At 30.3% G+C, this 53,832-nt stretch carries 51 protein-coding genes, 2 tRNA genes and 4 pseudogenes; 18 read left to right on the forward strand and 39 right to left on the reverse strand.

The annotated features are described in order from the left end of the window. The 14 genes and pseudogenes from AJ885_RS10925 to AJ885_RS00520 all read right to left on the reverse strand — a co-directional run. Positions 1-114: pseudogene (locus AJ885_RS10925) on the reverse strand (hypothetical protein); the annotation flags it as partial. A 370-nt stretch (positions 115-484) separates the two neighbouring features. Then, positions 485-829: a hydrogenase maturation nickel metallochaperone HypA gene (gene hypA / locus AJ885_RS00460; protein WP_070210798.1), complete on the reverse strand. Its 345-nt coding sequence runs from the start codon at positions 827-829 to the stop codon at positions 485-487. Then, positions 829-1,803, reverse strand: coding sequence for a hydrogenase expression/formation protein HypE (gene hypE, locus AJ885_RS00465; protein WP_070280565.1), 975 nt, complete (start codon positions 1,801-1,803; stop codon positions 829-831). The genes hypA and hypE overlap by 1 nt, the downstream gene beginning before the upstream one ends. After that, positions 1,800-2,891 (reverse strand): hydrogenase formation protein HypD, encoded by a 1,092-nt coding sequence (hypD, locus tag AJ885_RS00470; RefSeq protein ID WP_070280567.1) that lies wholly within the window; start codon positions 2,889-2,891, stop codon positions 1,800-1,802. The genes hypE and hypD overlap by 4 nt, the downstream gene beginning before the upstream one ends. Further along, a pseudogene (locus AJ885_RS00475) lies at positions 2,875-3,157 on the reverse strand (HypC/HybG/HupF family hydrogenase formation chaperone). The gene hypD and the pseudogene AJ885_RS00475 overlap by 17 nt, the downstream one beginning before the upstream one ends. After that, positions 3,157-3,900, reverse strand: coding sequence for a hydrogenase nickel incorporation protein HypB (hypB, locus tag AJ885_RS00480; RefSeq protein ID WP_070274098.1), 744 nt, complete (start codon positions 3,898-3,900; stop codon positions 3,157-3,159). Before hypB ends, AJ885_RS00475 begins: the two are co-directional and overlap by 1 nt. Before the next feature lie 77 nt (positions 3,901-3,977). Beyond that, positions 3,978-6,167 (reverse strand): carbamoyltransferase HypF, encoded by a 2,190-nt coding sequence (hypF, locus tag AJ885_RS00485; RefSeq protein ID WP_070209865.1) that lies wholly within the window; start codon positions 6,165-6,167, stop codon positions 3,978-3,980. Next, entirely contained in the window at positions 6,148-7,668 is a 1,521-nt protein-coding gene (locus AJ885_RS00490; RefSeq protein WP_070280571.1) for a hypothetical protein, read from the reverse strand. The genes hypF and AJ885_RS00490 overlap by 20 nt, the downstream gene beginning before the upstream one ends. A gap of 41 nt (positions 7,669-7,709) precedes the next feature. Continuing rightward, positions 7,710-8,357, reverse strand: coding sequence for a M48 family metallopeptidase (locus tag AJ885_RS00495; protein ID WP_070274121.1), 648 nt, complete (start codon positions 8,355-8,357; stop codon positions 7,710-7,712). Continuing rightward, positions 8,333-9,649, reverse strand: a complete 1,317-nt coding sequence (locus tag AJ885_RS00500; RefSeq protein WP_032603301.1) for an MATE family efflux transporter — start codon at positions 9,647-9,649, stop codon at positions 8,333-8,335. The genes AJ885_RS00495 and AJ885_RS00500 overlap by 25 nt, the downstream gene beginning before the upstream one ends. A gap of 78 nt (positions 9,650-9,727) precedes the next feature. After that, complete coding sequence (pstB, locus tag AJ885_RS00505) at positions 9,728-10,468, reverse strand: phosphate ABC transporter ATP-binding protein PstB (RefSeq protein WP_002776307.1); 741 nt, start codon at positions 10,466-10,468, stop codon at positions 9,728-9,730. Next, positions 10,465-11,553 (reverse strand): phosphate ABC transporter permease PstA, encoded by a 1,089-nt coding sequence (gene pstA, locus AJ885_RS00510; protein WP_070209861.1) that lies wholly within the window; start codon positions 11,551-11,553, stop codon positions 10,465-10,467. The genes pstB and pstA overlap by 4 nt, the downstream gene beginning before the upstream one ends. After that, positions 11,550-12,464: a phosphate ABC transporter permease subunit PstC gene (pstC, locus tag AJ885_RS00515; RefSeq protein ID WP_053872560.1), complete on the reverse strand. Its 915-nt coding sequence runs from the start codon at positions 12,462-12,464 to the stop codon at positions 11,550-11,552. Before pstC ends, pstA begins: the two co-directional genes overlap by 4 nt. A 9-nt stretch (positions 12,465-12,473) precedes the next feature. Beyond that, positions 12,474-13,469, reverse strand: a complete 996-nt coding sequence (locus tag AJ885_RS00520; RefSeq protein ID WP_070274095.1) for a substrate-binding domain-containing protein — start codon at positions 13,467-13,469, stop codon at positions 12,474-12,476. A 180-nt stretch (positions 13,470-13,649) separates the two neighbouring features. On the opposite strand from AJ885_RS00520, the gene ctf reads away from it, so the two are divergent. The 4 genes from ctf to AJ885_RS00540 are packed head-to-tail and all read left to right on the forward strand — an operon-like array spanning position 13,650 to position 17,748. Continuing rightward, positions 13,650-14,153 carry a non-heme ferritin gene (ctf, locus tag AJ885_RS00525; protein ID WP_002852256.1) on the forward strand — a complete coding sequence of 168 codons (504 nt, stop codon included), beginning with the start codon at positions 13,650-13,652 and terminating at the stop codon, positions 14,151-14,153. Between the two features lie 42 nt (positions 14,154-14,195). Beyond that, complete coding sequence (locus tag AJ885_RS00530) at positions 14,196-15,572, forward strand: MBOAT family O-acyltransferase (RefSeq protein ID WP_044780018.1); 1,377 nt, start codon at positions 14,196-14,198, stop codon at positions 15,570-15,572. Further along, positions 15,573-16,583, forward strand: coding sequence for a DUF459 domain-containing protein (locus tag AJ885_RS00535; protein ID WP_044780017.1), 1,011 nt, complete (start codon positions 15,573-15,575; stop codon positions 16,581-16,583). Next, a complete protein-coding gene (locus tag AJ885_RS00540; RefSeq protein ID WP_070209858.1) occupies positions 16,570-17,748 on the forward strand; it encodes an SGNH/GDSL hydrolase family protein in 1,179 nt (392 codons plus the stop codon). The genes AJ885_RS00535 and AJ885_RS00540 overlap by 14 nt, the downstream gene beginning before the upstream one ends. A 2-nt stretch (positions 17,749-17,750) precedes the next feature. On the opposite strand, the gene AJ885_RS00545 is transcribed toward AJ885_RS00540, so the two are convergent. The 5 genes from AJ885_RS00545 to ppk2 form a co-directional block, all read right to left on the reverse strand. Beyond that, positions 17,751-19,121 (reverse strand): TolC family protein, encoded by a 1,371-nt coding sequence (locus tag AJ885_RS00545; RefSeq protein ID WP_070209857.1) that lies wholly within the window; start codon positions 19,119-19,121, stop codon positions 17,751-17,753. Position 19,122: 1 nt separating this feature from the next. Then, the gene (locus AJ885_RS00550; RefSeq protein WP_002859966.1) at positions 19,123-21,048 is read right to left on the reverse strand and encodes an ABC transporter permease; all 1,926 of its coding nucleotides are present in this window, start codon (positions 21,046-21,048) and stop codon (positions 19,123-19,125) included. After that, positions 21,048-22,220, reverse strand: a complete 1,173-nt coding sequence (locus tag AJ885_RS00555) for an efflux RND transporter periplasmic adaptor subunit (protein WP_070280573.1) — start codon at positions 22,218-22,220, stop codon at positions 21,048-21,050. The genes AJ885_RS00550 and AJ885_RS00555 overlap by 1 nt, the downstream gene beginning before the upstream one ends. 78 nt (positions 22,221-22,298) lie before the next feature. Beyond that, positions 22,299-23,489: a M20 family metallopeptidase gene (locus AJ885_RS00560; RefSeq protein WP_070209855.1), complete on the reverse strand. Its 1,191-nt coding sequence runs from the start codon at positions 23,487-23,489 to the stop codon at positions 22,299-22,301. A gap of 8 nt (positions 23,490-23,497) precedes the next feature. Continuing rightward, positions 23,498-24,379 carry a polyphosphate kinase 2 gene (gene ppk2 / locus AJ885_RS00565; RefSeq protein ID WP_053872584.1) on the reverse strand — a complete coding sequence of 294 codons (882 nt, stop codon included), beginning with the start codon at positions 24,377-24,379 and terminating at the stop codon, positions 23,498-23,500. Positions 24,380-24,472: 93 nt separating this feature from the next. On the opposite strand from ppk2, the gene dsbD reads away from it, so the two are divergent. The 3 genes and pseudogenes from dsbD to AJ885_RS00580 all read left to right on the forward strand — a co-directional run bounded on the left by dsbD (position 24,473) and on the right by AJ885_RS00580 (position 28,234). Then, positions 24,473-26,176 carry a protein-disulfide reductase DsbD gene (dsbD, locus tag AJ885_RS00570; protein WP_070280575.1) on the forward strand — a complete coding sequence of 568 codons (1,704 nt, stop codon included), beginning with the start codon at positions 24,473-24,475 and terminating at the stop codon, positions 26,174-26,176. Next, positions 26,173-26,840 (forward strand): annotated as a pseudogene (locus AJ885_RS00575) (MOSC domain-containing protein). Before dsbD ends, AJ885_RS00575 begins: the two are co-directional and overlap by 4 nt. Positions 26,841-26,890: 50 nt before the next feature. Further along, on the forward strand, positions 26,891-28,234 hold the full coding sequence (locus tag AJ885_RS00580; protein ID WP_070209852.1) for a sodium-dependent transporter: 1,344 nt from the start codon (positions 26,891-26,893) through the stop codon (positions 28,232-28,234). On the opposite strand, the gene AJ885_RS00585 is transcribed toward AJ885_RS00580, so the two are convergent. From AJ885_RS00585 to peb4, 5 genes are all read right to left on the reverse strand, one after another. Then, the gene (locus AJ885_RS00585; RefSeq protein ID WP_053872869.1) at positions 28,226-29,101 is read right to left on the reverse strand and encodes a 1-aminocyclopropane-1-carboxylate deaminase/D-cysteine desulfhydrase; all 876 of its coding nucleotides are present in this window, start codon (positions 29,099-29,101) and stop codon (positions 28,226-28,228) included. The two genes, AJ885_RS00580 and AJ885_RS00585, sit on opposite strands and share 9 nt — an antisense overlap. Then, positions 29,088-30,041: an OmpA family protein gene (locus AJ885_RS00590; protein ID WP_002852313.1), complete on the reverse strand. Its 954-nt coding sequence runs from the start codon at positions 30,039-30,041 to the stop codon at positions 29,088-29,090. Before AJ885_RS00590 ends, AJ885_RS00585 begins: the two co-directional genes overlap by 14 nt. After that, a complete protein-coding gene (locus tag AJ885_RS00595; protein WP_070209851.1) occupies positions 30,038-31,480 on the reverse strand; it encodes a MotA/TolQ/ExbB proton channel family protein in 1,443 nt (480 codons plus the stop codon). The genes AJ885_RS00590 and AJ885_RS00595 overlap by 4 nt, the downstream gene beginning before the upstream one ends. Positions 31,481-31,574: 94 nt before the next feature. Then, complete coding sequence (fbaA, locus tag AJ885_RS00600) at positions 31,575-32,639, reverse strand: class II fructose-bisphosphate aldolase (RefSeq protein ID WP_002931943.1); 1,065 nt, start codon at positions 32,637-32,639, stop codon at positions 31,575-31,577. Continuing rightward, positions 32,639-33,460 (reverse strand): peptidylprolyl isomerase PEB4, encoded by an 822-nt coding sequence (gene peb4, locus AJ885_RS00605; protein WP_002931939.1) that lies wholly within the window; start codon positions 33,458-33,460, stop codon positions 32,639-32,641. The genes fbaA and peb4 overlap by 1 nt, the downstream gene beginning before the upstream one ends. Before the next feature lie 80 nt (positions 33,461-33,540). On the opposite strand from peb4, the gene nth reads away from it, so the two are divergent. From nth to AJ885_RS00630, 5 genes are read left to right on the forward strand one after another with little or no spacing between them, the layout of a single operon-like run. Beyond that, a complete protein-coding gene (gene nth, locus AJ885_RS00610) occupies positions 33,541-34,167 on the forward strand; it encodes an endonuclease III (protein ID WP_044779333.1) in 627 nt (208 codons plus the stop codon). Further along, on the forward strand, positions 34,164-34,814 hold the full coding sequence (locus AJ885_RS00615) for a DNA/RNA non-specific endonuclease (RefSeq protein ID WP_044780003.1): 651 nt from the start codon (positions 34,164-34,166) through the stop codon (positions 34,812-34,814). Before nth ends, AJ885_RS00615 begins: the two co-directional genes overlap by 4 nt. Positions 34,815-34,824: 10 nt before the next feature. Beyond that, positions 34,825-35,457, forward strand: coding sequence for a trimeric intracellular cation channel family protein (locus tag AJ885_RS00620; protein ID WP_070280576.1), 633 nt, complete (start codon positions 34,825-34,827; stop codon positions 35,455-35,457). A gap of 58 nt (positions 35,458-35,515) precedes the next feature. Beyond that, positions 35,516-35,956, forward strand: a complete 441-nt coding sequence (locus AJ885_RS00625; protein ID WP_070248223.1) for an EexN family lipoprotein — start codon at positions 35,516-35,518, stop codon at positions 35,954-35,956. Next, on the forward strand, positions 35,947-36,168 hold the full coding sequence (locus AJ885_RS00630; protein WP_072225837.1) for an EexN family lipoprotein: 222 nt from the start codon (positions 35,947-35,949) through the stop codon (positions 36,166-36,168). The genes AJ885_RS00625 and AJ885_RS00630 overlap by 10 nt, the downstream gene beginning before the upstream one ends. On the opposite strand, the gene cmoA is transcribed toward AJ885_RS00630, so the two are convergent. Genes cmoA through AJ885_RS00680 form a run of 10 tightly spaced genes read right to left on the reverse strand, consistent with a single transcriptional unit; the run spans position 36,158 to position 45,322 of the window. Next, positions 36,158-36,868: a carboxy-S-adenosyl-L-methionine synthase CmoA gene (gene cmoA, locus AJ885_RS00635; RefSeq protein ID WP_072225838.1), complete on the reverse strand. Its 711-nt coding sequence runs from the start codon at positions 36,866-36,868 to the stop codon at positions 36,158-36,160. The genes AJ885_RS00630 and cmoA overlap by 11 nt on opposite strands. Then, positions 36,855-37,709: a bifunctional riboflavin kinase/FAD synthetase gene (locus AJ885_RS00640; RefSeq protein ID WP_070233256.1), complete on the reverse strand. Its 855-nt coding sequence runs from the start codon at positions 37,707-37,709 to the stop codon at positions 36,855-36,857. The genes cmoA and AJ885_RS00640 overlap by 14 nt, the downstream gene beginning before the upstream one ends. Further along, positions 37,675-38,436 carry a TlyA family RNA methyltransferase gene (locus tag AJ885_RS00645; protein WP_002880301.1) on the reverse strand — a complete coding sequence of 254 codons (762 nt, stop codon included), beginning with the start codon at positions 38,434-38,436 and terminating at the stop codon, positions 37,675-37,677. The genes AJ885_RS00640 and AJ885_RS00645 overlap by 35 nt, the downstream gene beginning before the upstream one ends. After that, positions 38,433-39,437, reverse strand: coding sequence for a hypothetical protein (locus AJ885_RS00650; RefSeq protein WP_079264392.1), 1,005 nt, complete (start codon positions 39,435-39,437; stop codon positions 38,433-38,435). Before AJ885_RS00650 ends, AJ885_RS00645 begins: the two co-directional genes overlap by 4 nt. Beyond that, positions 39,418-41,361 carry an NAD-dependent DNA ligase LigA gene (ligA, locus tag AJ885_RS00655; RefSeq protein WP_002880298.1) on the reverse strand — a complete coding sequence of 648 codons (1,944 nt, stop codon included), beginning with the start codon at positions 41,359-41,361 and terminating at the stop codon, positions 39,418-39,420. Before ligA ends, AJ885_RS00650 begins: the two co-directional genes overlap by 20 nt. Beyond that, positions 41,362-42,504, reverse strand: a complete 1,143-nt coding sequence (folP, locus tag AJ885_RS00660) for a dihydropteroate synthase (protein ID WP_070280578.1) — start codon at positions 42,502-42,504, stop codon at positions 41,362-41,364. Position 42,505: 1 nt separating this feature from the next. Next, entirely contained in the window at positions 42,506-43,105 is a 600-nt protein-coding gene (locus AJ885_RS00665) for a DNA polymerase III subunit delta' (RefSeq protein ID WP_002921223.1), read from the reverse strand. A gap of 5 nt (positions 43,106-43,110) precedes the next feature. Then, on the reverse strand, positions 43,111-43,647 hold the full coding sequence (locus AJ885_RS00670) for a HobA family DNA replication regulator (RefSeq protein ID WP_070233254.1): 537 nt from the start codon (positions 43,645-43,647) through the stop codon (positions 43,111-43,113). Then, positions 43,648-44,850, reverse strand: a complete 1,203-nt coding sequence (locus tag AJ885_RS00675; RefSeq protein ID WP_002854935.1) for an aspartate kinase — start codon at positions 44,848-44,850, stop codon at positions 43,648-43,650. A 1-nt stretch (position 44,851) separates the two neighbouring features. Beyond that, on the reverse strand, positions 44,852-45,322 hold the full coding sequence (locus AJ885_RS00680) for an RNA pyrophosphohydrolase (protein ID WP_044794063.1): 471 nt from the start codon (positions 45,320-45,322) through the stop codon (positions 44,852-44,854). A gap of 101 nt (positions 45,323-45,423) precedes the next feature. Here AJ885_RS00680 and hemW point away from each other — a divergent pair, with 101 nt between their 5' ends. The 4 genes and pseudogenes from hemW (at position 45,424) to queA (ending at position 48,716) form a co-directional block, all read left to right on the forward strand. Beyond that, a complete protein-coding gene (gene hemW, locus AJ885_RS00685; protein WP_070248248.1) occupies positions 45,424-46,491 on the forward strand; it encodes a radical SAM family heme chaperone HemW in 1,068 nt (355 codons plus the stop codon). A gap of 58 nt (positions 46,492-46,549) precedes the next feature. Beyond that, positions 46,550-46,965: pseudogene (gene tatB / locus AJ885_RS00690) on the forward strand (Sec-independent protein translocase protein TatB). Further along, a complete protein-coding gene (gene tatC / locus AJ885_RS00695; protein WP_070248250.1) occupies positions 46,958-47,695 on the forward strand; it encodes a twin-arginine translocase subunit TatC in 738 nt (245 codons plus the stop codon). Before tatB ends, tatC begins: the two are co-directional and overlap by 8 nt. After that, on the forward strand, positions 47,688-48,716 hold the full coding sequence (gene queA / locus AJ885_RS00700; protein ID WP_070248252.1) for a tRNA preQ1(34) S-adenosylmethionine ribosyltransferase-isomerase QueA: 1,029 nt from the start codon (positions 47,688-47,690) through the stop codon (positions 48,714-48,716). The genes tatC and queA overlap by 8 nt, the downstream gene beginning before the upstream one ends. On the opposite strand, the gene lpxD is transcribed toward queA, so the two are convergent. Genes lpxD through AJ885_RS00725 form a run of 5 tightly spaced genes read right to left on the reverse strand, consistent with a single transcriptional unit; the run spans position 48,705 to position 53,320 of the window. Next, positions 48,705-49,670: a UDP-3-O-(3-hydroxymyristoyl)glucosamine N-acyltransferase gene (gene lpxD, locus AJ885_RS00705; protein WP_070233249.1), complete on the reverse strand. Its 966-nt coding sequence runs from the start codon at positions 49,668-49,670 to the stop codon at positions 48,705-48,707. The genes queA and lpxD overlap by 12 nt on opposite strands. Further along, positions 49,667-50,131 (reverse strand): acetolactate synthase small subunit, encoded by a 465-nt coding sequence (ilvN, locus tag AJ885_RS00710; RefSeq protein ID WP_002852211.1) that lies wholly within the window; start codon positions 50,129-50,131, stop codon positions 49,667-49,669. Before ilvN ends, lpxD begins: the two co-directional genes overlap by 4 nt. Next, positions 50,128-51,828 carry an acetolactate synthase large subunit gene (locus AJ885_RS00715; RefSeq protein WP_070209842.1) on the reverse strand — a complete coding sequence of 567 codons (1,701 nt, stop codon included), beginning with the start codon at positions 51,826-51,828 and terminating at the stop codon, positions 50,128-50,130. The genes ilvN and AJ885_RS00715 overlap by 4 nt, the downstream gene beginning before the upstream one ends. A gap of 17 nt (positions 51,829-51,845) precedes the next feature. Further along, complete coding sequence (locus AJ885_RS00720) at positions 51,846-52,289, reverse strand: GatB/YqeY domain-containing protein (protein ID WP_070209841.1); 444 nt, start codon at positions 52,287-52,289, stop codon at positions 51,846-51,848. 11 nt (positions 52,290-52,300) lie between these two features. After that, on the reverse strand, positions 52,301-53,320 hold the full coding sequence (locus AJ885_RS00725) for a bifunctional 3,4-dihydroxy-2-butanone 4-phosphate synthase/GTP cyclohydrolase II (RefSeq protein WP_070280580.1): 1,020 nt from the start codon (positions 53,318-53,320) through the stop codon (positions 52,301-52,303). Positions 53,321-53,412: 92 nt separating this feature from the next. On the opposite strand from AJ885_RS00725, the gene AJ885_RS00730 reads away from it, so the two are divergent. Beyond that, positions 53,413-53,487, forward strand: a tRNA-Gln gene (locus AJ885_RS00730). A 33-nt stretch (positions 53,488-53,520) separates the two neighbouring features. Then, positions 53,521-53,596: transfer RNA gene (locus AJ885_RS00735), tRNA-Met, on the forward strand. Positions 53,597-53,832: the final 236 nt, after the last annotated feature.

The raw sequence follows: 53,832 nt of genomic DNA on the forward strand, positions 1-53,832 counted from the left end.
TGCCAAAAAAGAAATAGTAGCTAAAGATAAAACTATTTTTTTAGAATTTAAACAGGGTTCTTTAATCCCCCCCCCCGCCGTAGACACCTTGCTTAAAATAATATTTTTACTCAAATATTTTTCTCCTTCCTTATTTAAAATGATTTATTTTGAAATTAATTTCATATTTTTTATTTTTTAATAATAATATAAAATATAAAAATAAAATAGCGGAATATTAAAATATTTAAACTTAAAGTATAATTAAATACTGATTATTATAAAACTATATGGTTTGAATTTAAATTTTATTTTATAAAAAAATTTATTTAATGGGAGTAAATTTATATGAAATGTTGTAAATATTTTTGTGGTGTTTATAAATTTTATTTAAAATTATCATCTTTAGTTTTTATATTCTAGATAAAATTTAAAATTTTTGATTTTATATTTTTTAGATATTTTATCTATAAATTAGCTATACTTAACCAAGTATCACAATGTATTATTTCATCACAAGTCGCATAAGATGCAAGTCCTCACCTTGTGTGATTTTATATTCTATACTTTCACATTTAGGACACTTAAAAACATTTTCTTCTAAAATGCTTGTTTGATCGCATTTTAAGCATAAAATTTCAAGCGGGGCAAGTTCTATAAAAAGTTTAGCATTTTTACAAATATTTGAGTTTTCTTTAAAAGTTTCAAAACAACGCTTAAAAAGATCTACTTCTATACCGCTTAAACGCCCGATTTTTACATAAATTTCTTGCACATTGTAAGCCTTATTGTTTAAGGCATTTTCTTCGCAAAGTTCGATTAAAGATTCTACTATACTTAATTCGTGCATTAGCAAATTCTTGGTAAAAGTTCGCCTTTAGGGCTTTCTAAAAAGCGTTTTGCCCCATAAGCGTTTTGTAAAATCACGCGTGCTTTTTTCTCTTCTAAAACTTCTCCTATAATACTCGCATTTACATTGTATTTTTTTAGAATTTCTAAGGCTTTTAATTCATCTTCTTTTTCCACGCAAAGTATGAAAGTGCCTTCATTTGCAAGCTCATAAGCTTCATAACCAAAAAGCTCACAAAGTCCTAAAACCTCATCTTGAACGATGATTTTTTCTTCAAAGATTAAAAGATCATTTCCGCTTTGCTTTGCCCACTCATTTAAAACCGCACTAAGCCCCCCGCGAGTAGCATCTCTCATAGCTACAACCTTTATATCATTTTCTAAAAGCTCTAAAACCTCTTTATCTAAAGCCTTGCAATCGCTTTTAATATCGGCTTCTAGCTCATTTCTTTTGATTAAAACACTAGCTCCATGCCTTCCTATATCACCTGAAAGAAGTATGCTAAGCCCTGCTTTGATATTTTTACTTTCTTTTTTAGAAATAATTTCACCTAGGGCCGTAGTGTTGATATAAATTTCATCTGCTTTACCCTTAGGAACGACTTTAGTATCGCCACAAACTAACATGACTCCACATTTTTCACATTCTTCTTTAATGCTTTTTAAAATGTGTTCTAGTTTTTCTAGCTCAAAACCTTCTTCTAAGATAAGTCCTAAGCTTAGATATTTTGGCTTAGCACCTACCATCAAAACATCGTTAATAGAACCACAAACACAAAGTTTGCCTATATTAACCTCTTCATCTAAAAAAATCGGACTTAAAACAAAAGAATCCGTGCTTAAAGCCAAATTTCCTAAAATCGCCGCATCATTATTTGCGTTTAAAATTTCATTATCAAAGATCTTAAAAAGCTTAGTTAAAAGCTCGTTCATCTCTTCTCCACCACCTCCGTGAGCTAAGAAAATATTTTTCATACATTCACCTTTGAGTATTTATAATACGCCGCACAAGCACCCTCACCAGAAACCATGCAACTTCCTATAGGACTTCTTGGCGTGCAAGCCTTACCAAAAACTTTACAATCATAAGGCTTGGCCAAACCTCTTAAAATTTGTCCGCAAATACAGGCTTTGCTTTCATTTTTACTTTGCACCGCACAATCAAATTTTTTACTTGCATCATAGGCGCTAAATTCTTCTTTTAGCTCCAAACCTCCATCTTTAATAAGTCCTAAGCCACGAAATTCAAAATCACACACTCTAAAGTATTTTTTTACTAAATTTTGCGCTTTAACATTGCCTTCTTTACTTACGGCTCTTTTGTATTGATTATACACTTTAAAAGTGCCTTCATTGCTTTGTTTTATGATATTTAACACACTTTCTAAAATATCAACTGGCTCAAAACCACTCACTGCTATAGGGGTTTTAAACTTTGCTGCTAAAGGCTCATAAATACCATAACCTGTAATCACACTCACATGAGAAGGGCCTAAAAAAGCATTGATTTTTACATTTTCATCATTCATAATCGCTTCTATAGGTGCTGGAACTGTGATATGATTGATATGAAAAAAGACATTATTTATTTTCTCTTCTATAACCTTTTGAAGAAGTAAAGCACTCATAGGCGTAGTGGTTTCAAAGCCTATAGCAAAAAAGATGATATTTTTATTTAAATTTTGCTTAGCGATTTCTAAAACCTCAAGCGGAGAATAAAGTGCTCTAACATCAGCCCCTTTAGCTCTTAAATCCAGTAAAGAAATTTCACTTCCAGGCACTCTTAAAAGATCTCCTAAAGTGCAAAAAATCGTATCTTTCATAGAGGCTAGTTTAATGGCTGTATCAATGCGAACTCTTGGCATAACACAAACAGGACATCCTGGCCCATGGATGAAGTTAATTTCCTTTGGCAAAATAGAAGGCAGGGCATATTTCATAATACTATGCGTATGCCCACCGCAAATTTCCATGATGTTAATAGGATTTTTAAGTTCTTGTTCTATGAGTTTTTTTAAAGCTAAAATACTTTCTTTATCTCTAAATTCATCGATGAAATTCATTTAAAACCCAAATCTCCCTCATCGCTTTTTATCTCTCCGCTATTCATTTTTTCTACTATTTCTTGATAGGTTTTAATGCTTTCTAGTGCAGCTTCTTTGTCGATTTTTTCCATAGCAACGCCTACATGGATTAAGACATAATCGCCTTGTTTTAAAGGCTCATCAATCAAATCCAAATTAACTTTTCTTTTCACACCTAAAGTTTGCACTAAAGCATTGTTTAACTCATCGATTTCTAAAATTTCAGAAGGTATGGATAAACACATTAAAAAAGCTCCTTTTTAAGTTTAAGCACCTTATACCAAAGCTCCATATTGGTGCCATTTTTTGCATCAAGAGTGATAATATCTGCTCTAGGATTTAATTCTTTAATCAACCTAGTCGCCTCTTTAACATCAAAATCAAAATGATGAGCCAAATCTGCCTTTGTGATTAAAACTATATCAGCCTTTTTGAATATCACAGGATATTTTTGCGGTTTATCACTTCCTTCGGTTACCGAAAGCAAAACCACATTTAAATGCTCTCCTAAATCATAGCTTGCAGGACAAACTAAATTTCCAACATTTTCTATAAAAAGCAAATCCACATCATCAATTGCCAAATGATGCAAAGCCTCATGCACCATAAAAGCATCCAAATGGCAGCTTTGCCCTGTAGTGATTTGATATGCCAAAGCTCCGGCATTTTTTACTCTTAGAGCGTCATTATTGGTTTCTAAATCCCCTTCAATCACAGCGATTTTAAGCTCATTTTTCAAAGCCTTAATCGTGCTTTCTAAAAGCGTAGTTTTTCCACTACCTGGAGAACTCATTAAATTGATACAAAGCGTGTTAGCTTCATTAAAATGTGCCCTATTGTGCTTAGCTTCTTCATCATTTTTGCTTAAAATTTTAGAAATCACTTCTATGGTTTTACTTTCTTTTAAACTTGGATTTTCATGGTGGTGATCATGATGATGATCGTGCGTATGGCTTGAATTTATAGAACAGCCGCAATCTTTACACATTTTCTTTCCTTATATATTTTTTGTTTCATTTTAACCTTAAAAGCATTAAAAAATTATGAGTTTTTAGAATATTTGCTTTATTTTTCTAAATTTAAAAAATGCACCATTTGTCCTAAGGCTATGGAGCTATCATTGCAAGGATATTTTAAAGGTACAAAAAAATCAAAATTTTTAGCTTTTAAAATTTCAAGTAAGATTTTGTTTTGAAAAACTCCTCCACTTAAAAGCACTTTTAAATCATAATCTTTGCTAAAATCTATGATAAAATTTGCTAAGGCATTAAACATACCTGTAATTGCCTTAGTTTTTTCATCTTGCAAAGCCCCTAGGATTAAATTTTTAAAATTAACCTGCCCTTTTTCTACAAAAAGCTTGTAAGAAAAATCAAGATTTTTATCATAAAAAGCTTCACACATTAAGCCAACTTGAGCTTCATAAGAACTTTTTTCTAAGTTAAAAACAATACTTCCAAAAGCATCGATAATGCGTCCTAAAGAGCTTGTTTGTAAGTTAGATTGAGAATAAATTTTTTTAAGATTTTCAAGTTTGATTTTTGGAATTTTTGCTAAAAACTCCTTAGCCTTATCTTCTAAATCATAATGAAAAATAAGACTTAGAGCCAAATTTTGTATATTTTTAATATCACTATTTATAAGAGTGAAATTTTCAAAATGTGCAATTCTTTCATATTCTTTTAAATTTCCTACAAAAACTTCTCCACCCCAAATTTTGCCATCTTCGCCATAACCTGTTCCATCACAAATAAAAGCTAAAGCCTTTTCATCTTTTGCAAAATTTTCTTCGTATTCAAAATAAGCCGCACAAAAATGCGCATAATGATGAGAAATTTTAATCCTTTCTTCAAATTCTTTTGCATAGCTAAAATGCGGGTGTTTATCGCACAAAATCGCATCAAATTTCAAATCATAATTTTGTTTAAAAAATTCTAAAAGTTTAAAAAATCTCTCATGTACATCAAGACTTTTCAAATCCCCTATATAAGGAGAAATTAAAAGTTTATTTTCATAAAAAATCACAAATTCATTTTTAAGCTCCGCACCCAAAGCTAAAAAAGTGCCTTTTTTATTAAAATTTCTTTCCAAATAAAAAGGATTTAAACCCCTTGAAGTACGCAAAAACATAGTTTTACCATTTACCACTTGAGCTATGCTATCATCACTTGCGTTGATAATTTCTCTATCATAATCCAAATAAAAATCAAAAACTTTATCAAGTTTTTGACACAAATTAAACTCATCTTTAATGATACTTTCTCCGCTTAAATTTGCACTTGTTGCCACAAGGCTTCCTTTAAAATACTCAAAAAGCAAAAGATGTAAAGGCGTATAAGCTAGCATAATACCGATTTTATCAACATCAGGTGCGATTAAAGAAAAGGCTTTTTTTGCCTTTAAAATCACAATAGGAGCTAAAACCCCACCAAGCAAAGCCTCTTCTTTTTCATCTATAAAGGCAAGTTCTTTAGCACTTTGTAAATCTTTACACATCAAAGCAAAGGGTTTTTTAGGGCGATTTTTTCTAAGTCTTAGAGTTTTTAAAGCTTCTTCATTAAAAGCATCGCACATGAGATGAAAACCGCCCATGCCTTTAATGGCTAAAATTTTACCTTCCTTTAAAAACTTCGCACTTTGCATAAAAGCTTCTTGATCTTTGGCTAAAATTTCACCCTTTGGATTTTTAAGAAAAACATTGATTTTACACTTAGGACAACTGATGGGCTGGGCATGAAAACGCCTATTTTTAGGATCTACGTATTCGCTTTTACAAAACTCACACATCAATAATTCTTGCATGGAAGTATTAATCCTATCATAAGGAAGACTTTTTATAATACTAAAGCGTGGCCCACAATGTGTGCAAGTGATAAAAGGATATAAAAAGCGTGGATTTTTTTCATCAAAAAATTCTTTTTTACACTCCTTACAAAGCGCAAAATCACTTAACATAGGCGTGCTTTTTGTATTCTCTAAAGAAGGAGTAATGCTAAAATTCTCATAGTTTGAAATAGAAATTTGCGTCATTATAAGCTTATCTATTCTTGCTAAAGGTGGAAGATGATTTTTTAAATTTTCTATGAAATTTTCACATTCTTTTTGAGCACAAGCAAGGATGATTTCTACCCCAAAACCATCATTTCTTACCTCTCCAAAAAGCTTTGATTTCAAAGCTAGTTCATAAACTAAAGGGCGAAAACCCACCCCTTGCACCAAGCCTGAAATTTTGATCTTATACCCTAAGTGGCACATCGCTTAACTGACAATTTTTAAGATGTTTTAAAGTATTTTTAAGCAAAGATTTATGTTCAAACAAAGAGCCACTTATAAGCGCTAAGTCGCTTTGCTTTTTCTCTCTTAATTCATCATAAGTATCACGTAAGAAATAAGCCAAACTCTCAACCGCTCCATAAGCGATATTAGCACTATCCACACCTGCTAACATAAAACTCATAGTAGATCTTAAAGTTCTTGTATAATCAAAACTTTTATCTTCTTTCAAGCGATAATCAATCTTTACTCCACGAGGCATTTTTGATTCATCAGCAATTTTTAAAAGCTCACTAGCACTCTCTTGTAAATTTTTACCCAAATTTAGCACTCTGCCTACCAAGCCAAGCAAGGAATAAAAATTGTTTTGAAGCTCAAAATTTTCATCTAAAAGAGGAAATTCCTTGCTAAAATTTTCTAAAAGCCTTGCACCAATTTCATCTTTTTTAATCTCTTCATAAAGTTCTTTGCTGTGTTTTGGTAAGCAAAGTTTAAGCAAATTAAGCTCTTTGTTAATAAGCAAAATATCTTCATAATCTTTGCTAAGCTCTAAAATAAAAGCTTTTTCTTTATAACGGCTTACAAGATAAGAAATTCTTGCCATATTTTTATCTTCTTTAGAAAAAATAAGCTCTCTTGCCTTAGCATTGATAAATTCAAAGCCTTCCAAAACCACCACTTGCTCATCTAAAACACTGATATAAAAATCTTTTTGATATTCTTCTATTTTTTTTACGCTTAAAAATTTATATTCATTTTCAAAAAGTTTTAAACCTAAAGCAAAGCAAAACAAATCTCTAGCAAGTCTGATTTTAAAATCATTAAAATCAAGATTGTGATTTTTTCTAAACATGGCATTAAGTCTTAGCTTCATCAAAGGTTTTTCTAAACTTGCAAGAAGTTTTAAATTTTCATTTGAACAAACAAAAACTGAATTTATAGCCTTAATATCACAAGGAAGTAAAAAATCTCCTATAAATTCGTTCTTAAACAAAGAAAATTCATAAATGCCATTTTTATCTTTTAAATAAATCTTTTTTTCTTGACTTAACAAATCAAAGGCAAGATTTAAAAAAGTATTGAAATTTTCTTCATTGATTTTTTCAAATTCTGATAAATTGCTTGAAAATTCACACTCACAAAACACGCCCCACTCGTTTTTGTTTAAAAGTTTTTTTTCTTGATAGGCATTAGAATTTAAATGAGTAATATAAGAAAATCTTGAAAATTCTTTATCCTCTGACATACAAGGGTTAAAATCCTGCCCCGCTTTTACATCAAATTTTTTCAAAAAAACACTATGACTCATGAAATTTAAAGAATCACAAAAAGTCTTTAAATTTTCTTCATCTGCATCAATAGAAAAATGATAAATATTTTCTTCTTTGCTAAGGGTGTAGTTATAATTTTTCGCATAAAAACGCAATAAATATTCAAAAATATTATTATCTGCATTATAAATAAAATCAAAATTCAAAGTCATATTATGCCTTTTTTGAAAAATAAACTATAAATATAACATTTTTAACTTAAAAATTCTTTCTCTCTTTGTCTAAAATCGCTCATAAAATGCTCCATAAAAGCGTAAAATTCTTTGCTGTGATTGGGGAATTTTAAGTGGCTTATTTCATGCAAAATCACATATTCAATAGCCCTTAAACTCTTTTGAATGAGTTTTAAATTTAAGTTAATATAAGCTTTATTGTGATTACATGAACCCCAACGCGTTTTCATATTTTTAATGCTTAAATGCGTGTAAAATAAACCTGTTTTTTGGCTCCATTTTTTAAGATAAAAAGTAAAAATCTTTTTGGCATTTTGTCTTAAAAATAAATCTAATTTTGCTTTATTTTGACAAAGAATTTTATCTTTATCAAAATAAGTTTTTTTAGCATTTTCATCAAATATAATTTTATATTTTTTAGCTAAAAAGATTAATTCATCATCTTTTAAAACTTTTTTTTCAAATCTTTTTTTTGCCTCATTTATCCAAGAACTTGATTTATCTAAAAACTCATAAACACTTTTAAAAGTGCAAAAATAAGGAATGCTAAGAACAAATTCACCCCTTTCATTTAGCCTTAATCTTAAAGTTTTTATGCGTTTTTTAGAATAAAAATAACACTCATCTTTATAAGTAAATGATTTTAAACTAGAGCTTTGCCTTGCCATTTTTTGCTTTTCCATCTGTATGAATTTACCATTCCACGCAAAAACTCATCCGCACAAAATCCTATCCAAACCCCTAAAATTCCAAGATTAAAATGAAAACAAAGCACATAACCCACAGGCAAAGATACTCCCATCATAAAAACAAGTCCGCTAAAAAATGGAAACTTAGCATCGCCACTTGCACGTAAGGAATTAACCATGACTATATTGAAAGTTCGTGAAATTTCAAGAAAGATTGAAAGGGCAAATAAAGGTATCATTAAATTTTTTAACTCTTCTTTAAGTCCTAAAATTTGCATAGTAAAATCTTGGCAAAGATAATTCAAAAGTGCCACTAAAGCACTTGCCACCACACTAAAATACAAAGCACGCCAAGCATGTTTATAAGCGATATTTTCATATCTAGCACCGACTAATTTACCTACTATGATTTCATTAGCTATGCTTGTAGCTTGTCCTATAAGCATGATAAGCATTGAAATTTGAAAATAAATCGTTTGCACACTCAAACTTGCTTCGCCTAAGCTTGCTACAAAAGCAAAAGCTATAGTGTATTGGACTATCCACAAAAGATTTTCCCCTGCTGAAAATCCACCTATATTTAAAACCTTTTTTAATACCTCTTTTTCAAGTTTTATCATTTCTTTGATTTTAAGATGAATTTTAAGTTTATAAAAAAGTATCACAAGTAAAGCCACTATAGCAACAATACGAGCAAAAATATTACTAAGCCCCACTCCAAAAAGTTCTGATTTTGTATGATGCAAAACATAATAATTTCCACAAATCACCACTATATCCATCAAAAAGCCTATAAGCATGACCCAATAAGCCATATTATAAACCCTTACAATAGCAGCTAAAACAATTCCTATGGCATCAAAAAACAAACAAATTGCAAGCATATGCAAGTAAATTTCACTATCTTTGAGCAATTCTTGTGGGATTTTTAAAAGATAAAGCAAATACTTCCCATGCCATAAAATAAGCGCGCCACACACAAAGCCTAAAAGTGCATTTAAAAACAAACTTTGATGAATCACTTTTCTTGCTAAAACATGATCTTTTGCACCAATAGCCTGAGCTATCACCACACTACAACCCACACTTAAAAATGAAAAAATAGTGATAAAAAGATCTAAAATTTGATTTCCAGCCCCCATAGCACCGACAAGAAAATTAGAATAATGCGACACCATAGCGGTATTGATAATCACGGTTAAATACTTAGAAAGCAAGTCCCAAAATATAGGAAAACTAAGCCTTGTTAAAGAGAGTTGTTTTTTTGCCATAATTAATGCCTTACAAAGATAAAAGGCAAATTTTAACAAATTTTTCTTAAAATAAAAAACCGCTAAAAAGCGGCTTTATTATCCAAAAGCACCGCTTAGATAAGCCTTGGTTTTTTCTTGTTTTGGATTTTCAAAAAATTCTTTACTTTCACCAAATTCTATAAGCTCTCCAAGGTGAAAAAATGCAGTATAATCAGCCACGCGTTTGCCTTGTTGCATGTTATGCGTTACCATAATCATAGAAAGATTATGACTTAATTCTTTTAAAAGCTCTTCTATAACACCTGAGCTAATAGGATCAAGTGCGGAAGTTGGCTCATCTAAAAGCAAGAGCTTAGGTTTTATCGCTAAAGCTCTTGCGATACAAAGGCGTTGTTGTTGTCCGCCTGAAAGAGCTAGAGCATTTTGCTTTAATTTATCTTTAACCTCTTCAAAAAGTCCTACTTTTTGCAAACAATCCACCACCAAAGCTTCTTCTTCATCTTTATTTTTAATCATACCATGAAGTTTTGGTGCATAAGAGATATTTTCATAAATGCTTTTTACAAAAACATTAGGTTGTTGAAAAACCATGCCTACATTTTTACGCAAAGCTACTACATCTTGATTTTTAACATCTTTTCCTTCAATTTCTACCAAACCATCGATTTTTGCGATTTTATCATTCATTCTGTTAAAACAACGCAAAAAAGTGGATTTACCGCATCCTGAAGCACCGATGAGTGCGGTAATTTTGTTTTGTTCTATTTGCATATTGATATCAAATAAAGCTTGTTTTTTTCCATAAAATAAATTTAAATTTGTTGTTTTTGCTATCACTTTAATTTTCCTTGAAAATATTTTCTTAATAATATCGCACTAAGATTTAACACGACTAAAAGTCCTAAAAGCACAATAATACCCGCTGCTGTTCTTTCTAAAAATGCACGCTCTGGCATAGCTGACCATGAGTAAATTTGAGCAGGCAAAACGCTAGTTGGATCAAAAATCGAACTAGCTACATCAGGGATAAATGCTATCATACCGATAATCATCAAAGGTGCAGTCTCGCCTATAGCCCCAGCTAAAGTCAAAATAGAACCTGTTAAAATCATAGGCATAGCCAAAGGCAACATAATACCTTTTACCATTTGAACCTTTGTCATACCTAAGGCATAAGCAGCATTTTTCATGTTAATGTCCACACTTTTTAAAGCCGCTTTGGTTGAAACAATGATAATAGGTAAACTCATGATCGCCAAAGTAAGCCCACCCACTAAAGCACTTGATCGAGGCATTCCAAAAAGATTGATAAACACTCCAAGTCCTAAAAGTCCAAACAAGATACTTGGAATACTTGCAAGGTTGTTAATACACACTTCTATAAAATGTGTAAATAAATTTTGCGGTGCAAATTCTTCTAAATAAATTGCTGCTGCAACGCCTATAGGAACACTCACAACCATACAAACAAGCATAACAAGCAAAGTCCCTACAACTGAAGATAAAATTCCTGAATTTTCAGGAGATTTTGAGTCCCCATTTAAAAAGAAATTGCTATTAAATTTAAGCTCTATATCGCCTTTTTGCACAAGATCATCGACTAAAGTTCTTTGTTTTTCACTAAGGCGATTATATTTTTGCTTCATATATTGATCCACTTCTGAATTTGCCAAAAGCCAAGTTTTTTCAGTGATTTGCCCTGTTCTTATTTTTCTTTGCTCAGCACGAGATAAAAGATCATAAACAGGAGAATTTCTATTAGCCTCTACAAAAATATAAGTTTGCTTAAAAGCTCCAATTCCAAGATAACCCACACTTCCTAAAAAGATACAAAGAAAAATTAAATTAATATAAAGCCCCATTTTACAAAGTCTTTTAAAAGACTTTGAAGCTTTTTGTCTTTTTTTAAAAAGTTTTTTCATAAATTTTTCCTTTTGTGAAAGCGATTGATGAGATAAACGCTAAACATATTGATGATTAAAGTGATGATAAAAAGCACCAAACCTAAAGAAAAAGCACTCAAAGCTAAAGAACTATCAAAAGCTTGATCTCCGCTTAAAGCTTCTACGATTTTTACCGTTACTGTTGTCATATCTTCTAAAAAATTCATCGTTAAATTTGGACGCAAAGAAGCTGCCATTACCACTATCATAGTTTCGCCTAAGGCTCTTGAAAGTCCTAAAAGACAAGCTGCAACTATACCAGGAATAGCCTCAGGTAAAATCACAGCAAAAACCACTTCTTTTTTTGTCATACCTAAAGCATAAGCGCCATTAATCCTTTTCTCGCTTACTGCTTCAATGCAATCTTGAGATAACGAAGCCACTATAGGCACTATCATGATCCCCATGATAAAACCTGCGCCTAAAGCACTTTGAAAACTTGCTTGTATGCCAAATAAAGAAAAAAACCACACTATAAAAGGCGCTACGACTATAGCTGCAAAAAATCCAAAAACAACAGTAGGAATCCCTGCAATGATTTCTAAAATAGGTTTTAAGTAATTTTTAGATTTTTTGCCAGCAAAAACACCTAAATATATAGCACACATAACCCCTAAAGGTAAAGCCGTTAGCATAGCAATCAATGAAATATAAAAAGTTCCCCAAAAAAGCGATAGCGCTCCAAAAACACCTTGTTTGCTCGTGCCATCTGCATTCATAAAAGCTGCATCAGCTGCCCACTGACTTGAGAATAAAAAGGTAGCAACACTTTCTTTTTGAAAGAATTTTAAAGCTTCAATTAAAATTGTAAGCATGATAGCAAAGCTTACTATCACGCTTACAAAAGCACATAAAAAAAGTGCAAATTTGATTATTTTTTCTTTTAGCAAAGTTTTTCCTTAAAAAACTTTTCCAGCTTTTACAAGCTCATCATTTAAAATTTTTCTATCTTCTATATGTTTTTGAGAAGCTTTTAATTTATCATCGCTTAAAGGAACAAGTCCTATTTTTTCAAGTTCTCCGCCACTTTTTGCCAAATCATCACTCATGTAAATTTTTGCAAAATCAAAGGCTTCTTTTGGATTTTTCTTAGCATTGATATAAATAAACAAGCTTCTTGCAAGTTCGTATTTTTCATCTGCAATATTTTCTTCACTTGGTGTAACACCATCGATAGTAGCGACATTGATTTTATCTGAGTTGCTCACTAAAAAGCTATAACCAAAAATTCCAAAAGCATCTTTATCAATAGTAAGTTTTGAAACGATTAGATTATCATTTTCACCGCTTGGGATATAAGCACCATCTTGACGCAAAGTTTTATACTCGCCTTTATACTCAGGAATTTTTTTAGACACATCACTCATAACAAGCTCTTCTATAGTATCTCTTGTTCCTGAACTTGATGGTGGACCATAAACACTAATTTTACGATTTGGTAAATTTTTATTGATTTGATTCCAGTTTGTATAAGGATTTGGTATAAGTTTTCCATTTTGTGGAATTTCTTTTGCCAATGCTAAGAAAAGTTCTTTTTTTGTGATATTTAATGGAGCATTGGTTTTATTTTGAGCTAAAACTATACCATCATAACCTATCATAATCCCTACTATATCAGTTACTCCTGCTTTTTTGCAAGTTTCAAATTCACTTAATTTCATAGGTCTTGAAGCATTAGAAATATCAGTAGTTCCTTCGCAAAATACCTTAAATCCACCCCCTGTTCCCAAGCTCTCTACTATAGGAGTTTTTGTATTTTTAATCGAAGCGTATTCTTCAGCTACAAAAGAAGTAAAAGGATACACAGTCGATGAACCTGCGATTTTTAAATCTGCTGCATTTAAAGCACCACAAAGCGCAAAACTTGCCACACTTAAAGATAGAATTTTTTTCATTTTTTCTCCTTAACTTTAAAAAAAGTAATGGAAGTTTAAAAAAACTTGGAAACATTTTGGAAACATTTTTTATTTTGCATTTTTCTTAAATATAATTTTTAACTATCAAAAAATTTAGCTTGTTTTTAAAAAAATAATATATCATTATAAAACATTTTAAATTTTAATAAGGAGATAAGAATGCTTTCTAAAGAAGTTGTAAAATTACTCAATGAACAAATAAACAAAGAAATGTATGCAGCGAACTTATATCTTAGTATGAGCTCTTGGTGCTATGAAAACAGTCTTGATGGAGCTGGAGCCTTCTTGTTTGCACATGCAAGCGAAGAAAGCGATCATGCCAAAAAGCTTATCACTTATCTTAATGAAACAGATTCTCATGTAGAGCTTCAAGAAGTAAAACAGCCTGAACAAAATTTCAAATCCTTGCTTGATGTTTTTGAAAAAACCTATGAACATGAGCAATTTATCACAAAATCAATCAATACTTTAGTTGAACACATGCTAACACATAAAGACTATTCTACTTTTAATTTCTTACAATGGTATGTAAGCGAACAACACGAAGAAGAAGCACTTTTCCGTGGTATAGTTGACAAGATTAAATTAATCGGAGAACACGGAAATGGACTTTATTTAGCTGATCAATACATCAAAAATATTGCATTAAGCAGAAAAAAATAATCTTTGCCCTACTATGGGCAAATCTCGCTTTGGATTGAAGGTATGACTTATTTTTCTTTAGAATTTAGTATCTTAATGATAGCTTTTTTTGCTATTTATTGGACTTTTAAAAATGATTACAAAATACAAAATATTTTAATTTTAATTTTCTCTTATATTATTTATATTTTAATCAATCCTTATTTCGCCTTGGTTTTATTTATATACACCTTTTTTATACACTATTTTGCCTTGCTTATTTTTGTGCGTCGCAAGCGTTATATTTTCGCTACTTGTATGGCTTTTATTGTTTTAAATTTATGTTTTTTTAAATACTTTCCTAGCATCAAAGGAAGTATTGATGAGATATTAGATTTTTTCGGTTTAGAATTTTTAAATATTGATTTAGTATTTCCAATAGGAATTAGTTTTTATACCTTTACTTCTATCACTTATCTTGTAGAAGTTTACCAAAAACGCCGTTTAGAAAGCTTTTTAAATTTAGCAACCTTCTTATCATTTTTTCCAACACTACTTTCAGGGCCTATTATGCGAAGTTCTTTTTTCTTTGAACAAGCCTATCAAAAACGCGAATTTAAACATGCAAATTTAATCATCATCTTGCTTGTTTTTGGTATAGTTAAAAAAGTTTTAATAGCCAATTACCTTGGAATTTATGCTAAAAGTATTTTAGACTTTCCACAATCTTATAATTTCATACAACTTTTAAGCGCAATTTACGCCTATGCGATTCAAATATACTGCGATTTTAGCGGATATGTTGATTTAGTTTGTGCTTTTGCTTTAATGTTAGGTTTTACCCTTCCACCTAACTTTAACATGCCTTATCTTGCAAAAAATCTAAAAGATTTTTGGGCTAGATGGCATATCAGTCTTTCAACCTTTATAAGAGATTATATCTATATACCTTTAGGGGGCAATAGAAAAGGAATGCCACGCACTATAGTTAATATACTCATCGCTTTTATACTTTCAGGTATATGGCATGGCAATACACTTGCTTTTATTGTTTGGGGTTTATTGCATGGCATTGGCATAGTTTTTATACATTTGCTAGCTTTAAGCAAATTTAGTTTACAAAAAATTCCAGCTTTAGGAAGATTTTTAACCTTTCAATTTGTATGTTTTACTTGGATTTTCTTTTATTATAGCAAAAATCTAGAAGATGCAATAGAATATTTTAAAGCTTGTTATTATAATTTCTTCCAAATTCCATCCTATAATGATATTTACATGTTGGTTGCTTTTGGGGTTCTTTTTATGATCTATCCTTTATTTATTAATTTTAAAGAATATTGCATTAAGATTTTAAACCTTACTCCATTTTTACTAAAACCTTTTATCATAGCTTTTATTTTACTTTTGGTTTTTGCTTTTATGCCAGATGGAATTCCTGATTTTATTTATTCGAGTTTTTAGATGAGTGCAGTTAGATTTTTCTTCATTTTGATTATAGTACTTGGCTTGGTTGTTGTAGTTATGAATCAGAGCATTAGCTCTTATATAGAACAAAAATATCATTTTGCATTCTATCCTCATAATGATCTTTTAAAAGAAGCCAATGGCTTCAAAATTAAATTAGAACAAATTCGTGCAATTTTAAGCAACGAACCCTTGCCTCAAACCAATGAAGAAGATACAAATCAAGAAAGTAAATCAACAGATGAAAACTTAAGTAAAATAGATAAAGTTTTAAACACTTTAGAAAATGATGAAAACACTTCTCATAAAGAAACAAATCTAACCTTAATCCAAGATGCAAATATTAGTTTTATCGACAATACCAAATTAGAGCTACAAAATGGAGATGAGTTTTTATTTATCGGAGATTCTTTAATGCAAGGTGTTGCAATAGCCTTAAATAGAGATTTAAGAAATTTAAATCTTAAGGTAACCGATCTTAGTAAACAAAATACAGGCCTTTCTTATAAATCCTATTTTAACTGGTCAAAAGCAACCAATGAAGCTTTTGTTAAAAACTCAAATATTAAATATCTTGTTGTTCTTCTTGGTGCTAATGATCCTTGGGATATTAAAAAAGGAGGAAATTACCATCGTTTTGGCTCCCCTTCTTGGATAGATATTTATACAAATCGTGTAGATGAAATCATTAAAATCGCTAAAAAACATAAAGCCAAAGTTTTTTGGTTTGAAATCCCTCCTGTAAAAAAAGAAGATTTGAACAAAAAAATACAAGTGCTCAATAAAATTTACAGCAATGAAATTCTTAAAAATAAAGAAATTTTTATCAACACTAAACTATTTTTTAGTGTCAATGATGAATACTCAGCTTATATAAAAGATGAAAACAATAGAAGTATAAAAGTAAGAACAGATGATGGGATTCACTTTACCCCAAGTGGTGCAAGAGAAATGTCTAAACTTTTATTAGAACACATAAAACTTAAGGAAGAAAATGCTAGCAAATAAATTTAAAATTATCTTATTGTTTTTTATTATTTTTACTAGCTCTTATGCACAAAATTTAAATACAAATGACACAATAGATTCCATACTCAATCAAAACAAAAATCACCCTGCTTTAGCAAATTATGTATCAAAAAAAGATCTTAAAAATCTAGAAAAAAAATTAGAAAAAAATCAAAACATAGGAATTAGAATTTATGGAGATTCTCATATGGCGGCTGATTTCTTTCCGCGTGTCATAAGAGGATATTTAATCCGCTCTAACTCTATAGGTTTTGCCTATCCTTTACAGCCCAAATATCAACAAAATCTTAATCTTGTTTATTCTTATAAAAACTTTGAAATTTTAAACTCAAGAAATCCTACTAATGCTGGACATAATTTTCCACTAGGTGGGATAATAGCCAAAGCAAAAATCAAAGGTGCAAAAATCAACCTTGATACAACCTTAGATAAAAAAAAATTCAAGATAGGATTTTTATTTAAAACCAAGCAAAATACCAATGCTTTTAGCATCAAAGATGCAAAAAACCAAAGCTATGAGTTAAGAACTACACAAATTAACAAATGGTCTTATAAAGAACTAGAACTTGATCTTCCTTTGCAAATTTCAGCCTTACAAAAGGATGCTGAGCTAGGAGGATATTTCATCACAAATAAAGATAATAATATTTTCTTAGATACCATTGCAATCAATGGTGCCAAAAGTGATTTATGGCTCTCTTGGAATCAAGCAGTTGTAAAAAAAGAACTAGAACTTTTACACAACGATTTGATTATTCTCGCCTATGGTTCTAATGATGCACTCTTTAAAGGGTTTGAAAAAGAAAAATTCAAAAATAATTTAAAAAAATGGATTAGCATTTTAAAAACTTACAATAAAAACGCTGTTATCATGCTAATCTCTCCACCAACCGTAGTTCAAAAACAGGGTAAAAACTATAAGCTTGCTCCTGATTTTTTTACCATACGCAAAGCATTATATGAAGTTGCTAAAGAAGAAAAAACTCTTATCTTTGATATGTATCAGTTTATGCAAGATAGTGGGGGAAAAAACAAATGGATAGAACAAAAGCTTTCGCTCAATGATGTACATCTTACTATAAAAGGCTATGAGCTGATGGCTAAAAAGTTACTCGAGGATTTAAAAAATATCATCGATTATTAAATTTAATACTTAGGAAATTCTAAGTTTTCATCATTGAAACTTAAAGCTATGATTTGATAGTAAGAATTAATGGTTTTTAAAAGATTAAATCTAGCTCTTAAAAATTCTTGCTGGGTAGAATTTAAAGTATTATTTGCATCCAAATAATCTTTTAATTCACTTTTTCCTAAAATATATTTTTCATAATACGCCTTAGCGATAAGTTCTTGTTTAATGTTAATATTTTGCAAATTTTGCAAAAGCAAGGTGTCGCTTTGATAATCTTTATAATTCAATGCAAATTCGTTCATCGCACTTTGCAAAGCCTGTTCATAAGAAATTAAAAGTTGCTCATAAGTAAATTGTGAAATTTTGATATTTTGCTTTACTCTACCATAATCTAAGAAAGGTAAAGAAATCTTAACATTGCCACTTAAAATTTCAAATTTAAAACTATCATCGATTTTTTTATCACTTCCGCTTAATGCTCCACCTAAAGAAATGCTAGGCAAAATAGATTTTTGCATGGAAGAATAATCCTTAAAAGCTGATTTTAAGCTATTAAGTTTAGACCTCACATCTGCACGGTATGCTAAGGCTTTTAAAGGTATGTTAAAATCAGGACTTAAGGTTTTAAAATCATTTAAAGATAAAGTTTTAAAATACTCTATATAGGCAAAACCTTCTTGCTTTGCCAATAAATCTTGTAAATTTTTTATGAGTAAATTACGATTTTTATCATTGCTTAATAAATTTTGTTTAGCTCTTAATAAGCTTTGTTCTATGTTTAAAAGATCTAATTCTTCTATTTTTCCAAGTTTGTATTTATAGCTATAAAGCTCTTTCATTTGTTCTAAATTTGAAAGATAGACTCGAAGCAATTTATCTACATCGTTAAAATAAGCCAGCTCAAACACATTATTTAAAGCTGTATTGATCATGCTTATTTTTAAATTTTCAAGATCATAAGCACTTGCTTTCGCACTAAATTCACTCGCACTTGCGCTATCTCTTAATTTGCCATAAATATCAAGCTCATAGCTTAAATTTAAAGAATTATTGAAATTTTTACTTTGTTTGCCTGAATTTAAATCTTTATCCGCACCAAAACCCAAATTTCCACTTAAAGTCGGATATAAATCATAATCAATCAAATCGGCTCTAGCCAAAGCTGAAAGCAAAGTTTTTCTAGCAATATTAATATCACTATTATTTAATAAAACAAAATTTAGAAATTCATTTAATTTTGCATTATCATAAGATCTATACCAATCATAAGTGAGATTTAAATCTTTCATTTGTTCTTGAGTTAAATCAACTTCTTTAGGCAAGCTAAGTTTTGCACCACAAGCGCTCAAGAAAAATGCTAAAAAAATGCTAAGTATTATTTTCACTTTATTCCTTTGATAATGCACTAATAGGATTTAAATTTGCTGCATTTCTTGCAGGGAAAAAACCAAAAACCACACCGATAAACATAGAACTTAAAAGTCCCAAAAGCACAGAATAGGCATTTAAAATCATAGGAAAATCAGTACTTAAAGTATTAAAAGCAAAAATAACAAAAATCGATAAAATCACACCTAAAATCGCCCCTATAGTACAAATCATAACCGCTTCGATTAAAAACTGCATCATAATATCTTCTCTTCTAGCCCCTATAGCCATGCGTATGCCTATTTCTCTTGTTCTTTCACTTACAGAAACAAGCATGATATTCATCACTCCTATACCCCCAACAATCAAAGCAATCACAGCCACACAAGCTGTAAGTATCGTTGTAGTGCGTTTATTTGCTGTAATAGCTTGCTTAAAGGTGTCAGAATTAAAAGTAAAAAAATCCTTTTGTCCGCGTTTAATTTCTAAAATTCTTATAATAGCATTTTCAGCCAAAGTTGAACTCACATCATCTTTAACCTTAACTATGATTTCACGCAAATTTCTATCTCCTGTAAGCTTATTCATCAGTGTTGTATAGGGTATATAAAGACGTACTACATTATCTTCTATAGGCTTGTCTGTATCTTTTTGCAAAACTCCTATAATCTTAAAAGGTTGAGAATTAAAAAGCACCACACGACCTAAAATATTTTCACTTTTTTCATCAGGAAAAAGATTTTTTTTAGCATTAAAATCCAATACAGCAACATTGGTACTATTTTTTACATCATCATTATTTAAAATTCTTCCCGCATCTATCCTTAAACCTTCTATAGCAAAATTATTTACCCCTACTCCTTCAGCTCTTGCGCTTAAAGAAATATTGGTATAAGTTGCCACTCCTGAAGTATTTGAATGAGCATCAACTGCTTCTAAATATTCTAAAGATCTTAATGTTTCTAAATCACTAAAATTAAGCCTTGTTTTACCCGAACGCAAATCCCCAAATCCTTTTCCAGGGCGAATTTCAATAGTATTTGTCCCAAGTCTTGCAATAGACTCAAGCACTTTAGCTTGAGAGCCTAATCCTAAAGCTACAACACAAACTACAGAAGCAATACCTATGATGATTCCAAGCATAGTTAAAATAGAACGAAGTTTGTGTGCAAGTATGGAAGAATAAGCTATCTTAAAACATTCAAAGGCTTGATTTTTAAGCAAAGTAAGTGTTTTTTTCTCTTTGGGCATTGTTTTTAAAATAAGTTTTTCTTGAGCTTTTTCCTTTTTAGTATCGCTTAAAATTTCTCCATCTTTAATCTCTATAACCCTTTTAGCTTGTGCTGCAATTTTTGGATCGTGAGTTACTAAGACTATAGTATGACCTTGTGTGTTAAGTTTTTGTAAAATTTCAAGCACCATAATACCGCTTTTACTATCCAAAGCTCCCGTTGGTTCATCAGCCAAAATAAGCTCTCCGCCATTGATTAAAGCTCTTGCTATAGAAACGCGTTGTTGCTGCCCTCCGCTTAATTCGTTTGGCTTAGAATCTAACTTGTGAGCTAATTCTAAATCATTTAAGAGTTTTTTAGCATTTTGACTTCTTTCTTGTAAATTTTTTCCCGCATAAACTGCAGGTAAAGAAACATTTTCTTTAGCACTAAGCAAGCTTAAAAGATTATATCTTTGAAATATAAAGCCTATTTTTTCACGCCTTAATCTTGCTTTTTCATCGTTATTAAGTTTAGTGACTTCATACTCATCAAAAACATAAGTTCCGCTACTTGGCGTATCTAATGTTCCTATGATATTCAAAAGTGAAGTTTTACCACTTCCACTTTGTCCTATAATAGCAACAAATTCACCTTTTTCTATACTTAAACTTACATTTTTTAAAATGGCATTTTCACCTATATTCTTGCAAATATTTTTAAGAAAAATCATTAAAATCTCAACTTCATTTTAGTGGCTAAGCCATCAGCACTTGAGCTTACTATCAATTCTTCATCTTCATTTACACCTTCTAAAATTTGAGTATTGATAGAATCTTTAATGCCAAGTTTGACATATTTTTTAACAGCTTTTTGATTTTCCAAAATTTCAACATAATAGCCTTTTGGATCGCTTTTAATTGCATAAGTTGGCACTGCCAAAACAGCCTTTGCACTTGCTACGACAATTTCATTTTGTATACTCATACCAATACGCAAAAAATCATCTTTATTGGCTACATAAAATTTTGCGTAATAATAAATAGCATTTGATGAGCTTGAGCTTGAAGAACTCGAACTTGATGAGCTTGAGCTTGCACTAGAATCACTCACTTCAGTATCAGCTGGATCTATACTTGCAATCTTAGCATGATAAGTTTTTTGAGGATCATTAAGCAAAGAAAAATCAAGCTCTGTTCCTACTTTTATCTTACTCACATCAGCCTCTGCTATTTCCATTCTTACTTCCATTTCGTCTAAATTAGCTATACGGACTATAGTAGGAGTGTTTTGATTAGCATTAACTGTTTGTCCTTCATCTACAGCTACATTAATCACAACACCATCCATAGGAGCAGTAATGGTTGTATAACCTAAATCTTTTTGTGCATTTTTAAGAGTGATTTCAAGCTGAACTACTTGAGCATTAAGCTCTGCAACATTGGCTTTTAAAGTATAATAATTATTTTTTTGAGTTTCTAAATTTTCAAGAGAACTTGCTTTAGCTGCATAAAGTTTTTGCTCTCTTTGATATTGCTTATTCGCAATCTCAAGGGCAACTTTTTTACTCTCTAAATTAGCCTTAGCACTTTCAAGCTGAGCTTTTGTAATATCTAAATCGTTTTGTTGTTTATCTTTATCAATTTGAGCGATCAAATCACCTTGCTTTACATGAGTTCCCACATCAACATAAAGTTTTATAATTTGTCCACTAACTTGAGCACCCACATCGACTTGATCTTTGGCATATACCTTTCCTACTGCCTCTATGGTTTGAGATATATCTTTTTTTTGTATTTTTTGAGTTAAATAGCTGATTTTTTCATCATTATTAAAAAAAATAAAATAAGCCCCAACACTTCCAAGTATTGCAATTAAAATGATTAAAACAATCTTCTTTTTCATAATAACAAATCCTAAAGAAAAATCAAGATTAAATTTTACTCATTTTTTGTGAATTTTTTGTGAATTTTTAATTCTATTTTATAAATTTAAAAATTCTAAAGCCATCATCACATCACCCTGCATTAAAACTTTTAAATTTTCATCATCCCAACAAAAAGTAGAACTATGATGCAAAGCTGGATGATTTAAATCCTTTGAAATTCCAACAAATACATAAGCCCCCATTCTTTCTCGTGTTAAAAAAGCAAAATCTTCAGCCCCCATGTCAGGCTTAGAAGAAATAATAATATTTTCTTCTCCTAAGACCTTTGCAAAAGCTTTTCTTGCTATTAAAGCAGCTTTTTCATCATTAATCAATGGAGGAAATTCTTTAGTATATTTAAGCTTATAATCTCCACCATTAGATTTTGCTGTAGCAGCAGCTACTTCTTCTAGAGAACTTTTTAAAATATCTTGTGTTTTATCATTTAAAAAGCGCACAGTTCCTTTTAAATAAGCATTTGCAGGAATAACATTATAAGTAGTTCCTGCACAAATTTGACCTACGGTAATCACCCCTGCTTCATAAGGGGCTAAACGCCTAGAAACAACACTTTGTATATTATTTACAAATTGCGTTGCCATAATTATAGAATCTATACAAGTGTGCGGATGAGCTCCATGCCCTCCTCTGCCAATAAATTCCAAATCAAAAATATCCGTTCCAGCCATCATTTCACCACTTACAATTTGAGCAGTATTTTCAAGCAAAGACCCCCATAAATGACAACCAAAAACCGCATCAACATAAGGATTTTCCAATACACCTGATTCTATCATAGGTTTAGCTCCACCGCTTCCCTCTTCTGCGGGCTGAAACATAAACTTAATCGTGCCACAAAATTCATCTTTGAGCTCATTTAATATCAAAGCAGCTCCCAAAAGTCCTGCTGTATGTCCATCATGTCCACATGCGTGCATCTTACCATCAATTTTTGAAGCATAACTTAGATTAGTTTTTTCTTGTACAGGCAAAGCATCCATATCCGCTCTTAAAAGAACGCATTTTGGTTTTTTCTGACTCTTCTTTTTTCCTTCTATAATAGCTAAAATTCCTGTTTTTGCAATATTTTTTTGATATTTAATGCCAAACTCATCTAAAATTTTACACACTAAATGAGCTGTATTTTCTTCTTCAAATTCAAGCTCAGGATGCATATGAATTTGATGTCTTAAATCAACTACTTTATCATAGTACTTTAGTGCTAAATTTTCAACCAGCTTATGCATTCTTTTCCTTAATCTAAATCTTTTATTTTCTCATCTGCTTTTTTACTGTCAAGTTTTTCCAAATTCGCCTCCATTTTTCGTATTTCTTCTTCTCCACTACGCACTAATTTTGCATCAATTTTGGAAAAATCTCCAGTTTTTTTATTTGGATATTCTACCTTAGAAAGTATAAAACGCAATAAATTTAATCTTGCTTTTTTCTTATCATCTGAAGAAATAATAGTCCAAGGACAAGTTGGAGTATTAGATGCTAAAAGCATAGAGTATTTAGCTAAAGTATATTTATCCCATAATTCTTGTGATTTTTGATCTACAGGAGATAATTTATATTGTTTAAGTGGATCACTTCGGCGTTTTTCAAAACGTTTTTTTTGCTCGTCTTTTGATACTGAAAAATAAAATTTAAAAAAAATAATATCACTATTTGAAATCATATTTTCAAACAAAGACACTTCTCTTAAAAAATCTTTATGTTGTTGCGGTGTACAAAAACCCATAACCGGTTCTACTCCTGCACGATTATACCAAGATCTGTCAAAAATCACAATCTCACCGGCCGAGGGCAAATGTGCTATATAACGCTGAAAATACCACTGTGTTTTTTCCACATCACTAGGTTTTTCAAGAGCCACAACGCGGCAACCACGCGGGTTTAAATGCTCAATCAAACGTTTAATCGCCCCACCTTTTCCAGCTGCATCGCGTCCTTCTATAAGTATAAGAACCTTTAAACCCTTGGCTTTAACATGATTTTGAAATTTCAAAAGCTCAATTTGCAAATTCTTTAAATCTTTTTCATATTCTATTGTACTTTTCTTTCTTTTAACAGAAATATAAATTTCATTCTTTTTAACAGCCCCTTGTGTTTTTGAAGAATTATTTTCTTGCATTTTCAAACCTTTATAAAGTATTTAAAGTAAATTTATCATAATAAATTATAATTGAAGCTAAAGATAAAGGAAAAATAAGTTTTTAGGAAATTTATGCGTATTTTTGGTATTATTTTATTAAGTTTTTGCTTATGTTTTGCTTCTATATTGTCTTTAAATGAAGCTTTTAATGTAAAATCAAACTCTTATAATAATTCTATCTCAATTGATATTGAACTTGGAAAAGATATTTATCTTTATTCTAATAAACTTAAATTATATATAAATGAAAAAGATATAAGTTCTTTGATTAATCTACCTCAAAGCTCTACAAGAGGCAATGAAAATGTTTATTATCAAAAATTAAATTTAGCTTTGCCAAATTTACTACTAGAACGCTTTGCGAAAAATACTACAAATTTAATCAAACTCGAATTTCAAGGTTGTTCTGAACAAGGCTTGTGTTATAACCCTCAAACTTGGTACTTTGATCTCATTTCTAAAAAAGATACTTTTGAAATTTCAAAACCTTACAAAGCTCAAAAAACAGATAAAAAAACTAAAATTGAATCTGAAGAAAGCTCTATAGCAAATTTTTTAGCAACAGATAACTTTTTTTGGATTTTGCTAAGTTTTTTTGGCTACGGACTTTTACTCTCCTTAACACCTTGTATTTTACCTATGATTCCGATTTTATCTTCTCTTATCGTAGCAAAAAGTAATGCTAAATTTTCAAAAAAACATAGTTTTTTTCTCTCTTTTATCTATGTTTTTTTCATGTCTTTAGCCTATGCTATTGCTGGAGTTATAGCAAGTTTTCTAGGAGCAAGTATTCAAGGAATTTTACAAAAACCTATTATTTTAATTCTTTTTGCTCTAATTTTCATAGCTTTTGCTTTTGCTATGTTTGGAGCTTTTCGTTTCGAATTACCATTAAGATTTCAAACCTTTATACATAAAAAAAGCGAAAAAGGAAAGGGAGTTGTAGGTATAGCTATTATGGGATTTTTATCTGCTTTAATAGTAGGTCCTTGCGTAGCAGCCCCTTTAGCAGGTGCTTTAATTTATATAGCCAATACAGGCAATGCTTTATTAGGTGGTAGTGCGCTTTTTATCATGAGTTTTGGCATGGGTATACCTTTGCTTTTCATAGGCTTAGGATTAGGTTTTATTAAACCTAGTTTTTGGATGGAAAAAGTAAAAATTTTCTTTGCTTTTGTTATGTTGGCTATGGCTATTTGGATACTTTCTAGAATTATTGAAGAAAATTACATTTTAATTGCCTATGGAATTTTAGGTGTATTTTTTAGTGTTTTTATGGGAATTTTTGAAAAAAGTTTTACAATAATTTCTAAAATTAAAAAAAGTATTTTAATTCTTATTTTAGCTTATTCTCTAAGTATTTTCCTAGGGGGACTTTTTGGGGCTAAAAATTTCTTAAATCCTTTAAATTTCAATACTATATCTGCCTCAAAACCTGCTTTAAGCTATGATTATATCAACAATTTTGAACAATTAAAGCAAGAAATACAAACAAATACAAAGCCCATAATGCTTGATTTTACTGCATCTTGGTGTGAAAATTGCAAACTTTTAGATGAATTGACCTTTAGCGATGAAAGAATCATACAAAAAATGCAAAATTACAAACTTATCAAAGTTGATGTAAGCGAAAATAATAATGAACAAATTAAAACCATGAAAGAATTTAATGTTTTTGGCCCACCTGTTTTAATTTTCTTTGAAAATGGAAAAGAAAAATTAAAAATCACGGGTTTTATCAGTGCTGATGATTTATTAAAAAAACTAGAACCATGAAAATTCAAAGTTTGCAAATAGGGAAAATTAAAAACTATAAAAATTTCCAAAGCGCATTTATTAAAGATACTTACCTAGAAGAAACACAAATTGATTTTCTAGGTATTTTAGATGATCAAATAGCTGATAAAATTCATCATGGAGGCTACCATAAGGCTATTTTTGCCAACTCTTGTCAAAACTATCCTATATGGGAAAGATTTCTTAATAAAAAGCTAAATTTTGGCTCAATGGGTGAAAATTTGAGCATCGATGGGCTTTGTGAACAAAATGTTTGCATAGGTGATATACATCAAATTTCAAATGCAATACTGCAAGTAAGCGAACCTAGAAAACCTTGTGTAAAAATTTCTAAAATTCACAATAATCCAAATTTTACACATGAAATTTTTAAAACGGGCTTGAGTGGATGGTATTATAAAGTTTTACAAGTTGGACAAATACGAAAGCATGAAAATATTAAAATTTTAGAAAAAATTCTACTTCACTTAGTGTATTTGAACTCAATCAACTTTTTTACTCCCCGCATCAAATTCTTAAGCAAAATCTGAATTTATTAGATAAATTAGAAAAATTAAACTCTCTCATATCTCAAAATTGGCACGAAACGATACACAAACGCTTAAAAAATACTTACGATATAAGCTATATGGATAGCTTATAAGTTTTTAAAGTTATTTTTAGGTAAAATAATTCTTTTTCGAAAGGATAATCATGCAAAGACAAACATGGAGTAGCACACTAACTTATATTCTAACAGTTGCTGGAGCAACCATAGGATTTGGAGCAACTTGGCGTTTTCCCTATCTTGTAGGAGAAAATGGTGGCGGTGCTTATGTATTAGTTTTTTGTATAGCTATGATTATCATAGGCATTCCTGTTATTTTAGTTGAAAATGTCATAGGCAGAAAAGCGATGACAAATAGCGTAGATGCTTTCAAACAAAAATGGCAAAGTATTGGATATATGGGACTTTTAGGAAGCTTTGGCATAATGGCTTACTACATGGTACTTGGAGGATGGGTTTTAGTTTATATTTGGGAATTAACCCTAGGGAATTTTAGTCTTGCCAATGTAGTAAGCAAAGAATTTACTCATCAGTTTTTTAACGACAAAATAGCCTTCAATCCTTTAGGAGTTGGTATTTTTACCACTGTTTTTGTAATTATTAATTATATTATTTTAAAAAGAGGCATTATAGATGGTATAGAAAAATCCGTCAAATTTTTAATGCCCTTATTATTTATCTGTCTTATTGTTGTTGTGGGACGCAATTTAACCCTTGATGGAGCTATAGCTGGAGTTAAATTTTATCTTGAACCTGATTTTAGTAAAATTTTATCATCAAAACTTTTAATCGATGTTTTAGGGCAAGTCTTTTTTGCTTTATCCCTAGGTTTTGGGGTGATGATAACACTTTCATCTCATCTTAATAAAAATGAAAATATGGCAAAAACCGCTATTTATACAGGGGTTTTAAATACCATTATAGCTGTTTTGGCTGGTTTTATGATTTTTCCAGCACTTTTCTCAGCAGGACTTGCTCCAGATAGCGGGCCTTCTTTGGTTTTTGAAACTTTACCTATAGCATTTTCTCATATCCATTTTGGTACCATTGTGTGTATTTTATTTTTTGTCTTACTCTTGATTGCAGCTTTAACCACAAGCTTGCCAATTTATCAAGTTATTATTAGCGTATTAGAAGAAAAATTTAAATATTCTAAAAATCTTTCTATTAACCTAACTCTAGGGTTTATCTTCATACTTGGCAATCTTCCTTGTATTCTAACTTATGGGCCTTGGCGTGATATTGTTATCATCAAAGGAAAAAACATTTTTGATAGTTTTGATTTCATTAGTGGAAATATTTTGTTTGTTTTAACTGCATTTTTTTGCTGCATTTATGTAGGTTGGATTTTAGGCAAACAAGAAAGTCTAAAAGAACTTAGCAATAACAATACACTTAAAAGTTCATGGTTTGGAATTTGGTTTTATTATGTAAAATATATAGTACCTTTGATTATTTTAATCATTTTTATCTATGGAATTTTAAACTAATTTTTTAAATTTATATCTCTCTAACATAGTGGAATTTCCTAAAATTCCACCTTGATGTATATAAAGCAATGGTTTTTTCCACTCTTGTTTTAATGCTATACTTAATCCTAAAATATCATACAACAAGTCAAATTCTATATTGCACTTTAACTTTAAATCCATGTAAAGCTCATAAAATTCTTTATACGGTCTAGCAAAGTGATATTTTTTATCACTTGTTAAAAATTCTAAATTTGAAAAATCATAGCTTGGATCTAATGTTAAAATTTGTTTTTTAAGATATTTAATATCACCTACACAAGCGCAAGTAAATACTTTAAATTTAGAATACTTTGCCAAAAAAGCTGCCGAAGTGCCTGTACCCGAAGGTAAAAAAATATCAAAATCAAGCTTTAAACTTTGACTTTGCATTTGAATTTCTTGAGCAAGCTCCATATAGCCATATTGAGCTTCTAAATTAGCCATGCCTTGTTCTATAAAAATATCATCTTTTTTACACAAAGACAAGGCAAATTGCTTTAAGGATAAAGAATGGATATTTTCTACAAAATCAACACCATTTTCTAAAGCTAAAGCATAGTTTCCACAAGGATTATTCTTAAGAAAAGTAGAAATTTTTTCACAAGCAAAAACAAGCTTATATGATCTTTGTTTAGCAAAAATACTTAATGCCGCCAAAGCATTACTTTGGCTTCCTCCATAACTTATAAAAGATTGATTTTTAGGATATCTTTGATGGATATAAAAAGCAAGTTTCCTAGCTTTATTTCCATTAATTTCTCCTAATAAATCATCTCTTTTAATATAAAATTCAAATCCGTTAAAATTGATTTTTTGTATAGGACTAATTGTTTTAATGAAATTCAAAGAATTTTTCTACATCTTTTAAAGCATTATCATTTTTAATGCTAAATTTTATCTCTATGCGACGACTCTTATCCTTATCTTCAACTCCGTTGACAAACACAGGATCTGAAAAAGAACGTCCACTTGCCATTAAAAGCTTTTGAAGCTTATCACTCTTATAAAAAGTATAGATAAAATTCATCACCTCATAAGCTCTTTTTTGCGACAAATCTAAATTATAAATATAAGATCCATCACTATCAGTATGTCCTTCAATAATGATATTTTCAATGTTAGAAAAAATTTTTGGATCTTCAAGAATAGCATCAAAATATTCGCTTAAGATTTTTCTCAAACTTGCCTTTGCTTCATTTTTTAACACATAAGAATCTTTATCAAAAAGTACTTCAGCAGGCAAAGAAATAGATCCTGTCTTTTCATCTATAGTGATATTATTATCAAGTTTGCTTTGCAATTCCTTGCTTAAATTTTCACGAATCAAACCAAGATTTTGCACCTTTTCTTTAGCTTTTTGAAAATCTTCTTGTAAATTTTTAAGCTCTTCATCTTTTTTCTCTAATTGACCTAGTAAAATCAAAATTTGCTTATCTTTATTATCTAAAGTTGAGTTCAAATCTTTACTTAACTGCTTGTAATTTGTAATATTAGCCTCTAATTCTGCTTTTTGAGAATTAGCAAGATTTAAAGCACTAGAAGCATTGTTTAAATCAGAACTTAGTTTAAACACTATAGCTTCTTTATTTCTAAGCTCTTCTTTGCTCTCCTCTAAGCGTGCCTCTTGTTTATTGAGATTGTCTTTAATTTCTTTTAAATCACTTTGAGTTAAAACATATTTTACAACAATAGCACCTATTAGCAAAATAAAAACAAACAGCAATCCTGCCATTAAATCAGCATAAGCTATCCAAAAATTGCTATCTTCTTTTGACTCATTTTTCATTTATTTTCTTTATCTTCATTTTTTAACTCATCATTGCTTTCTTGCTTAGATATTTCTGCTTGAATTTCATCTTGATTTTCTTCAGTCTTAGACTCTGAAAAATCTTCTATTTGTTTGGTTTCATTTTCTTTATTTTGATTTCCATCCCCAGAAAGCTTACTCATCATTTGACTTGTTTCTTCATCAAGTGCTTTCATTTCTTTTTTAAGCTCATCCATCATTTTGATTTTAGCATCGATACTTTTTTCTTCTTCATATACTTCCTTAAATTTATGCATACCTTCAAACAAGCTTGCTTTAAATCCCTCAAAAACCTTTTCTTGACTTTCCAACATTGCTTTTTCATAAAGTTCAAAATTTTTGCCAAAACGCTCTACTTTTTCATCGAATGCACTTAGCGTCTTATCAAGATGATGAATTTTATCACTACTGATATCGAGCAAGCGATTATATTGTTCTGACATTCTTGTATTGATTTCTTTCAAATTTTGATTGAGCAAACCTATGCCATTTAACATTTCACTATAAAGCTTTCCAAGATCGCGTTGATCTCTTTGTGCTTTACTAAGCTCACCCATGGTTTGTTTGATGTGTTCACTACTTAATCTAATAGCTTTTTCTTCTACATTTAGCATATCTTGAAAAATGCCAAATTTTCTATCAATAGCATGATCAAGCTCTGCAAAAAAATCATCATTGCTAACTTGTTTAAAAATTGCTCCAATTTTTTCAAAATGTTGCAAACTCTCAGTTAAATATCTTTGATCAAGCTCTTCTTTTGTCCAAAAAAATCCACTTGTAGCGTTTTTTTGACGATTTAGTAAACGATCTATTTTACTTTTACCATATTTTTCAAAAAACATCCACCATAATGCAAGAAAAATTCCATAAATTGAAACATAAAAAGCAGTTCCTACTCCACTTAACAAATCTGCAATTTCTTGTTCTAAAGCGGCTGTATCACTAGAACTAAAATTTGGCATTGAAAAAGCTATGCTGATAAAAGTTCCTAAAATTCCCATCATTGGAAAAATTGCCGAACCTATACTAGCAAAATTCTCATTTCTTGCACCTTTAATATATGTATAAGCAAAGTCATCAAAATTGGCATTTGATTTCGTGTCTTTCCCTATGGCAAGAAAATGCCTCATAATATGTCTTTTTAAAGCCTGTTTAAATTCATCTTTTTGTTGCTCAAAAATACTATACGCATACTCAGCACTATGTCTAGCAAAAATCAATGCTGTAAAAAAAATCACACCTGTCATAATAACCGTATGTAATTCAACCTTAAAGTCAATTACATTAAAATAACCTAATAAAATCAAAATATAAAGAAAAGCTGGAATAAAAATAATTTTAAAATAAACCAAAGAACCTCTTGCATCTTTGCCTTCAGGCAAAACAAGTTCTGAAATTTCATCTGATTTAATCTCCATGAAACCAATACCTCAATAAAAATTTTATTTTAAAGATTGCTACTTAATTTGATAAAAATTTTTAAAACAAAATAAAACTAAGCCTTTAAAATGCTTAGTTTTTGTTTATACAGTTTAAATCTTCAAAAGCGACTTCAAGACGCTTTATCATGCTTTCTTCACCACTCCTTAACCAAACACGCGGATCATAGTATTTTTTATTTGGCTTGTCATCACCTTCTGGATTTCCAATTTGTCCTTGCAAATAAGCCCTATTTTTAAGTTCATATTCACGTACCCCATCCCAAAAAGCCCACTGGGTATCTGTGTCAATATTCATCTTAATTACGCCATAACTTACTGCATTTTTAATATCTTTTAGCTCGCTACCGCTACCACCATGAAATACAAAATTTATAGGCTTATCATTTTTTAAAGCAAATTTATCTTTGACAAATTTTTGCGAATTTTTTAAAATTTCAGGTTGTAAGCTAACATTTCCTGGTTTGTAAACTCCATGTACATTTCCAAAGCTTGCTGCAATTGAAAATTTATCACTAATTTTTCCAAGTCTTTCATATGCAAGTGCTACATCTTCTGGTTGGGTATAAAGCTTAGAATTATCAATACCTGTATTATCCACTCCATCTTCTTCGCCACCTGTACAACCTAGTTCTATTTCAAGTGCGACACCTAAAGCATCAAGTTTTTGAAGATAGACTTCACAAGTGTTAAGATTTTCTTCTAAACTTTCTTCGCTAAGATCAAGCATATGGGAACTAAATAAAGCTTGTCCATGGGTTTTTTTATATTGTGCATTTGCCTCAATAAGCCCATCAATCCAAGGTAAAAGTTTTCTTGCGGCATGATCAGTGTGTAAAATCACAGGTACACCATAAGCTTTAGCAAGTAAATGTACATGTTTAGCCCCACTAATTGCACCTAAAACTTCTCCATTAGGACAATTTTTCCCTGCATAAAATTTTGCCCCACCATTTGAAAACTGGATAATAACTGGAGAGTTAACTTTTTTTGCAGATTCTAAAACTGCATTAATAGAATCAGTTCCTACAACATTAACAGCAGGGATAGCAAAACCCTCTGCTTTAGCATAGTCATAAACTTTATTAAGCTCATCTCCGCTAATCACCCCTGCTTTTACAATGTCTAAAACACCCATTATTTATATTCCACTTTAGCACTATTTAAAAGATCTTGGCCTTTTTGATTGATAACTTTTTTAAATTCTTCAAATTTAAGTCCGTTTTCAATACCTTGTTTTACTTCATCAAATTTGATTTGACCTTTAGCCTGCGAATTTTCTTTTAAGATTACATGATAGCCAAAATTCGTTTTTATTGGAGTTGTAGTAATAGTACCATTTTTAAGTGCAAAAGCAGCATCTGTAAAAGGCTTTACCATAGTTGATTGATCAAACCAACCAAGCTCACCACCTTGGTTTTTTGAACCTGGATCAATTGATTTCTCTTTAGCAAGCTCACTAAATTTAGCATCTAGTTCTTTACCTTTTAAACCTTTAAGTTCGTTAATAATATCCTTAGCTTCTTTTTCTGTCGCTACTAAGATATGTTTTGCTTGCACTCTCGCAGGTTTTACGTATTTGTCTTTATTTTGATCATAAAAAGCTTTAACTTTAGCCGCATCAATTTTAATTGTATTTAAAATTTTCTCTTGATAAACATTAACAAGTATTGCATCTTTTGCACGATCAAGTTCTTTTGTGTATAAAGGATCTTTTTCTAAATTTTGTTTTTTAGCATCTTGCAAAATTAAGTCTTGCATAATATACTGCTGAATAAGAGCTTTTTTTTGATTATCTGGCAAAGTTTTAAAATCCTGTCCTCTAAGCATAGGGGCAAAAAATTCACTTACTTCTGTATCACTAATGCTCTTGCCATTAACAGTGGCTACTGTAGCTGCATTTACATTTAAAGCTACACCTGCAATCAAAGCTGCTGCAACTAAAGAAATTTTTTTCATTGGGTTTCCTTTTTAATAAAATGTATATAAAATCGATTATATCTAAACTTGGTTTAAAGCTAATTAACTAAAATTAAAAAATGAAAAGAAATTTAGAAATCAAAGAGCTTTTTTTAAAACATTTTGAGAAACCTGTAACAGAACTTAAATTTTCAAATTTATACGAACTATTAGTCTGTGTGATGCTTTCAGCCCAATGCACTGATAAAAGAGTTAATCTCATCACTCCTGATCTTTTTAAAGCTTATCCTGATATCAAATCTCTTGCAAATGCAAATTTATCAAGCCTTAAAACCTACATACAAACTTGTTCATTTTTTAATAATAAAGCACAAAATCTTATAAAAATGGCAAAATCAGTTTGTGAAAATTTTGACGGAGAAATTCCCCTTGAAGAAGAGAAATTAAAATCCTTAGCAGGCGTGGGACAAAAAACCGCCCATGTGGTTTTAATAGAATGGTGTGGAGCAAATTTCATGGCTGTAGATACTCATGTTTTTAGAGTTTCTCACCGCTTAGGACTTAGCAAAGCAAAAACTCCAGAAGCTACAGAAGAAGATTTAACACGCATATTTAAAGATAATCTTAACTATCTTCATCAAGCCATGGTTCTTTTTGGACGCTACACTTGTAAAGCTAAAAAACCTTTATGTAAAGAATGTTTTTTAAATCATCTTTGCAAAAGTAAAGATAAGGAACTTAAATGAAAATTTTCATCTTTTTACTCGCTATATTTCTTAATATTTTCGCCTTAGAATCTTACGAGCCTAGTGCTGTTTTTTCTTCTTATTTTAACAACATAAATTGCTCGCAAATCTTAGATAAGTTTTTTTATCTAAATTGCTATGATTATAAACTCAAAGGTACAAAAGCCGTTGCTTATAAAGTAGAAGCTTCAAATTTAAAAAATAAACAAATTAAAAAACGCCCTCGCTTTGAAGATGATACAAATATTCCTAAAAAATACCGCACTACTTGGAGTGATTATAAAAACAGCGGCTACACGCGAGGACACACTGCACCCAATGCTTCTTTTAGCTTTAGTAAAGCTGCCCAAAATTCAGTATTTTTAATGAGTAATATTACCCCACAAAATGCGCAAATAAATAATATAATTTGGAATGAAATCGAACAAAGAGAAAGAAATTTGGCTTTAAAATTTCAAAGTATTGAAGTTTTAAATTTAGTACTTTACGATAAAGAACCACAATACATTAAAAACCGTATTGCTATACCAAGTTTTTATGTAAAAATTATTAAAACTCCGAAATTTAAAGAATGCTATCAAGTACCAAACCACGAAGTAAATGATGAAAATATTAAACAGTATCAAATAAATTGTGATAAATTTTAAGGTATAAATTATGGAGATAAATGCTCTTACAATAACCACTCTTTATATCATAGGTATTTCCGCAGAAGGAATGACAGGGGCTTTAGCTGCAGGACGCCATAAAATGGACCTTTTTGGAGTTATTTTTATTGCTCTCGTAACAGCAATTGGAGGTGGAAGCATACGAGATGTGCTTTTAGGACATTATCCTTTAACTTGGGTTAAACATCCTGAATATATTATTTTAATCTGTTTTTGCGCCCTTATAGCCACAAAAATTCCACGTGTAGTAACCAAACTTGAAACTTTATTTCTAACTCTTGATGCTATAGGACTTGTTGTTTTTAGCATACTTGGAGCTCAAATAGCCATAGATCAAAATCATGGGTTTATCATAGCCGTTGCTGCTGCTGTAATTACGGGTGTTTTTGGTGGAATTTTAAGAGATATTTTATGTATGAGAATCCCTTTGGTATTTCAAAAAGAAATTTATGCAGGAATTGCCATAATTGCAGGAGCAATCTATTATTCTCTAATAATGTGGCTTGAGCTTAATGCTCTAATTTGCACACTTTTAACTCTTTTTATAGGAGTTATTGCAAGGCTTTTAGCTATCAAATATCAATGGTCTTTACCTATTTTTTCTTATAATGAAGAAAAATAATTTATCGTTGCTTTATACAAGTTTGCTAAGATGCTAAAAATTTTTAGGAGATTGATAAATGCAAAGACTAAGTATTTTACTTACAATTTTAATAATTATTAATATAACAGCTTGCGATAGCAAAACAGAAAATTACTACAAAAATCATCCTAGCGAAGCAAAAGAAAAAGCAAAAGAATGCAAAGAAAGCGGAACTCTTAGCGAAGATTGTATTAATGCATTAGAAATTGGTATTAAGCCAACAAATGAAGAGAGTAAATACAGTCCAAACACACCAAAAAAATCTGATAATCAGATATTAGAAGCTTTAAAACAAAATGATTTAAAAAAAGAAAAAATCACAAAAGATATTAACCAAAGTTCAGAAAATAATGAAAGTATTATAATGCCGCCCATAGCAGAAACACCTTCTGAAATTTATCCTTCCAAAACAACAGAAAACCATCAAAGTTCTATCTTTAGTGATGATATTAATATAACACAGGAAAAATTACCATGAAAATAACTCTTTTTTTAAGCCTTATTGGTATATTTTTTGCAGCATGCGAACAAACCAAAAGTGTAGAATATTATCAAAATCACCCTGAAGAAGCAAAAAAAAGAAGTTTAGAATGCAGGCACAAAGCTATCATCAGTCAAGATTGTGTTAATGCGTATAAGGTAGGTTTTCCAAAAGATGAATGGGAAAATGAAAATATCTCTAATCCTTAAAAGCTATAAAAGTTTCAAAATTTGCCCATTTAAAAATACTTTCTATTTTCTTAAAACCTGCCTTTTCTAGCATGTTTAAATTTTCTTTTTGACTATAAGGAATTAAAACATTTTCTAAGGCTTCTCTTTTAGCTGCAATTTCAAATTTAGAATAGCCTTGTTTTTCTTTGTAGTCTGCATAAAGTTCTATGATATTTTTAGACAAAAAAGCATCTTCATAAAGGATTTTTTCACTCATAATCAAAATGCCTTTAGGATTTAAATTTTTATAAATTTTATCAAGCAATTCCTGTCTTTTAGGAGGACGAATAAACTGCATGGTATAATTTGCCACAAAAACATCGCAAGTAAAAAAATCAAATTCGCATAAATTAGCTTCAAAAAAACTTATATCAAGTCCATAAGCTTTAGTTTTTGACTTTGCAACTTCAAGCATAGAAGCAGAATTATCCACGCCAAAAAGTTTAAAATCCTTTCTTAGATTTGCCAACAAAATCAAAAAATTAGCACTTGAACAGCCCAAATCACAAATACTTGCATTTGCAAGTAAAATTTTAGCCAATAAATTAGCACAAAGTTCTAAATTTTCCCTATAAAATGGTACAGAACGATTAATCATATCATCAAAAACACTAGCCACGCTTTTATCAAATTCAAATTGTTTTTTAGGGCTTTGTTTAAAAAGTTCATCTTTCATCATTTTTCCTTAATAATTCTCTAGCTTGTTCTATGTCTTTGGCAATTTGATTTTTAAGTTTTTTTAGATCTTGAAATTTCTGATTCTCTCTTAGAAAAGATATAAACTCAAGTTCGAAAAACTCCCCTTGTGTGAAATTTTCACCCAATTCCTCTAAAATATGACTTTCTATGGCAAAATTTTCATCGCTTGATCTTACACCTAAAAAACTCACACTTTTATAAATATTTTTTTGGCTTTTTAACAAAGTAGCATAAACACCATTTTGAGGCAAAAAATAGCCTTTACAATCTAAATTTATAGTCGCAAAAAGTTCTTTAGAGCCCAAACCTTGTCCTTTAATCAACTTTCCTTTAATACTATAATCTCTTCCTAAAAATTCTTTTGCTTTTTGTAAATTTGCTTTTGATAAAAAATCCTTAATTAAACTTGCATGAACACCTACTCCGCCTATACTAAATTCATCAACTATTATAGTTTTTATCCCACTTAAAGACTCAATATCTTTAGCACTATAAGCCCTATTTTTCCCGAAAGAAAAATCATATCCCACTACTATAAATTTCAAATTGATAAATTCTTTTTTCAAAAAGCTTAAAAAATCTTTACCATCTAAAGATTTTATACTTTCAAAATCCACTTCTATAACTTTTTTTCCTGAAATTTCTTCTTTTTGACGATTTGAACAAAGAAATTGACCCTTAAATTTATTAATAACCAACAAAGCCCCATTCTCATCTAAACATTTTACAAGTTTTAGATGCCCTAAATGTATACCATCAAAACAACCTATAGCTAAAGAAGTAATATTAATTTTTGATATAGTAGTAAAAATATTCAACATTACCTTCCTTTCCTTTAATGCTTGATTTTTGCGTATTTTTTAAAAGCCAACCTAACTTAGCACATGCTTTTTCAAAATCCATTCTTGCCTTTAAGATTGCCTTGTCATCTTTTAAAACACCTTTTTTATCTCTTTTGATATTTTTTCCCACTTCAAACTGAGGTTTAAAAAGTAAAATAATTTCCTTTAAAGCTAAATTATCGATATAATAAAGTAAATTAATAAGAGAAATAAAACTCACATCACAAGTAACAAGTTCAAATTTTTCTTCACTTTTAAAGGCTCTAAGATCTGTATTTTCATGCAAGATAATTATTTCATTTGCTCTTAAACTTGGATGGAGTTGATTACTACCCACATCAAGAGTAGTGATTTTTAAAGCCTGATTTTCAAGTAAAATTTGCACAAAACCGCCCGTGCTAGATCCTATATCAAGACAATTTTTATGTTTTATTTCAATATCATTTTCTTCTAAAAAATTTTTTAATTTCAAAGCTGCTCTTGAAACATAAATTTCACTTAAAAGATCCAATTTTAACTCATTGGCTAAAAGTATATCTTCAAGATTTAAATCTTGCGTTTTTTTTAAATTTTCTAAAAAATTTTTCACATCAAAAGAAGCTTTAAAACTTTTACCATTAAGTAAAATCTCTTCATTTTCTATAAGCTCTAAAGCTTTATTTCTACTGATATTTAAACGCTTTGAAACAAAAAAATCAAATCTCATTTTAAACTCTCATTTATTCTTTTTTCCAAGTCTTCTTTTTCTTTAGAAAACCACCAAATTCCTATTTCAAAAGCATTTTTTTTAAAAATTTCTCTAAGATCTTTAAGATCTTTTTCAAAAAGATCTTTTTCTTTTTGAATTAAACTTAAGTTATTATCTTTTAAAAAATTAAAATTATTCATCCATAAAAGTATTTGTTCTTGTTCAGATTTTAAGGCATTATTTCTTTGCTCTTTTAAAAAATAACTTCCTAAAACCATGATAAAACATAAAAATAAAACAATTATTTTTATGTTTATTTTCAAAACAAAATTAAAAACAAAAGCCAAAAGAGAGCAAAACATAAAAAAATTAAAAAAATCAAAAATAAAATTTAAAGCTCTAAAGCTCAAATATCCAAAATGAGAAAAAATAAAAAGTTTTAAATTTGAAACAAAATACAAAAATTCAGATAAAAAATCAAAATAAACAAAAGAAGCACTCTTATAAGCAATGATTTTCCTAGAAAAAAGTTCTAAATTTAAAAGCTCATTGTAAGTAAAAAAAAGCCCATAAAATGCATAAAATAAAGCGGTAAAAAAACTAGCGATAACAACTATTCTAAAATCATTATAAGCATTATTTACAAATTGCAAATGCAATTCTTTTTTTAAAAATATCATCAATAAAGGCAAAATTATAAATATAAAAACTAAATCAATTTTTTCAAGATTTAAAAAATTTAAAAATAAAGAAACAAGTCCAAAAATCGCCAAGAAAAAACTAAAAATATAAAGATAAAAATCCCCCATACTAATACGATAAAACAAACTTCCCTTAATCAAAGTAGCTTCTTTTATAATATTTTTTCTAAGCTTTAAAAATAAAAAGAATTCCCAAAAAAGTGTTAAGAAAATAGGAATTAAAAAAAACAGAGAAAAAGCACTCCTTTGCCAAGTTAGCAAAAATCCAAAAAGGCTTAAAAGTGTTAAAATATAAGAACTATTCTTTAACAAGTTCATTAAAAGCACTTTCATCTATACATTTTACTTCAAGCTCTTTAGCCTTACTCAGCTTAGAACCTGCCTCTTCTCCAAAAAGCACATAGTCAGTCTTTTTAGAAACCGAACCACTTACCTTACCTCCAAGCTTTTCTATTAAAGCCTTAAACTCATCTCTTGGTCGTGAAAGAGTTCCTGTAATCACAAAAGTTTTACCAAAAATCACACTATCGCTTTTAATTTCAAGTTTTTCTATTTTCAAATTTAAAAGCCTGTAAAACTCATCAATTCTTGTATGATTAACACGCGTAAATTCGCAAAGACTTAAAGCCATTTGCTCCCCAAAACCTTCTAAATTGGCATAAGCTTCAAAGCTTTGCTTGTGCCACTCTTTACCAAAACTTAAGCTTAATTTTTTAGCCGCAACCTCGCCAATATGATCTATCCCTAAAGCTGTGATAAAACGAAAAAGCTCACATTCTCTTGCTTGTTCTATAGCATTTAAAAGATTGTTGATTTTCTTTTCTTTAAAGCCTTCCAAACCTTCAAAATCACTAAATTTTAAATGAAAAATACTCTCAAGTGTAGTGATTTTTTTGTGTTTATATAAAAGTTCTACTATATTTTCTCCAAGTCCGTCGATATTAAGACATTTTTTAGAAACAAAATGAATGATAGAATTTACAAGTCTATCTTCACAGTCTATATTTTGACATTTTATTAAAGTTCCTTCATCTAAAAGCTCACTTTGGCAAGTAGGACAAAGTTTAGGGCGTAAAATTTCCATCTCTAAACCTTCTCTACGCTCTTTAAAAACCTTAGTAATTTTAGGGATAACATCGCCACTTCTTATCACGCTTACAAAATCATTGATTTTAACATCAAGTCTTGCAATCTCATCAAAATTATGAAGGGTGGCTGATTTTACTACAACCCCATCTAAATTTACAGGCTTTAAAACCGCCACAGGAGTGATCACCCCACTTCTTCCTACTTGTAAATTTACCCCTATTAAACGCGTGGTTTTTTCAAGTGCAGGAAATTTAAAAGCTGCCATAAATTTTGGAAATTTTACCGTATAGCCTAATTCTTCACAAAGCGCAAGATCATCAACTCTTACCACCATTCCATCCATCATCATAGACTTTTTTTCTCTTAAAGCTAAAAGCTCATCATAAGCTTTTAAAACCTCATCTAAATTAGCGCAAAGTCTTACAAAATCATCCTTTAAAAAACCAAGCTCTCTGATAAATTGCATCACCTCGCTGTGTTTAGTAAAATTTAAGGTATTTTCCCCTACTCCCCAAGGATAAAATTTCAAATTTCTTTCTTTAGTGATGCTTGTATCAAGCTGCCTTAAACTCCCGCTTGCAGCATTGCGTGGATTAGCAAATAAACTTTGATTTAAAAGAGCTCTTTTTTCGTTGATTTTCTCAAAATCATCTTTTAAAATCACCACTTCTCCACGAATTTCTATCCTTTCTTTATAGGCTATATTTTTAGGTATATTTTCTATCTCAAAAACATTAAGTGTTATATCCTCGCCCACTTCGCCATCACCTCTAGTGGCACCGCTTACTAATTTACCATTTTCATAAAGTAAATTTAAACTCGCTCCGTCAAATTTAGGCTCTATAAAAAAGTTTTTTTCACATTTTGTGCGTTTTGCCCAAGCCCTAAGCTCACTCTCATCAAACACATCTTCCATCGACCACATACGCTTTAAATGAGCTATTTTTTTAAACTCGCTTTGTATAGTAGGAGCTATTTTTTGCGTTGGAGAGTCTTTTGAAATTTCATCTTTATTTTGTTCTTCAAAAACTCTTAATTCTCTGATTAAAGCATCGTATTCTTCATCGCTAGCCAAGGGTTCATCTTTTTCATAATATGCCCTCATCCACAAATTTGCTAAAGCAACTTTTTCTAAATACTCTTCTTTTTTCATCTAAACTCCTATATTGTCCATTGCCTGTGCTAAAGCAAAAAGTTGTTTGTGCTCGTATAAATCATGCACTCTTATAATACTAGCACCATTTTCAAAAGCCTTTAAATGCAAATACAAAGTTCCTGCTAAACGATCTTTAATCTCACTTTGAAAATACGCATTAATCACACTTTTGCGACTCGCACCTATAAGTAAAGGTTTATTAAATTGCAAAAAATGTTCTAAGTGTTTGATTAAAATCATATTATGCTCCGCACTCTTTCCAAAACCAATACCTACATCTAAAATACTTTCTTTTACTCCAAAACTTTCTAAAAGTTCAAGTTTTTCTTTAAAAAACAAAGTCATCTCATCGAGTAAATCTTCATAAAAAGGATTATCTTGCATGTTATTTGGATTGTTTTGCATGTGCATTAAGCAATATTTTGCCTCATATTTACTTGCAAGTTTAGCCAGATTAAGATTTCTTAAACTTGTAATATCATTTATAAGTTTAAAACCCTTATTTAAAGCATATTCTAGACAATATTCATCAAAACTATCTAAACTAAAAATCGCTTTTTCATGATAATTTTTCTCATAAATTAAGTCAAGTACTTTTTTTAGTCTTTTAAATTCCTCTTCCTTGCCACAATACTCACTCCCAGGTCTTGAACTAACCGCACCTATATCGATATAATCAGGCCTTAAAGCAAGAAAGTCATTAAGCCTTTTTTCAAAGTCTTCTTCACTCACACGACTTTTTGCATTAAAACTGTCTTCATTAACATTAATCACTGCCATAAGCTCAGCTTTTTTTGTTTTTAAAAAATCTTTTTGCAAAAAAAGAGCCAAATTTTTAAGTCCAAAATCTTGAAGTTTTTCTTTAGCAATAAGTTTTTGAATTTGCTCTTTACTTGCCATTAAAAGCGCATTTGAATGAGTGATTTTTGCAGTAATTACTTCTTTATGAGTAATAAGTTCAGCTCCTACTCTTAAAGCATCTTGTTTTAAAATATTTGCCGCAGGAGTAGAAATATCTTTGATAAAAATAAAATGAATTTTTGTTTTTTCACTCATAATCTTTTGTCCCATTTTATGAGGATTTATAAAAGAGCAAAGTAAATTAAAATCGGTATTTGGATTGATTTTAAAAAATTTCATTTTATTTCTTTGTATAGTAATTTAATAAAAGAGTAGCCAAAAGTACCCCGCTTTTAGAATTTAATTTTGCAAGCTCATAACTTTCATAAAAAAACTCTAATTCTTCAGCGTTAAAATCTTTATATTTCACACATTCTTTAGCAAGCAATGCGATTTGATCCATAAGTTCATTTTTATCCAAATTTTCATTTTTTTGCAAAAAATCAAAAAGCATTCTTAAATCCATTCTTTTAAGATCTAAATCAAGTTTTTTAACTTCCTTTTCAACTTTTCTTTTTTCACAAATAAGACGTGATTTTATAGTAGGTAAAAGTAAATTTTTAGAAGGTACCACAATAAGAAATTTAATATTTTTTGGAGGTTCTTCAAGAAGTTTAAGTAAAAAATTTTGTGCTTCTATCCTATAAGAATCCGCCATTAAAACAATAATTTTTTCTTCGGTTTCTGCGATATAGCTTTCTTTTTCAACTGCTCTTGCATCATCAAGTAAAAATTCATTTTGTGGCATAAAAAATCTTAATTTTTTAATACCAAAATTATTAATCATTTCTTCTTTAATACCTAAAAAATCTTCACTGATAATAATCTTACTAATAAACAAAATATTTATCCTAATTGCACCTTGGAAAATAATATTGCATCCAAACTTACATCAAAAAGTTGATATAAACTAATAAGCTTGATATCCAAGTCTTTATCTTTAGAATTTAAATAAAAACTATCTTGTAACTGCTCATCAAAAAGCCACAATAAACTATCATCTCTTGATTTAGCGATTAAAGATTTATTATCAGAAGCACTTCCTACATAAAAATACACATAACCATTAGGAAAAGAAATGTCAAGCAAGTCATTAAGTAAAGCTATATCTTCTGAACTTTGTACTTTCTTCTTGCATAAAGAATTTAACGACACAAAAGGAAGCATAGGACGAGCGGCTTTTGAATTTATATTTTTTAAAAAATACTCTTCATACCAAGATCTTTGTTCATCACACATTAAGACAAAAGTGCGTCCTTCTAAAAGATATTTAAGTCTTGCAGCCATCAAAGGAGCCCATTCTAAACGACGCGACTCCAACCATGCCATAAAAGCTCCGCCATTGCGGATATTTTCAAGAGTAAAACTTAAAAAATCACTCATTTATTTATCAAGTCCATAGCACTCATGTAGTGCTCTAACTGCAAGTTCTCCGTATTTTTCATGAACTATCATCGAAATTTTAATTTCGCTAGTAGAAATCATACCGATATTAATCCCCTCATCAGCTAAAGCTTTAAAAGCTTTACTTGCCACTCCTGAATGTGATTTCATGCCTACGCCGACTATAGAAACTTTTACTACAGCACTATCACTTTCTATAGTTGTTTTTGAGCTTAAAATTTTTTGCATAGCATTTTTGGCTAATTCAAGTTCATTTTGAGGAACCGTAAAACCCAAATTTGTAGCGCCATCAACTCCAACATTTTGTATAATCATATCTACATTAATATTTTCATTTGCTAAAACAGAAAAAATTTCAGCTGCGATTCCAGGCTTATCTTCTACATTTCTTAAAGTCACTCTTGCTTGATTTTTATCCAAAGCAATACCACTTACTAAAGCTTGTTCCATTCCATCTTCCTTTGTTATCATTGTTCCTTCGTTATTGTTAAAACTACTTCTGGTTACTAAGTTAACATTTAATTTTTTTGCAAGCTCTACAGAGCGATTTTGCAAAACTTTTGCACCCAAACTTGCAAGTTCAAGCATTTCTTCATAAGAAATTTTATCTAATTTCTTTGCCTTTGGTTCAATTCTTGGATCTGTTGTATAAACCCCATCAACATCGGTATAAATTTCACACAAATCCGCATTTAAGGCACCTGCTACTGCCACAGCACTTAAATCGCTTCCGCCACGCCCTAAAGTAGTTACATTACCTTCCTCATCTACACCTTGAAAACCCGCTATAACGACTATTTTACCATTTTGAAGTTCTGATTTTATCGCTTTTGTATCAATATGATGAATTCTTGCCTTTGTAAAAACACTATCTGTAATAATTCCTGCTTTTCTCCCAGAAAATGATATAGCAGGATAACCCTTTTCGTTTAAAGCAATAGAAAGTAAAGCGCTTGTTACACGCTCTCCACTGCTTAAAAGCATATCCATATCTTTACCATTAGGGGTTTTACTAAAATATTCAGCTTGCTCGATAAGAGTATTTGTCACCCCACTCATTGCAGATACTACAACAACAAGTTGATTACCCTGTTGCGCACTCTGAATAACCCTATTGGCTACTGCTTCGATACGCTCAAGTGTTCCAACGCTTGTTCCACCATATTTTTGAACTATAAGCATTTTAGATATAACCTTTCTCTTCAAAATATTTGATCACTTTAACATAAATATTTTTTTTGAAATGATTAATCATTTCAAAAATTTGTTTAACACTCACAAATTGATAATCATCAAATTCAGGATGCTTGGTATTGATATTGATTGTAGCACTGTGCTTTAAACGCACTAAAAAATATTTTTGAATCTGTCCATCATAAGGATACATTTTTTTAACAATTTTACTTGGAAAATCATAACTCAACCATTCTGGATACTCAGCAATGATTTCAACCTCATCGGTGCCTATTTCTTCTTTTAGTTCTCTAAATAAAGCGTTTTTGACACTTTCACCTTTATCAATACCTCCTTGTGGAAATTGCCAAATATTATCCATATCACTTCTTCTAGCTATAAAAATCTTACACTCAAAAGGATAAGAACTTGACAAAATAACAGCTGCAACATTTGGTCTATAATTTTTCTCGTTTTCCACAATATTTTTCCTTAATTTAAAGGAAATAATTTTAACCTAAATCAAATCAAATTTTTATTAAAATACATTAAAAAAATTTAATAAAATATTTTAGGGTTTTTATGCATTTTTATATCCATATTCCATTTTGTGAAAGCAAATGTAATTATTGTGCTTTTACAAGTTTGAAAAAAAATGATTATGAAAAAGCCTATTTTAAGGCTTTAAAAGAAGATATTATTTTTCAATTAAAACAATTTAACATTCAATCAAATCAAATTAAAACCTTATTCATAGGCGGAGGAACACCAAGTTGTGTTGATGCGTATAATTATGAAGATATTTTTAAAATTTTATATCCTTTACTAGATAAAAATGTAGAAATTTCATGCGAAGCTAATCCCAACTCAGCAACATTAAATTGGCTTAAAAATATGAAAAATCTAGGAGTTAATCGCATTTCTTTTGGAGCTCAAAGTTTTCATCCTAAAAAACTTCACTTTCTTGGAAGAATTCATAATCAAGAAATGATTATCAAAGCATTAGAAAACGCAAATAAAATAGGTTTTAAAAATATCAATTTAGATCTTATTTATGATACAAAATTAGACAATAAAAAAATGCTTGAATTTGAACTCTTATACTTAAAACAAATCAAGGCTTTAATCACACACCTTAGTGCTTATAATTTAACCATAGAATCAAACACAGCCTTTGCCAAAAAAGAACACTTTAAAAAAAATGCTCCTAATTTAATGAAATTTTTCATCAAACAACTCCTAGAACTTGACTTTTTTCAATATGAAATCAGTAATTTTTCAAAAACCAAAGCCCAAATTTGCAAACATAATCTTGCTTATTGGCAAGGAAAAAACTACCTAGCTTGTGGATTAAGTGCGGTAGGATTTTATGAAAACAAGCGTTTTTATACAGCAAAAAATTTAAAAAATTACATAGAAAATCCCACTTTTAGATCTATAGAGCAGCTAAGTTTTAAAGACTTGAATTTAGAACACCTATTTTTAGGACTTAGAAGTATAGTAGGGATTGATGAAACAAAACTCAATCAATGGCAAAAAGACAAAATAAATATATTATTAAAAGAAAAAAAACTTTTTTACAAAAATAAAAGATATTTTAATCCTAATTTTCTCATTAGCGACGAACTTGCTTTATATCTCTCATCTTAAATTTAAGTTTTTTAAGTAAAATATTTATTTAAAATATCAAATCAAAGAGTAATGATTAATGAGTTTTGGTGAAATTATAGTTATTTTAGTTGTAGCGATTTTAGTCTTAGGGCCTGATAAACTTCCAGAAGCTATAGTACAAATAGCAAAAATTCTAAAAGCTGTAAAACGCAACATAGATGATGCAAAATCAAGCATAGAAAAAGAAATACGCATCAATGACTTAAAAGAAGAAGCTAAGAAATACAAAGATGAATTTTCAAGCACTAATGAAAACATACGCAAAAAACTCAGTTTTGAAGAATTTGATGACCTTAAAAGAGATATTTTAGATAAAACAAAGGTGGATTTAACCTTTGATAGCAGAGATGATAACACAAAAAATAACCTTAGCGGACAAAATTTAAATACAGAAGAAAAACCAAATCTTAGCAAATTAGAAACACAAGATAAAACGGAAAAATAAATGTTTGAAGAATTAAGACCTCATTTAGTAGAACTTAGAAAACGCCTTTTTATAAGCGTTGCTTGCATTGTAGTTATGTTTATTGTATGTTTTGCTCTACGAAGCTATATCTTAGATATTCTAAAAGCTCCACTTATAGCTGTTTTGCCCGAAGTAGCCAAACATGTGAATGTAATTGAAGTACAAGAAGCCTTATTTACTGCAATGAAAGTTAGTTTTTTTGCAGCCTTTATCTTTTCTTTACCTGTAATTTTTTGGCAATTTTGGAAATTTGTAGCTCCGGGACTTTACGATAATGAAAAACGCCTTGTGGTGCCTTTTGTTAGTTTTGCAAGCATTATGTTCGCCTTAGGGGCTTGTTTTTGTTATTTTGTTGTAGTGCCTTTGGCTTTTAAATTTTTGATTAATTTTGGTTTAAATGAAGATTTTAATCCTGTGATTACCATAGGAACTTATGTAGATTTTTTTACAAAAGTTGTTGTGGCTTTTGGCTTAGCTTTTGAAATGCCTGTAATTGCCTTTTTCTTTGCTAAAATCGGGCTTATAGATGATAGTTTTTTAAAACGCCATTTTCGCATAGCTGTTTTAGTTATTTTTGTTTTTTCAGCCTTTATGACTCCACCTGATGTTTTATCTCAATTTTTAATGGCAGGACCACTTTGTGGACTTTATGGACTTTCTATTTTAATTGTTCAAAAGGTAAATCCTGCCCCAAAAGATAAAGAAAGTGATGAATAAAGACTTACTTCTTTCAAGCTATGATTACACTCTAGCTAATGAACTCATAGCTAACTATCCTGCAAATCCGAAAGAAGATGCTAGGCTTTTGGTTTTTGATCGCAAAAACAAAGAAATTTTTCACACTACTTTTAAAAATTTACAAGACTTTTTACCCAACTGCGCGATTTTTTTCAATGATACTAAAGTTATTAAAGCAAGAATTTATGGCAATAAAGCAAGCGGAGGAAAAATAGAGCTTTTCTTACATCAACCTTTTTTAAATTCTCACAATCCACTTTTTCTAGCTCAAATTAAAGGGCGTGTTAAAAAAGATGAAATCTTATATTTTAAAGAGGATTTAAAAGCGCGCGTTGTAAAACTTTTAGATGATGGTCTTCGAAAAGTTCAATTTTTTCAAAATGATAAAACCTTAGACACCTCAAATCTTTACAACCTGCTTGACAAGATAGGACATATACCCTTGCCTCCTTATATTAAAAGGGAGGATGAAAAAAGTGATTTGAAAGATTATCAAAGTATCTTTGCAAAAAATTTAGGCGCGGTAGCTGCTCCAACTGCAAGTTTACATTTTAGTGAGACTATGCTTGAAAATTTAAGAAAAAAACACGAAATTTATCATTTAACTTTACATGTAGGAGCTGGAACCTTTAAAAGCGTGGAATGTGAAAATATACAAGAGCATAAAATGCATAGCGAATTTTTTAATATTCCGCAGCAAGCATGTGAAATTATAGATTCAAAACAAGCTATTTTAGGCGTAGGAACAACGGTAACAAGAACTATAGAATATTATGCAAGAACTAAAACAAAAAATGGTTTTTGCGATCTTTTTTTACACCCGCAAAATCCACCTATAAGACAAAATCATCTTTTGACCAATTTTCATTTACCAAAATCTACTCTTATCATGCTAGTTTCAGCTTTTATCGGTAGAGAACAGTGTTTAAAACTTTATGAACTTGCCATAAAAGAAAAATATCGCTTTTACTCTTATGGTGATGCGATGTTAATCTTGTGATTTTTCTTTAAAATTTATTGCTATTTTAGCTTGAAGTTTTAGCCAATCTTTTTGAAGCATGATAGGAAAACCACCATAAACGCGCCCACCTTCTAAATTTTTACTCACACCGCCTCTTGCAGCTATAGTACTAAAATCGCCTATTTTTAAATGTCCACTCGTTGCACTTTGACCACCCATAATAACATTGCGTCCTAACTCACTTGAACCTGAAATTCCAGTTTGTGCTACAATGATACAATTTTGACCTATATTGCAATTATGTCCGATTTGAACTAGATTGTCTACCTTAGTACCTGCTTTGATAATAGTACTATCAAAAACTGCTCTATCTATAGTTGTACAAGCCCCCACTTCTACAAAATCTTCTAAAATCACATTGCCATTATGATAAATTTTATAATGTTCGCCGTTTTTATTGTGCGCATAACCAAAACCATCGCTTCCTATTACACAATTAGCAAGCAAATGACATTTTTTACCAATTTTAGTGTCATTATAAATCACTACATTAGGATGGATAATACTCTCATCACCAATGCTGACATTATCGCCTATATAAGCTCCTGCCATAATGATTACATTTTCACCTATATTTACATTATCACCTATATAAACATTAGGCATGATTCTTGCGCTTTTTGCGATATTTTGTATTTTTTCTTTAACTGTGCTTATCAAAGGCTTAGCAAAAAGCTTGCTTAAAAAAGCAAAATTCAAATGTGGATTTTGAGTAATCAAAGCTTTAGTATCTTTAGGTACTAAATTTTCATATTCTTTAGATACTAAAATAGCAGCAGCTCCTGTGTGAGGTATATCTTTGGTATTTTTCTCACCATCACAATAAGTAAGCTCTGTAAAATTTGCTTTCAATAAAGAATTTAAAGCACTGATTTCTATATCCTCACCTTTATACTCTAAGCTTAAAAATTCTGCTATTTCACTTAATTTCATTTAATCTCCATCAAAACAGATCCACTGCGAACTATATCACTAGGATTGTATTTTTTAATTGTTTTTAAAAAATTATCAATGCGATTTGCATCATCGGCAACCATTAAAAACAAAAAATTCTCATTGCTATTTGCAATAGTACCATTATAAGCTTTCAAAACGGCATCAAGTCCACCTAAATTTTCATTTAAAGGAATTTTCACTAAAGCCATTTCTTTATCAATAAATTCTTCACTTTCTATCACTTTATAAGTAGGAATAAGCTTATGAAGTTGTTTGACTATCTGCTCAAAAGTTCTTTCATTTCCTGAAGTGACTATATTAATACGCGAAAATTCTTTATTTTCCAAAGGTGCTACTGTAAGCGAGTCAATATTATAACCTCTTCCTGAAAAAAGTCCTACTATACGAGATAAAACCCCATGCTCATTTAAAACAATTACCGATAAAACCCTTCTCATTGTCTATCCTTTGCCTTTGGTAAAATCATATTATAAATCGCACCTCCTGCAGGCACCATAGGTAAAACATCTTCAAAGCGATCAATTTTTACATTTAAAAGAGAGGTTTTATCACTTTTTAAAGCTTGACTAAAAGCTTGAATGAATTCTTCTTTGTTTGAAATTTCATAACCTTCGCAACCAAAACCTTGAGCAATTTTGATAAAATCAGGCTGAGTGCTTAAATCTGTTTGTGAAAAATGCTCTTTATAAAATATACTTTGCCATTGTCTTACCATACCTAAAAAGGCATTATTTAAAATAATATTTATAGTTTTTATACCATACTCATGAGCAGTCATAAGCTCTTGGATATTCATTAAAACCGATCCATCACCTACGAAATTAATCACTACTTCTTCATCCACAGCAAGCTTTGCACCCAAAGCAGCAGGTAAAGAATATCCCATAGTTCCTTGCCCTCCACTTGTTGCAAGTTGTCTTGGATAATTAAAAGGATAAAACTGCGCTACCCACATTTGATGCTGACCCACATCGGTAATAATCCTTGCATCAGGAGCCATCTTCGCACATTCTTCAATTACCCATTGCGGTTTTAAAACCTCATTACTATCTTCATAAGAAAGTGGATAAAGTTCATTATAACGCTTTAAAGTTTCGTGCCATTCTTTAAAAGTTGTATTGAAATTTTCCTTTTTAAGCTCTTCTAAAAGCTCTTTAAGAACTTCTTTAATATCTCCTACTATAGGATAATGCGCATTGATAATCTTTGAAATAGAACTAGGATCAATATCAACATGAACTATAGTCGCATGTTTGGCAAATTCACTTGTTTTTCCTGTAATCCTATCATCAAATCTCGCTCCTACGCTCACAAGCAAATCACACTCACTTAAAGCCATATTAGCAGCATAGCTTCCATGCATGCCTGCCATTTTGAGATTAAAAACATCATCACTTCTTAAAGTTCCAAGCGCCATCAAGGTTTCAACTGCTGGAATTTTTGTAAATTTTACAAGCTCTCTGATTTGCTCACTTGCATTAGAACTGATACAACCTCCACCCAAGTAAAATAAAGGTCTTTTTGCTTCTTTTAAAAGCTCTGCAAATTTTTTAATTTGTTTTGAGTTACCCTTATAAACAGGCTTATAAGTTTTCATAGAAATTTCTTTAGGATATTCCCAAAGTCCCAAAGTTGCACTTACATCTTTTGGCACATCTATATGCACAGGCCCAGGTCTACCACTCCTTGCTATATAAAAAGCCTCTTTTAAAATGCGTGGAAATTCTTCTATACAAGTAACTAAATAATTATGCTTCACACAAGGTCTTGAAATACCTACTGCATCAATTTCTTGAAAAGCATCTGTGCCAATAAGAGAATTTGCTACCTGCCCTGAAATCAATATTAAAGGGATAGAATCACTATAAGCCGTAGCTAGGCCTGTAATAGTATTTGTAAAACCTGGTCCGCTTGTAACTATAGCCACGCCCACTTCTCCGCTCATTCTTGCGTAAGCATCAGCAGCATGCAAAGCCGCTTGTTCATGACGCACTAAAATATGTTTAAAATACTTTTGATTGTAAATTTCATCATAAATATTAAGCGCAGCGCCTCCAGGATAGCCAAAAACAATTTTAACATTTTCTTCTTTTAAAGCCTCGCAAATCATTGCTGAACCGCTTAACTCTTTCATAATAACACTCCAAAAAATTATTGTAAAAGCTCTTTAAGTGCTAAATTAAGTCTTTTGCCATCAACACTCGCACCTAATTTTATTTTAGCTTCTTTCATTACCAAACCTTGTTCTTTTAGTGAACTTACACCCAATTCTTCTATAAGTTGTTTTAAGGCTAAAATTAACTCCTCATCACTTAGTTGTTTAGGCAGATAAATTTCAAAAAGACTTATTTCATTTTGTTCTTTTTGCGCTAAATCTTCACGATTTGCCTTAAGATAAAGTTCGATTGCGTCTTTGCGTTTTTTGATTTCACTTGCAATGATTTTATAAATTCTTTCATTATCTAATTCTATTCTTTCATCCACTTCTATTTGCTTAAAAGCTGCATTTAGAGTTCTTAAACTATCTCTTTTAAAATCATCTTTTTGTTTCATTGCCTCTTTGATATCGTTTAAAATTTGTTCTTTTAAAGTCATTTTTTTCCTTTTTAGTTAAAATTACAAGCTTTAAGATTTAAACCAAAACCTTCTAAGCCTATATAGTCTTTATCACAACTTTGAGATAAAAGTTTAATTTCTTCTATACCAAAATATCTTAAAATCTGTGCTCCTATACCATAGTTTTTGTATTGAGTAGTACTGGATTTTTCTCCTTGCATGAAAACTATAACGCCACCATTTTCACTAAGAAATTTGATTTGCTCTAAAAGTTTTGAAAATTTATCTGAAGTTAAAAGCTCAAAATCACTACCACTGATATGAAATTTAACATTTTCACATTTTTTGATATCTTTAAAGCAAAAAGCTATATGTTGGGTTTGATTATGATCGCTAAAGATAAATTTTTCTGCTTTAAAGCCTGCTAAAACACTTTGACTTTTTTCTTCAAGCTTAATAAGGCTTTCATGTTTTAGGCGATATTCTATAAGATCGCTTACGGCTATCATGTTTAAATCATGCTTTTGGCAAAAAAATTCTAGATCTTCTCTTCTTGCCATATCTCCATTATCTTTTACGATTTCACAAATCACACAAGCACCTTTTAATCCTGCTAATTTGCAAAGATCAACCGTGCCTTCTGTATGACCTGTGCGTTCTAAAACCCCACCTTTTTTTGCGATTAAAGGATTGATATGCCCTGGTCTTACAAAATCACTCGCTTTAGCATTATCATCGGCAAAAATTTGTATAGTCATATTTCTTTCATAAGCACTAACTCCCGTTGTAGCATCTTTTGCATCTACGGTTATAGTAAAAGCAGTTTCGTGGTTTGAAGTATTTTTAGGCACCATTAAAGGAAGTTCAAATTTTTTTGCCAAAGTTTCATCTAAAGCTACGCAAACCACACCACGAGCTTCTTTTATCATGAAATTTACTTTTTCTTGGGTGCTAAATTGCACAGGAAAGATTAAATCACCTTCATTTTCTCTATCTTCTGCATCTACCATAACAAGCATTTTTCCTGCTTGCAAATCCTTAATCGCTTGTTCTATGCTAACAAATTTCATCTTTATTTCCTTAAAATTTTTAAAATTATAACTTAAATTGCTTGACAAATAAATTAAAATTCATTATAATCACACTTTTAAAAAATATTTATTGGGGTATCGCCAAGCGGTAAGGCAACAGGTTTTGGTCCTGTCATTCAGGGGTTCGAATCCCTTTACCCCATCCACTTCTTATTTTATATTTCAAATATCTTATGTGTCGCGAAGTAGAGCAGTGGTTAGCTCGTCGGGCTCATAACCCGAAGGTCGGGAGTTCAAATCTCCCCTTCGCAACCAAATGTATTAATCTTCAATCCTCTTCACTTCTTTTTAATCGTATTAAAATAATTTAAAATGATTGTATTGTTATAATCTTTGTTGAGTTTTTAAAATACTTTAAAAGAATGATTGCAATCTAAAAAGAGTTTAACAACCTTAACAACATCCATCCTAATAATTTTAAAATTATCAGGATGAAATTTTTAACAAGTAGGAGAGTAAACTAATTAAACTAAGTATGATCTTTTATAAGA

This window comes from Campylobacter sp. BCW_6464, from assembly GCF_001762775.1.
Lineage (GTDB): Bacteria > Campylobacterota > Campylobacteria > Campylobacterales > Campylobacteraceae > Campylobacter_D > Campylobacter_D jejuni.

Coding starts and splice junctions, on each gene's coding strand:
- AJ885_RS00650 (WP_079264392.1), bottom strand. CDS start 39,437: ATGAACTTGTTAAAGAATAGTTCTTATATTTTAACACTTTTAAGCCTT.
- AJ885_RS00670 (WP_070233254.1), bottom strand. CDS start 43,647: ATGAGTGATTTTTTAAGTTTTACTCTTGAAAATATCCGCAATGGCGGA.
- AJ885_RS00560 (WP_070209855.1), bottom strand. CDS start 23,489: ATGCATAAGCTGGTTGAAAATTTAGCACTAAAGTACTATGATAAAGTA.
- AJ885_RS00540 (WP_070209858.1), top strand. CDS start 16,570: ATGCTAGCAAATAAATTTAAAATTATCTTATTGTTTTTTATTATTTTT.
- ligA (WP_002880298.1), bottom strand. CDS start 41,361: ATGAAAAAAGAAGAGTATTTAGAAAAAGTTGCTTTAGCAAATTTGTGG.
- AJ885_RS00615 (WP_044780003.1), top strand. CDS start 34,164: ATGAAAATTTTCATCTTTTTACTCGCTATATTTCTTAATATTTTCGCC.
- queA (WP_070248252.1), top strand. CDS start 47,688: ATGAATAAAGACTTACTTCTTTCAAGCTATGATTACACTCTAGCTAAT.
- AJ885_RS00720 (WP_070209841.1), bottom strand. CDS start 52,289: ATGACTTTAAAAGAACAAATTTTAAACGATATCAAAGAGGCAATGAAA.
- pstA (WP_070209861.1), bottom strand. CDS start 11,553: ATGAAAAAACTTTTTAAAAAAAGACAAAAAGCTTCAAAGTCTTTTAAA.
- AJ885_RS00620 (WP_070280576.1), top strand. CDS start 34,825: ATGGAGATAAATGCTCTTACAATAACCACTCTTTATATCATAGGTATT.
- lpxD (WP_070233249.1), bottom strand. CDS start 49,670: ATGAAATTAAGTGAAATAGCAGAATTTTTAAGCTTAGAGTATAAAGGT.
- ilvN (WP_002852211.1), bottom strand. CDS start 50,131: ATGAGAAGGGTTTTATCGGTAATTGTTTTAAATGAGCATGGGGTTTTA.
- peb4 (WP_002931939.1), bottom strand. CDS start 33,460: ATGAAAAAAATTTCTTTAGTTGCAGCAGCTTTGATTGCAGGTGTAGCT.
- cmoA (WP_072225838.1), bottom strand. CDS start 36,868: ATGATGAAAGATGAACTTTTTAAACAAAGCCCTAAAAAACAATTTGAA.
- AJ885_RS00495 (WP_070274121.1), bottom strand. CDS start 8,357: ATGGCAAGGCAAAGCTCTAGTTTAAAATCATTTACTTATAAAGATGAG.
- AJ885_RS00520 (WP_070274095.1), bottom strand. CDS start 13,469: ATGAAAAAAATTCTATCTTTAAGTGTGGCAAGTTTTGCGCTTTGTGGT.
- hypB (WP_070274098.1), bottom strand. CDS start 3,900: ATGTGTAAAGATTGCGGCTGTTCTATAAATTCAAGCCATACGCACGAT.
- AJ885_RS00640 (WP_070233256.1), bottom strand. CDS start 37,709: ATGTTGAATATTTTTACTACTATATCAAAAATTAATATTACTTCTTTA.
- hypE (WP_070280565.1), bottom strand. CDS start 1,803: ATGAAAAATATTTTCTTAGCTCACGGAGGTGGTGGAGAAGAGATGAAC.
- ctf (WP_002852256.1), top strand. CDS start 13,650: ATGCTTTCTAAAGAAGTTGTAAAATTACTCAATGAACAAATAAACAAA.
- AJ885_RS00675 (WP_002854935.1), bottom strand. CDS start 44,850: ATGCTTATAGTTCAAAAATATGGTGGAACAAGCGTTGGAACACTTGAG.
- fbaA (WP_002931943.1), bottom strand. CDS start 32,639: ATGGGTGTTTTAGACATTGTAAAAGCAGGGGTGATTAGCGGAGATGAG.
- AJ885_RS00500 (WP_032603301.1), bottom strand. CDS start 9,649: ATGGCAAAAAAACAACTCTCTTTAACAAGGCTTAGTTTTCCTATATTT.
- folP (WP_070280578.1), bottom strand. CDS start 42,504: ATGAAATTTTTTAAAATCAATCCAAATACCGATTTTAATTTACTTTGC.
- AJ885_RS00715 (WP_070209842.1), bottom strand. CDS start 51,828: ATGAAAGAGTTAAGCGGTTCAGCAATGATTTGCGAGGCTTTAAAAGAA.
- AJ885_RS00590 (WP_002852313.1), bottom strand. CDS start 30,041: ATGAAAAATGAGTCAAAAGAAGATAGCAATTTTTGGATAGCTTATGCT.
- dsbD (WP_070280575.1), top strand. CDS start 24,473: ATGCGTATTTTTGGTATTATTTTATTAAGTTTTTGCTTATGTTTTGCT.
- AJ885_RS00595 (WP_070209851.1), bottom strand. CDS start 31,480: ATGGAGATTAAATCAGATGAAATTTCAGAACTTGTTTTGCCTGAAGGC.
- hypF (WP_070209865.1), bottom strand. CDS start 6,167: ATGTGCCACTTAGGGTATAAGATCAAAATTTCAGGCTTGGTGCAAGGG.
- AJ885_RS00530 (WP_044780018.1), top strand. CDS start 14,196: ATGACTTATTTTTCTTTAGAATTTAGTATCTTAATGATAGCTTTTTTT.
- AJ885_RS00580 (WP_070209852.1), top strand. CDS start 26,891: ATGCAAAGACAAACATGGAGTAGCACACTAACTTATATTCTAACAGTT.
- ppk2 (WP_053872584.1), bottom strand. CDS start 24,379: ATGCAAGAAAATAATTCTTCAAAAACACAAGGGGCTGTTAAAAAGAAT.
- nth (WP_044779333.1), top strand. CDS start 33,541: ATGAAAAGAAATTTAGAAATCAAAGAGCTTTTTTTAAAACATTTTGAG.
- AJ885_RS00625 (WP_070248223.1), top strand. CDS start 35,516: ATGCAAAGACTAAGTATTTTACTTACAATTTTAATAATTATTAATATA.
- AJ885_RS00550 (WP_002859966.1), bottom strand. CDS start 21,048: ATGATTTTTCTTAAAAATATTTGCAAGAATATAGGTGAAAATGCCATT.
- AJ885_RS00555 (WP_070280573.1), bottom strand. CDS start 22,220: ATGAAAAAGAAGATTGTTTTAATCATTTTAATTGCAATACTTGGAAGT.
- AJ885_RS00725 (WP_070280580.1), bottom strand. CDS start 53,320: ATGAAATTTGTTAGCATAGAACAAGCGATTAAGGATTTGCAAGCAGGA.
- hypA (WP_070210798.1), bottom strand. CDS start 829: ATGCACGAATTAAGTATAGTAGAATCTTTAATCGAACTTTGCGAAGAA.
- AJ885_RS00645 (WP_002880301.1), bottom strand. CDS start 38,436: ATGAGATTTGATTTTTTTGTTTCAAAGCGTTTAAATATCAGTAGAAAT.
- hemW (WP_070248248.1), top strand. CDS start 45,424: ATGCATTTTTATATCCATATTCCATTTTGTGAAAGCAAATGTAATTAT.
- tatC (WP_070248250.1), top strand. CDS start 46,958: ATGTTTGAAGAATTAAGACCTCATTTAGTAGAACTTAGAAAACGCCTT.
- AJ885_RS00490 (WP_070280571.1), bottom strand. CDS start 7,668: ATGACTTTGAATTTTGATTTTATTTATAATGCAGATAATAATATTTTT.
- hypD (WP_070280567.1), bottom strand. CDS start 2,891: ATGAATTTCATCGATGAATTTAGAGATAAAGAAAGTATTTTAGCTTTA.
- AJ885_RS00535 (WP_044780017.1), top strand. CDS start 15,573: ATGAGTGCAGTTAGATTTTTCTTCATTTTGATTATAGTACTTGGCTTG.